Annotated in this window: 54 protein-coding genes (1 of these 54 cut by a window edge); 23 read left to right on the plus strand and 31 right to left on the minus strand. The window is 64.0% G+C overall.

All coding sequences use genetic code 11. The features are described from left to right. The 3 genes from JHD73_RS02125 to JHD73_RS02135 all read left to right on the plus strand — a co-directional run. A partial coding sequence (locus JHD73_RS02125) for a GNAT family N-acetyltransferase (RefSeq protein ID WP_199027247.1) occupies positions 1-312 on the plus strand: 312 nt, incomplete at its 5' end. A 169-nt stretch (positions 313-481) separates the two neighbouring features. Then, positions 482-2,029, plus strand: coding sequence for a methyl-accepting chemotaxis protein (locus JHD73_RS02130; RefSeq protein ID WP_199027249.1), 1,548 nt, complete (start codon positions 482-484; stop codon positions 2,027-2,029). Between the two features lie 127 nt (positions 2,030-2,156). Then, positions 2,157-3,593 carry a M20/M25/M40 family metallo-hydrolase gene (locus tag JHD73_RS02135; protein WP_199027252.1) on the plus strand — a complete coding sequence of 479 codons (1,437 nt, stop codon included), beginning with the start codon at positions 2,157-2,159 and terminating at the stop codon, positions 3,591-3,593. 319 nt (positions 3,594-3,912) lie between these two features. Here the strand turns inward: JHD73_RS02135 and JHD73_RS02140 are convergent, their stop codons facing one another. Together JHD73_RS02140 and JHD73_RS02145 are read right to left on the minus strand one after the other, a co-directional pair. Continuing rightward, positions 3,913-4,677: an SDR family NAD(P)-dependent oxidoreductase gene (locus JHD73_RS02140; RefSeq protein WP_199027253.1), complete on the minus strand. Its 765-nt coding sequence runs from the start codon at positions 4,675-4,677 to the stop codon at positions 3,913-3,915. A gap of 119 nt (positions 4,678-4,796) precedes the next feature. Next, positions 4,797-5,381 (minus strand): ABATE domain-containing protein, encoded by a 585-nt coding sequence (locus JHD73_RS02145; protein WP_199027262.1) that lies wholly within the window; start codon positions 5,379-5,381, stop codon positions 4,797-4,799. A 148-nt stretch (positions 5,382-5,529) separates the two neighbouring features. On the opposite strand from JHD73_RS02145, the gene JHD73_RS02150 reads away from it, so the two are divergent. Then, complete coding sequence (locus JHD73_RS02150) at positions 5,530-6,600, plus strand: nitronate monooxygenase family protein (protein WP_199027264.1); 1,071 nt, start codon at positions 5,530-5,532, stop codon at positions 6,598-6,600. Between the two features lie 174 nt (positions 6,601-6,774). Further along, positions 6,775-7,683 carry an alpha/beta fold hydrolase gene (locus JHD73_RS02155; protein ID WP_199027266.1) on the plus strand — a complete coding sequence of 303 codons (909 nt, stop codon included), beginning with the start codon at positions 6,775-6,777 and terminating at the stop codon, positions 7,681-7,683. Positions 7,684-7,693: 10 nt separating this feature from the next. Here JHD73_RS02155 and JHD73_RS02160 read toward each other — a convergent pair whose 3' ends face one another. The 9 genes from JHD73_RS02160 to JHD73_RS02200 all read right to left on the minus strand — a co-directional run bounded on the left by JHD73_RS02160 (position 7,694) and on the right by JHD73_RS02200 (position 17,182). Continuing rightward, the gene (locus JHD73_RS02160; RefSeq protein WP_199027268.1) at positions 7,694-8,611 is read right to left on the minus strand and encodes a LysR family transcriptional regulator; all 918 of its coding nucleotides are present in this window, start codon (positions 8,609-8,611) and stop codon (positions 7,694-7,696) included. A 252-nt stretch (positions 8,612-8,863) separates the two neighbouring features. Continuing rightward, complete coding sequence (locus JHD73_RS02165; RefSeq protein WP_199027270.1) at positions 8,864-10,396, minus strand: aldehyde dehydrogenase family protein; 1,533 nt, start codon at positions 10,394-10,396, stop codon at positions 8,864-8,866. A 57-nt stretch (positions 10,397-10,453) separates the two neighbouring features. Continuing rightward, positions 10,454-11,518 (minus strand): ABC transporter substrate-binding protein, encoded by a 1,065-nt coding sequence (locus JHD73_RS02170; protein ID WP_104656479.1) that lies wholly within the window; start codon positions 11,516-11,518, stop codon positions 10,454-10,456. 35 nt (positions 11,519-11,553) lie between these two features. Next, positions 11,554-12,687, minus strand: coding sequence for an FAD-binding oxidoreductase (locus JHD73_RS02175; RefSeq protein ID WP_199027272.1), 1,134 nt, complete (start codon positions 12,685-12,687; stop codon positions 11,554-11,556). Continuing rightward, positions 12,680-14,104, minus strand: a complete 1,425-nt coding sequence (locus JHD73_RS02180) for an NAD(P)/FAD-dependent oxidoreductase (RefSeq protein WP_199027366.1) — start codon at positions 14,102-14,104, stop codon at positions 12,680-12,682. Before JHD73_RS02180 ends, JHD73_RS02175 begins: the two co-directional genes overlap by 8 nt. A gap of 2 nt (positions 14,105-14,106) precedes the next feature. Continuing rightward, positions 14,107-14,439, minus strand: coding sequence for a (2Fe-2S)-binding protein (locus JHD73_RS02185; RefSeq protein WP_199027274.1), 333 nt, complete (start codon positions 14,437-14,439; stop codon positions 14,107-14,109). A 13-nt stretch (positions 14,440-14,452) separates the two neighbouring features. Then, entirely contained in the window at positions 14,453-15,247 is a 795-nt protein-coding gene (locus JHD73_RS02190; RefSeq protein WP_199027276.1) for an ABC transporter permease, read from the minus strand. Positions 15,248-15,257: 10 nt separating this feature from the next. After that, entirely contained in the window at positions 15,258-16,115 is an 858-nt protein-coding gene (locus JHD73_RS02195) for an ABC transporter permease (protein WP_199027278.1), read from the minus strand. Then, positions 16,112-17,182, minus strand: a complete 1,071-nt coding sequence (locus JHD73_RS02200; protein ID WP_199027279.1) for an ABC transporter ATP-binding protein — start codon at positions 17,180-17,182, stop codon at positions 16,112-16,114. Before JHD73_RS02200 ends, JHD73_RS02195 begins: the two co-directional genes overlap by 4 nt. Positions 17,183-17,384: 202 nt before the next feature. Here JHD73_RS02200 and JHD73_RS02205 point away from each other — a divergent pair, with 202 nt between their 5' ends. Then, complete coding sequence (locus JHD73_RS02205; RefSeq protein WP_199027281.1) at positions 17,385-18,227, plus strand: IclR family transcriptional regulator; 843 nt, start codon at positions 17,385-17,387, stop codon at positions 18,225-18,227. Positions 18,228-18,245: 18 nt separating this feature from the next. Here JHD73_RS02205 and JHD73_RS02210 read toward each other — a convergent pair whose 3' ends face one another. Genes JHD73_RS02210 through JHD73_RS02220 form a run of 3 tightly spaced genes read right to left on the minus strand, consistent with a single transcriptional unit; the run spans position 18,246 to position 22,354 of the window. Further along, on the minus strand, positions 18,246-19,676 hold the full coding sequence (locus tag JHD73_RS02210; protein ID WP_199027283.1) for an FAD-binding oxidoreductase: 1,431 nt from the start codon (positions 19,674-19,676) through the stop codon (positions 18,246-18,248). Between the two features lie 36 nt (positions 19,677-19,712). Beyond that, positions 19,713-20,945, minus strand: coding sequence for a PLP-dependent aminotransferase family protein (locus tag JHD73_RS02215; RefSeq protein ID WP_199027368.1), 1,233 nt, complete (start codon positions 20,943-20,945; stop codon positions 19,713-19,715). Positions 20,946-20,950: 5 nt separating this feature from the next. Then, the gene (locus JHD73_RS02220; RefSeq protein ID WP_199027286.1) at positions 20,951-22,354 is read right to left on the minus strand and encodes a VOC family protein; all 1,404 of its coding nucleotides are present in this window, start codon (positions 22,352-22,354) and stop codon (positions 20,951-20,953) included. 145 nt (positions 22,355-22,499) lie between these two features. Here JHD73_RS02220 and JHD73_RS02225 point away from each other — a divergent pair, with 145 nt between their 5' ends. Continuing rightward, entirely contained in the window at positions 22,500-23,420 is a 921-nt protein-coding gene (locus JHD73_RS02225; RefSeq protein WP_199027288.1) for a LysR substrate-binding domain-containing protein, read from the plus strand. A 130-nt stretch (positions 23,421-23,550) separates the two neighbouring features. Further along, positions 23,551-24,087, plus strand: coding sequence for a PadR family transcriptional regulator (locus JHD73_RS02230; RefSeq protein WP_199027290.1), 537 nt, complete (start codon positions 23,551-23,553; stop codon positions 24,085-24,087). Positions 24,088-24,111: 24 nt separating this feature from the next. Here JHD73_RS02230 and JHD73_RS02235 read toward each other — a convergent pair whose 3' ends face one another. The 8 genes from JHD73_RS02235 to JHD73_RS02270 all read right to left on the minus strand — a co-directional run bounded on the left by JHD73_RS02235 (position 24,112) and on the right by JHD73_RS02270 (position 30,612). Beyond that, the gene (locus JHD73_RS02235; RefSeq protein ID WP_199027292.1) at positions 24,112-25,116 is read right to left on the minus strand and encodes a nitronate monooxygenase family protein; all 1,005 of its coding nucleotides are present in this window, start codon (positions 25,114-25,116) and stop codon (positions 24,112-24,114) included. A 58-nt stretch (positions 25,117-25,174) separates the two neighbouring features. Further along, positions 25,175-25,618, minus strand: coding sequence for a nuclear transport factor 2 family protein (locus JHD73_RS02240; protein ID WP_199027294.1), 444 nt, complete (start codon positions 25,616-25,618; stop codon positions 25,175-25,177). Between the two features lie 114 nt (positions 25,619-25,732). After that, positions 25,733-26,200, minus strand: coding sequence for a universal stress protein (locus JHD73_RS02245; RefSeq protein WP_199027296.1), 468 nt, complete (start codon positions 26,198-26,200; stop codon positions 25,733-25,735). A gap of 93 nt (positions 26,201-26,293) precedes the next feature. Beyond that, complete coding sequence (locus JHD73_RS02250; protein WP_199027298.1) at positions 26,294-27,196, minus strand: LysR family transcriptional regulator; 903 nt, start codon at positions 27,194-27,196, stop codon at positions 26,294-26,296. A 24-nt stretch (positions 27,197-27,220) separates the two neighbouring features. Further along, the gene (locus tag JHD73_RS02255) at positions 27,221-27,610 is read right to left on the minus strand and encodes a VOC family protein (protein ID WP_199027300.1); all 390 of its coding nucleotides are present in this window, start codon (positions 27,608-27,610) and stop codon (positions 27,221-27,223) included. A 30-nt stretch (positions 27,611-27,640) separates the two neighbouring features. Next, positions 27,641-27,952: a hypothetical protein gene (locus JHD73_RS02260; protein WP_199027302.1), complete on the minus strand. Its 312-nt coding sequence runs from the start codon at positions 27,950-27,952 to the stop codon at positions 27,641-27,643. Between the two features lies 1 nt (position 27,953). Next, positions 27,954-29,309: an acyclic terpene utilization AtuA family protein gene (locus JHD73_RS02265; protein ID WP_199027304.1), complete on the minus strand. Its 1,356-nt coding sequence runs from the start codon at positions 29,307-29,309 to the stop codon at positions 27,954-27,956. A gap of 4 nt (positions 29,310-29,313) precedes the next feature. Further along, complete coding sequence (locus JHD73_RS02270) at positions 29,314-30,612, minus strand: CitMHS family transporter (protein WP_199027306.1); 1,299 nt, start codon at positions 30,610-30,612, stop codon at positions 29,314-29,316. 188 nt (positions 30,613-30,800) lie between these two features. Here JHD73_RS02270 and JHD73_RS02275 point away from each other — a divergent pair, with 188 nt between their 5' ends. Further along, positions 30,801-31,349, plus strand: coding sequence for an alpha/beta hydrolase (locus JHD73_RS02275; protein WP_199027308.1), 549 nt, complete (start codon positions 30,801-30,803; stop codon positions 31,347-31,349). 46 nt (positions 31,350-31,395) lie between these two features. Then, a complete protein-coding gene (locus tag JHD73_RS02280; protein WP_199027310.1) occupies positions 31,396-33,855 on the plus strand; it encodes a cation-translocating P-type ATPase in 2,460 nt (819 codons plus the stop codon). 36 nt (positions 33,856-33,891) lie between these two features. Here JHD73_RS02280 and JHD73_RS02285 read toward each other — a convergent pair whose 3' ends face one another. The 4 genes from JHD73_RS02285 to leuA all read right to left on the minus strand — a co-directional run bounded on the left by JHD73_RS02285 (position 33,892) and on the right by leuA (position 38,312). Continuing rightward, positions 33,892-35,508: a DUF4139 domain-containing protein gene (locus tag JHD73_RS02285; RefSeq protein WP_233176745.1), complete on the minus strand. Its 1,617-nt coding sequence runs from the start codon at positions 35,506-35,508 to the stop codon at positions 33,892-33,894. Positions 35,509-35,584: 76 nt separating this feature from the next. Next, positions 35,585-36,061 carry a Cd(II)/Pb(II)-responsive transcriptional regulator gene (gene cadR, locus JHD73_RS02290; protein ID WP_199027312.1) on the minus strand — a complete coding sequence of 159 codons (477 nt, stop codon included), beginning with the start codon at positions 36,059-36,061 and terminating at the stop codon, positions 35,585-35,587. Positions 36,062-36,074: 13 nt separating this feature from the next. After that, positions 36,075-36,461, minus strand: a complete 387-nt coding sequence (locus JHD73_RS02295; RefSeq protein WP_199027314.1) for a four-helix bundle copper-binding protein — start codon at positions 36,459-36,461, stop codon at positions 36,075-36,077. Positions 36,462-36,599: 138 nt separating this feature from the next. Continuing rightward, the gene (gene leuA, locus JHD73_RS02300) at positions 36,600-38,312 is read right to left on the minus strand and encodes a 2-isopropylmalate synthase (protein ID WP_199027316.1); all 1,713 of its coding nucleotides are present in this window, start codon (positions 38,310-38,312) and stop codon (positions 36,600-36,602) included. Positions 38,313-38,949: 637 nt separating this feature from the next. Here leuA and JHD73_RS02305 point away from each other — a divergent pair. The 5 genes from JHD73_RS02305 (at position 38,950) to JHD73_RS02325 (ending at position 43,513) form a co-directional block, all read left to right on the plus strand. Further along, complete coding sequence (locus JHD73_RS02305) at positions 38,950-39,408, plus strand: (2Fe-2S)-binding protein (protein ID WP_199027318.1); 459 nt, start codon at positions 38,950-38,952, stop codon at positions 39,406-39,408. A gap of 20 nt (positions 39,409-39,428) precedes the next feature. Further along, positions 39,429-41,672, plus strand: coding sequence for a xanthine dehydrogenase family protein molybdopterin-binding subunit (locus JHD73_RS02310; RefSeq protein ID WP_199027320.1), 2,244 nt, complete (start codon positions 39,429-39,431; stop codon positions 41,670-41,672). A 120-nt stretch (positions 41,673-41,792) separates the two neighbouring features. Then, positions 41,793-42,227 carry an organic hydroperoxide resistance protein gene (locus JHD73_RS02315; protein ID WP_199027322.1) on the plus strand — a complete coding sequence of 145 codons (435 nt, stop codon included), beginning with the start codon at positions 41,793-41,795 and terminating at the stop codon, positions 42,225-42,227. Further along, positions 42,227-42,850 carry an NTP transferase domain-containing protein gene (locus JHD73_RS02320; protein WP_199027324.1) on the plus strand — a complete coding sequence of 208 codons (624 nt, stop codon included), beginning with the start codon at positions 42,227-42,229 and terminating at the stop codon, positions 42,848-42,850. Before JHD73_RS02315 ends, JHD73_RS02320 begins: the two co-directional genes overlap by 1 nt. 459 nt (positions 42,851-43,309) lie before the next feature. After that, the gene (locus JHD73_RS02325; RefSeq protein ID WP_039596769.1) at positions 43,310-43,513 is read left to right on the plus strand and encodes a hypothetical protein; all 204 of its coding nucleotides are present in this window, start codon (positions 43,310-43,312) and stop codon (positions 43,511-43,513) included. Positions 43,514-43,577: 64 nt separating this feature from the next. On the opposite strand, the gene JHD73_RS02330 is transcribed toward JHD73_RS02325, so the two are convergent. Further along, positions 43,578-46,211 (minus strand): GGDEF and EAL domain-containing protein, encoded by a 2,634-nt coding sequence (locus JHD73_RS02330; RefSeq protein ID WP_199027326.1) that lies wholly within the window; start codon positions 46,209-46,211, stop codon positions 43,578-43,580. Between the two features lie 937 nt (positions 46,212-47,148). Between JHD73_RS02330 and JHD73_RS02335 the strand changes: the two genes are divergently transcribed. From JHD73_RS02335 to JHD73_RS02345, 3 genes are all read left to right on the plus strand, one after another. Beyond that, positions 47,149-47,439: an H-NS family nucleoid-associated regulatory protein gene (locus JHD73_RS02335; protein ID WP_021193457.1), complete on the plus strand. Its 291-nt coding sequence runs from the start codon at positions 47,149-47,151 to the stop codon at positions 47,437-47,439. Between the two features lie 84 nt (positions 47,440-47,523). Continuing rightward, positions 47,524-48,252 (plus strand): GntR family transcriptional regulator, encoded by a 729-nt coding sequence (locus tag JHD73_RS02340; RefSeq protein ID WP_199027372.1) that lies wholly within the window; start codon positions 47,524-47,526, stop codon positions 48,250-48,252. A gap of 253 nt (positions 48,253-48,505) precedes the next feature. Further along, positions 48,506-49,570: a porin gene (locus JHD73_RS02345; RefSeq protein WP_199027328.1), complete on the plus strand. Its 1,065-nt coding sequence runs from the start codon at positions 48,506-48,508 to the stop codon at positions 49,568-49,570. Between the two features lie 109 nt (positions 49,571-49,679). Here the strand turns inward: JHD73_RS02345 and JHD73_RS02350 are convergent, their stop codons facing one another. The 4 genes from JHD73_RS02350 to flgA all read right to left on the minus strand — a co-directional run bounded on the left by JHD73_RS02350 (position 49,680) and on the right by flgA (position 52,771). After that, a complete protein-coding gene (locus JHD73_RS02350) occupies positions 49,680-50,396 on the minus strand; it encodes a LuxR C-terminal-related transcriptional regulator (RefSeq protein WP_199027330.1) in 717 nt (238 codons plus the stop codon). Between the two features lie 451 nt (positions 50,397-50,847). Next, on the minus strand, positions 50,848-51,309 hold the full coding sequence (locus JHD73_RS02355; RefSeq protein ID WP_199027332.1) for a flagella synthesis protein FlgN: 462 nt from the start codon (positions 51,307-51,309) through the stop codon (positions 50,848-50,850). A gap of 124 nt (positions 51,310-51,433) precedes the next feature. Further along, entirely contained in the window at positions 51,434-51,760 is a 327-nt protein-coding gene (gene flgM / locus JHD73_RS02360) for a flagellar biosynthesis anti-sigma factor FlgM (protein ID WP_199027334.1), read from the minus strand. A gap of 120 nt (positions 51,761-51,880) precedes the next feature. Continuing rightward, entirely contained in the window at positions 51,881-52,771 is an 891-nt protein-coding gene (flgA, locus tag JHD73_RS02365; RefSeq protein WP_199027336.1) for a flagellar basal body P-ring formation chaperone FlgA, read from the minus strand. 416 nt (positions 52,772-53,187) lie between these two features. Here flgA and flgB point away from each other — a divergent pair, with 416 nt between their 5' ends. From flgB to flgF, 5 genes are all read left to right on the plus strand, one after another. Continuing rightward, on the plus strand, positions 53,188-53,655 hold the full coding sequence (gene flgB / locus JHD73_RS02370; protein WP_199027374.1) for a flagellar basal body rod protein FlgB: 468 nt from the start codon (positions 53,188-53,190) through the stop codon (positions 53,653-53,655). A 191-nt stretch (positions 53,656-53,846) separates the two neighbouring features. Beyond that, positions 53,847-54,254 carry a flagellar basal body rod protein FlgC gene (gene flgC / locus JHD73_RS02375; RefSeq protein ID WP_199027338.1) on the plus strand — a complete coding sequence of 136 codons (408 nt, stop codon included), beginning with the start codon at positions 53,847-53,849 and terminating at the stop codon, positions 54,252-54,254. A gap of 49 nt (positions 54,255-54,303) precedes the next feature. Continuing rightward, a complete protein-coding gene (locus tag JHD73_RS02380; RefSeq protein ID WP_199027340.1) occupies positions 54,304-54,960 on the plus strand; it encodes a flagellar hook assembly protein FlgD in 657 nt (218 codons plus the stop codon). 47 nt (positions 54,961-55,007) lie between these two features. Then, positions 55,008-56,228, plus strand: a complete 1,221-nt coding sequence (flgE, locus tag JHD73_RS02385; RefSeq protein ID WP_199027342.1) for a flagellar hook protein FlgE — start codon at positions 55,008-55,010, stop codon at positions 56,226-56,228. Positions 56,229-56,271: 43 nt separating this feature from the next. Beyond that, on the plus strand, positions 56,272-56,467 hold the start of the coding sequence (gene flgF, locus JHD73_RS02390; protein ID WP_199027344.1) for a flagellar basal-body rod protein FlgF. Its footprint extends 542 nt past the window's final position; only the first 196 of its 738 coding nucleotides appear in the window; it begins with the start codon at positions 56,272-56,274; its stop codon lies off the right edge, out of view.

The raw sequence follows: 56,467 nt of genomic DNA on the forward strand, positions 1-56,467 counted from the left end.
ATCCGCCGTATCGAGCCCTTCGTGGCCGAGATCGATGGGCAACCCGTGGGCTATGCCGATCTACAGGTGAACGGCTACATCGACCACTTCTTCGTGGCGGCGGCGCACGCACGGCAAGGTGTGGGGCAGCGCCTGATGAATCACATTTTTAATCTGGCCGCGCAGCGTCGCCAGCCGCGCGTGCAGGCCCACGTGAGTTTGTGCGCCGAAGCCTTCTTTGCCCGCAACGGGTTTGCGGTGATGGCACGCCAGACCGTCATGGTGCGCGGTGTGCCGCTGGCCAATGCATTGATGATCCGGATGCAGTTCTGATTTGCGCTTTCATTACATTGAACGCGTGCAAAGCTTTGCGTCGCGCTGATGTTGTGACCGCGTCTTACAGTGATTAAAGATCGCTGAGTATCTGTCGTTAGCTTGGTTGAAGTCGGTGCAGCCCGCGGCACCCCACAAAAGCATTCTCCCCAAGCAATCGACCGCAGATATGAAGACGCTCTCCATCAAAGCCCGGCTGGCGCTGGTGCTGTTTGTTCTGGCTGTATTCCTGGCGGGCGTCGGTGCGCTCGGTTTGTACGGCAATCTGCGCTCCAATGCAGCGCTCAAGGAAACCTATGGCAATCAGCTCGCATCGGCGCGGGCGGTGAGCCAGGCCATTGCGCGAGTGGGGCAGGCACGCACCGCACTCGATCGTGCCATCTATGAAACGGACGACGCCAAGATTGCACCGCTGGTGAGCGCCGCCCAGGATCGCTACAAGGAAGGCTTGGCAGCCTGGAAGGCCTACAACGATCTGCCGTTCGCCACGGCTGAAGAAGAGCGCACCGCCGGCGAGGCGAAGGTTGCGCTCGAGGCGTTCATGAAGCAAGGCATGGAGCCGACGTTCGAGGCCTTCAAGCGTCATGACCTGGAAGCCGCCAAGCCGCTGGTGCTGGACAAGCTCTTTGAACTCTCCACACCGTACCTGACCAAGCTGGAACGCCTCGATGCCATCCAGACCGAGGTCTCGGCTGCGGCGTACAAGGATGCGCAGTCCTTCTTCACCCAGTTGGTGTGGGAATTCCTGATCGTGATCGGGCTGGGTGTGGCGCTGGCAATCGGCTGCTATGTCGTGCTCTCGCGAGCCATCTCGCGCCCGCTGGAAGAGATGCTGGTGCACTTCCGCGAGATTGCCGCCGGCAATTTGACGACCGAGGTGCGCATTCACTCGCGTGACGAGATGGGCGTGCTGATGGAAGGTCTGCAGCAGATGCAGGGCAAGCTGAAGGAGACCGTGGTCACGGTGCGCCGTGGCAGCGAGTCGATTGCTTCGGCCACGCAGCAGATTGCCGCCGGCAACACCAACCTGTCGCAACGTACGGAAGAGCAGGCCAGCTCGCTGGAAGAAACCGCTTCCAGCATGGAAGAGCTAACCAGCATCGTGAAGCAGAACGCCGACAACGCCCGTCAGGCCAGCGCGTTGGCGGTGAGTGCGTCCGAGATCGCTGTGCAGGGCGGTGCCGTGGTACAGGACGTGGTGGCAACGATGGGCGAGATCAGCGAATCGTCGCGCAAGATCACCGACATCATCGCGGTGATTGAAGGCATCGCGTTCCAGACCAACATCCTGGCGTTGAACGCTGCAGTGGAAGCTGCGCGTGCGGGTGAACAAGGCCGCGGCTTTGCCGTGGTGGCTGGTGAAGTTCGCACGCTGGCACAGCGCAGTGCGGGTGCTGCCAAGGAAATCAAATCGCTGATCGAGGATTCCGCCACGCGTGTGGATTCGGGTTCGAACCTGGTGGCACGTGCTGGCAAGACGATGGAAGAGATCGTCGTGGCTGTGAAGCGCGTGACCGACATCATGGGTGAGATCAGTGCGGGCTCGGCCGAGCAGAGCAGTGGCATTGAGCAGATCAACGAAGCCGTCACGCAGATGGACGACGTGACGCAGCAGAACGCTGCATTGGTCGAGCAAGCTGCCGCTGCCGCACAGGCTCTGGAAGAGCAGGCTGACGAGCTGCGCCGTGCGGTGGCGGTGTTCCGCGTGGCGATGTAACACACCATTTCCCGATGGTTTGCCCCGGCAGCAATCTGGCTGCTGCGGCGCTACACTGCGGGGTCGACCTTCGGGTCGGCCCCGCTTTTTTTATGCGGTGCACTCATAACGATTATTCGGAGGTGTCATGCGTTTCCAGTGTCGTCGTGTTTCTGTTCGTGCCCTTGTGTCTGCCGCCGTACTGGCATGCAGCGCCGGGGCGATCGCCCAGACCATCCCCGCCAGCAAGCCTGCGCCCACCACGCTCACGCCCGAGCAGCAGCGCTATCACGACATCTACAAAGAGCTGGTCGAGATCAACACGACGCATTCGGTGGGTGACACCACCAAGGCCGCACGTGCCATGGAAAAGCGCCTGGTCGACGCGGGCTTTGCTGCTTCTGACATGCAAGTGATCGAGCCCTTCCCGAAGAAGGGCAACCTGGTGCTGCGCTACAAGGGCACCGGTGCGAAGCAGCCGATTCTGCTGCTGGCCCATATCGACGTGGTGGAAGCCAAGCGTGAGGATTGGAAGACCGATCCGTTCAAGCTGCAGGAGACCGATGGCTACTTCACTGCGCGCGGTTCGATTGACGACAAGGCGATGGCGTCTGCGTTTGTCTCTGTGCTGGGGCAGCTCAAGCAGGAGGGCTTCAAGCCCTCGCGCGACATCATCCTCGCGCTGACCACCGACGAAGAACGTGGCGATGTGCCGAGCAACGGCGCGTACTGGATCGTCAATAACAAGCCCGAGCTGGTGAAGGCCGAATTCGGCATCAACGAAGGCGGCGGTGGCGAGTTGCGCGGCGGCAAACCGGTGCTCCACCGCATTCAGGTGGCAGAAAAGATGTACACCACCTACGAACTGGAGGTGCGTGACGTGGGCGGCCACAGCTCGGTGCCGACCAAGACGAATCCGGTGTACGCGCTGTCGGCGGCGCTGGACCGGCTGGGGGTGTATCAGTTTCCCGTCAAGCTGGCGGACGTGACGCAGACTTACTTCGCGCGCAGCGCGCCGTTGGCCACGGGGCAGCTGGCGGACGACATGCGCTCGGTCGGTACGGGCAAGCCGGATCAGGCGGCGATTGATCGCTTGTCGGCCATCCCGTTCTACAACGCGCAGTTGCGCACCACGTGTGTTGCCACCATGGTCAACGCCGGGCATGCCGAGAATGCGCTGCCGCAGTCGGCCAAGGCAACCGTCAATTGCCGCATCCTGCCGCATGATGATCCGGCCGACATTGATCGTCAGCTCAAACAGGTGATCGGTAACGACAAGATTGCCGTGCGCTACATCAACAAGCCGCTCGCGAGCCCGGCGTCGCCGCTCAACGGCGATCTGGTGAAGACGGTCGATACGCTTACGCAGCAGATGTGGAATGTGCCGGTCATCCCGGCGATGAGCACGGGCGCTACCGATAGCCGCTTCATGCGCAATGCTGGTATTCCGATGTATGGCGTGTCGGGTTTGTTCACTGAGCCGGCTGACCTGCGTACGCACGGTCTGGATGAGCGTATTGAGATCGCGCGGTTGTATGACGGGCGGGAGTTCCTGTATCGCCTGGTTAAGCAACTGGCTGAGTAAATGCGGGTGCCGCGTCTGCGTTTTGTGGGCGCGGATTGGGGCTTACTGGCGGTGGTGGTGCGCAGCGGTTTCGTCCCCTGCCGGGGCCGACTCACTTTCTTTGTCTTGCCAAAGAAAGTAAGCAAAGAAAGGCGCGCCCGATGCGGCGACCCACTCCTTGAATTTATGTCGCAAGGAGGGGAAGGGGAAAACTCGCTTCGCTCAGACAGTTCCCCTTCCTTTTTCCTCCTTGCAACAGAAATTCAAGGCGCCGCATAGGGCAGGGCACGGCCAAACCGTCTGGGCACGCGTGTTTGCGGTATGGCCGTCAGTGCGTTGCTTAGATGAAGCCGCCGTCCGTCTTGAGTGTGCGGCCGGTGACCCAGCGTGCGTCGTCTGAGGCGAGGAAGGCGATGGCGTCTGCAATGTCCTCGGGCTCGGCCAGGCGGCCCAGCGGGGTCGATTCGCGCATGCGGTCTTTCACTTCGTCGGGAATTGGCGCGGTCATGTCGGTGCGTGTGAGCGCCGGTGCCACCGCGTTGACGGTGATGTTGCGCGGCCCCAGCTCGACGGCAAAGGCATGCGTGAGTCCGTCGACAGCCGCCTTGCTTGCGGCATACACCGCCAGCCCCGCCCGCGGTCGATACACCAGGCTCGACGACACGTTCACGATGTGCCCACCGCGTGCCGGCACGTGTGGAAGCACCGCCTGGGTGACAAGGATGACCGAGAAGGCGTTGGTGCGGAACTGCGCATCGAACGACGCCTGATCGATCTCGCCCACCGGCTGGCCCTCCAGGATGCCTGCATTGTTGATGAGGATGTCGATGGCGCCAAAGGCTTCGCGCACTGTGGTGACCATCGTGTTGACGGAGGCTGCATCGGCTACATCGGCCTGTACTGCGATGGCTTCTGCGCCCGTCTTGCGGATGGACTCGACTACCGCATTGGCTTCGTTGCTGTTGCTGCGATAGACCACGGCCACGCGTGCGCCATCGGCGGACAGTCGACGTGCAACGGCTGCGCCGATACCGCGCGAACCGCCGGTGACGATGGCCGTGCGGCCGGCCAGGCGCGGTGCGGAGGGGGATTGAGTTTGCGACATGGTGTTCTCCTGAAAGAGGGCAATGTTTCGGGAGAACAGATTACGAAGCTGCCGACCCGCGCGCAGCCAGCGTGGCGGCGACGCGGCGTTCCAGCGTTGGAACGACCGGGTGGCGTGAGTCAGCCTTGCTGGCGCTTGCGGTACTCCGCCACTTTGTGCCGGTTGCCGCAGACCGCCATGCTGCACCAGCGGCGCTTGTGCGACTTGGTGCGGTCGTAGAACCACAGCGTGCATTCCGGATGTTCGCACATGCGCACGAGCTGGAAGTCGCCTTCCGCCAGCAGGTGGGCGGCGGCTTCGGCCAGCGGGGCGAGGCGCTGTTCGACGGAATCGGTTGGGCGCAGACGGTCTACCCGTGGGATGTCGCCATCCCATACCAGCACAGGGTGGCTGGGTGCCTGTCGCAGGAAGACGTTGAGCGCATCCGCGCTGGCAGGCTGACCGGCCTTGCGCGCCTCCACCAGCGTACGGATCACCTCACGCAGATGCCGCGCCACGGCAAGCAGCACGCCGGGCGGGTAGCCGCCGGCCAGTGGTTCCGTCAACCAGCCGGCACGCACAAGCCAGTCAGAGACATCCTCATCGGTTTGCCAGAAGTCGTGCCGCTGCCCATCGACGTTGGCGACGGTGTTGAGCATGTCGAGCACCGGGTGGTCGGCGATCAGCATGGGTGAGTCAGGCGATGCGGCGGCGGGCTGGGGCATAGAATGAGCTTCGGCTTCAATGTCGCGATTGTAACCGTATATGTAAATTATTCCAGTTACATCGTGGAATGGGCCTCCGCGACCGGAATCGCGCACAAAGGCAGCCGCATTACCATGTCTCCATCCAAGACCCTTGCTGGAGAAGATCATGAGCGCATGGCCTGATGCCCGCGTGCTGGCGTTGTTCAAAATCGATGTGCCGATCGTGCTTGGACCGATGGCTGGCGTGGGGGGCGCCGAGCTGGCGATTGCCGTGTCGCGCGCGGGAGGGCTCGGTTCAATCGCCTGCGCGATGCTGAGCGCAGACCAGATCCGTCAGCAGGTCGAGCAGTTTCGTGCGGCCGTGCGCGGCCCGATCAACCTGAATTTCTTTTGCCACACGCCGCCGCAGCCTGACCCGGAGCGTGAGGCCAAGTGGCGTGCGCATCTGGCGCCGTACTACGCGGAGTTCGGCATCGACCTGAACACGCAGGCGCCGGCCGTGAACCGTGCACCGTTTGACGAAGCGACCTGTGCGCTGGTTGAAGAGATCCAGCCCGAAGTCGTGAGTTTCCACTTCGGCCTGCCGGCGCCCGAACTGCAGGCGCGCGTGAAGGCCACCGGCGCGAAGGTCATGGCTGCCGCCACGACGGTGGAAGAAGCACGCTGGCTGGAAGCCCGCGGTGTGGACGCCATTATCGCCATGGGCAACGAGGCCGGTGGGCACCGCGGCATGTTTCTCACGACGGCCATCGAATCGCAGGTTGGCACGTTTGCGCTGGTGCCACAGGTGGTTGATGCGGTGCGCGTGCCGGTGATCGCGGCGGGCGGCATTGGCGATGCGCGGGGCGTGGTGGCGGCGTTTGCCCTGGGGGCGTCGGCGGCACAGATCGGCACGGCTTACATGCTCTCGCCCGAGGCGAAGACGTCGGCCATCCATCGCGCCGCACTCAAGCGAGCGACGGATGCGGATACTGCACTCACCAACCTGTTCACTGGTCGCCCGGCGCGCGGCATCGTTAACCGGTTGATGCGTGAGATTGGTCCGATGAGTGCGTTTGCGCCGGCCTTCCCGACGGCCGGTGGCTCGTTGGCACCGCTGCGCGCCAAAACCGAGCCGACCGGCTCGGGCGACTTCATCAACCTGTGGTCGGGCCAGGGCGCTCAACTGGCCACGGAAGACTCCGCCGAGGTCATCACACGCCGCATCGCCACCCAGGCGCTTGCGCGGCTCACCTGAGTTTTCCTGCTGCAGGATTTCCCGTGCGGGCACGCCACATGGCGTGCCCGTTTTGTTTTGCATCACAGATCGGAATGCGACCAATGGGAAAATTTCATGTAACTTGAAAAATATAATTTCAATGGTTACATTGGCTTCGGTGCTGTTCCTCAAAATCTCACCAGGAGCCCTGTCATGAACGCCCCAGTCCACCCGGCCGCTCTCGTTGCTGATGCCTATGCCCCCACCGCCGTCCGCCATCGCACGGCAGACGTTGCGGGTGTGCACGTGTTCTATCGCGAGGCCGGCCCGGCCGATGCGCCCACCGTGCTGTTGTTGCACGGCTTCCCGAGTGCCTCGCACATGTTCCGAGACCTGATTCCGCAATTGGCCGAGCGCTATCACGTGGTTGCACCGGATCTGCCGGGCTTTGGTTTGACGCAGGTGCCGGAGGGTTTCCGCTATACCTTCGACAACCTTGCGCACGTGGTGGATGGCTTCACGCAAGCGATCGGCCTGTCGCGCTATGCGATCTACGTGTTCGACTACGGTGCGCCGACTGGCTGGCGCCTGGCGATGGCACATCCGGAACGCATCACGGCCATCGTCACGCAAAACGGCAACGGCTACGAAGAAGGCCTGGGTGAGGGCCCATGGGCGCCAATCAAGGCCTACTGGGCCAATCCGGACGAAGCGCATCGCCGGGAGCTGCACGCGCTGGTCTCCGATGAGATGACGCAATGGCAATACCTGAACGGCGTGCCCGATCCGACGCGCGTAGCACCGGATGGCTATCTGCTGGATCAGTACTTCCTGGGCCGCGCGGGCCAGCTCGACATCCAGATGGACTTGTTCCTGGACTACGCAAGTAACGTGGCGTTGTATCCAGCGCTGCACGCGTACTTCCGCATGCACCGTCCACCGCTGCTGGCCGTGTGGGGCCGCAATGACACCATCTTCATTCCGCCCGGCGCGGAGGCGTTCAAGCGCGATCTGCCGGATGCGGAAGTGCACTTTGTCGACAGCGGGCACTTTGCGCTGGAGACGCACCACGAGGAAGTCGGTGCGCGCATGCTCGACTTCCTCGGCAGGGTGGTGAGGTAAGTGGCCGGCCTCAGTTGATCGGTTGCATGGTGGCTTCCTTGGCAAAGCGCTCCCGCAGGAATGCCACCAGCGCCTTCACCGAAGGCGGCACACCCGCGCGCGATGGGTACAGCGCATGCAGGTCGGCCGGCTCAGGCGTCCAGCTCGGCAGCACAGTCTGCAAGCGGCCATCAACAAGCGCCTCATAGCAGCAGTGCTGAGGCAAGATGGCAAGGCCCAGTCCGGCGATGGCCGCTTCGCGCAACGTGATGATGTTGTCGGCGGCAAAGCGCGGCCGGATGGGCAGTGCCAGCCGATGGCCGCGCGTATCCTGCAGAACCCAGTCACGGCTGCGCGCAAGCGTGCCCTGACCAAGGCACGGCAGGTTGTCGAGATCCGCTGGCGTGCTTGGCGCTTCCACGCGGGCAAGCAACGTGGGACTGCCCACCAGCACACGCGGCGAGACCGCCAGATGGCGTGCCACCACGTCGCGCGACGGCAGTGGCCCGGTGGCCGCGCGAATGGCAACGTCGATGCGTTGTTCGATCAGGTCGACATAGGTGTTGGAGAGGTCCAGTTCGATGCGCAGCTTCGGGTGGGCATCGGCAAACTCGGCCAGCCAGCCGGCGAGCAAGGTCTCGGCCAGCAGCGGCGACGTGCCCACGCGCAACACCCCCGCAGGCTCGCTGCGCGCTGCACCCGCCAGTGCCTCGATGGCAGCAGATGCATCAGCCATGTCGCGTGCATGTCGATACACCGCATCGCCCACCGGCGTGACCGATACGCGATGGCTGGAACGCTGCAACAGGCGCGTGCCGAGCTGCGTTTCCAGTTCGGCAATGCGCCGGCTCAGGCGTGACTTGGGGATGCCCGTGGCGCGCTCGGCGGCGGAAAAGCCACCGGCCTCCACCACGCGCGTGAAAAGGTACAGGTCGTCGAAGCGCTTCATGTGGGTGCAGTGTTGCAGTCGAACTGCATTGAAGCATAGGAAAGCGATTGCGACCGGCCTGTCACCGGAGTGCGGGCGCATTGCCTGCGCTGTCGGTGCCATCCACACCGTCATGGGGCTGAAGACGCGATCTTGCGCCCACACCTGGAGAGCATGCCAGCGGTTTCATGGAACGCTTCCAGACACGTCCCCCTGCGCTGAGCGGCAAGAAGACGACGAGGTTCGACAGCCGACCTCGTCGCCGCCTGGTCGTCACACGTCGAACCGGACGCCCTGCGCCAGCGGCAGCGCGCCGCTGTAGTTGATGGTGTTGGTGGCGCGGCGCATGTAGCCCTTCCACGCGTCCGAGCCGGACTCACGGCCGCCGCCGGTTTCCTTCTCGCCGCCAAACGCGCCGCCGATCTCGGCGCCCGAAGTGCCGATGTTGACGTTGGCAATGCCGCAGTCGCTGCCTGCCGACGACATGAAGCGCTCGGCATCGGTCAGGCTGCCCGTGAAGATGGCCGACGACAGGCCTTGCGGCACACCGTTCTGGATCGCGATGGCCTCGTCGGTGTCGCCGTCGTACACCACCACGTACAGGATGGGCGCGAAGGTCTCGCTTTGCATCACGTCGGTCGGCTTGGGCATTTTGACCAGCGCGGGGCGCACGTACCAGGCATCGGCACCGAGTTCTTCACGCACGCGTTCGCCGCCGAGCACTGTGCCACCTTCGGTGCGTGCCTGTGCCAGTGCCTGTTGCATGCCATCGAAAGCGGCCTGGTCGATCAGCGGGCCAACCAGCGTGCCGTCGGCCAGCGGGTCGCCAATGGCAATGCTCTGGTAGATCTTTTCCAGGCGTGCCAGCAGCGTGTCGGCCACCGAGCGGTGCACGATCAGGCGGCGCAATGAGGTGCAGCGCTGGCCTGCCGTGCCCACGGCGGCAAAGGTGATCGCGCGGGCCGCCAGTTCCAGATCGGCCGAGGGCGTGACGATCATCGCGTTGTTGCCGCCCAACTCCAGAATCGAACGACCAAAGCGCTCCGCCACCTTCACGCCAACTTGACGGCCCATTCGGGTCGAGCCCGTGGCGCTGACCACCGGCACAAGGTGGCTGGCCACCAGCGCCTCGCCCACGTCGCGCCCGCCGATCAGCAACTGGCTCAGCCCTGCAGGAATGGCACCCGGCTTCTCCTGATTGAACGCATCCACCACCTGTTGCATCAGGTGCTGGCACGCAATGGCGGTCAGCGGTGTCTTCTCTGACGGTTTCCAGACGATGGCATTGCCGCACACCAGGGCGAGCGCCGCGTTCCACGACCACACCGCCACCGGGAAGTTGAACGCCGAGATGATGCCCACCACGCCCATCGGGTGCCAGGTCTCCATCATGCGGTGCCCGGGCCGCTCGCTGGCGATGGTCAGGCCGTGCAGTTGCCGCGACAGGCCGACCGCGAAATCGCAGATGTCGATCATCTCCTGCACTTCGCCCAGGCCTTCGGAGGCGATCTTGCCTGCCTCCAGTGATACGAGTTCGCCCAGGGCTGCCTTGTGCGTGCGAAGCGCCTCGCCCAGGCGGCGCACCAGCTCACCGCGCACCGGAGCGGGTACGGCACGCCACGTCAGATACGCCGTGTGTGCGCTCTGGATGGCGGTCTGCGCCTGCTCGGCGGTGTGCGACTTGACGCCGGCCAATACGGAACCGTCACGTGGGGCGCGGCTCGTCCAGTCCGTGCCTTCGTAGGCCTTCAAGTCCAGGCCCAGGGCGTTCAGTACTGTTTGCAATCGTGTGCGGGAATCTGCCATACATCCATCCTTACTGTTCTTTCGTGTTCAACTGATCAGTGTGCGCTTGCCGGGTGATCAACGCTCGACCACGCGGTTCCAGCGCTTGCTCCACTCTGGGCGCTCAGCGTTGATGACGTCCCAGTCCAAGGCCACGGCGGTCTTGAGAATGCCGTTCATCTTGTTTTGCTCTTCCGCAGCCTTGCCCTTGAGCGGTGCCTTCGGATTGACTGGGTTGTAGGAACCGTTTTCCATGGCGAGGGCCTGCGCCTCGGGGCTGATCAGGTAGTCCGCCAGCTTCTGTGCGAGATCGGCATCCGGGTTGTTGGCCAGCACGCACTGCGCAGTCAGCAGAACGACGGCGCCTTCCTTGGGCGCGACGAACTCCATCGGAATGCCCTTGGACTTCATCAGCTCAACCTGCGTGAGCGTGTAGGGGAACAGCGCCGCATCGCCTGCCTGCATCATCTCCACCACTTTCGACGAGTTGGGGATGTACTCGATCACGTTCGGGCCGATGGTGGTGGGCCATGCCTTGAATGCCGGGTCGACGTTCTTTTCCGTGCCGCCCTTGAGCCGGTTGAACATCAGGAAAGCGTCCAGCCCAAACGACGATGCCGGCATGGACTGCACGACCACCTTGCCCTTGTATTTCGGGTCAGCCAGGTCGCCCCACGAGGTGGGCGGGGTCCAGCCCTTGTCGGCAAAGATCTTGGTGCTGTAGGCGAGACCCGTCAGGCCCATCGATAGGCCCACTGCGTAATCGCCCTTGAGGTGGGCAATGGCGGGCACGGCTGACAGGTTGGCCGAGGGCTTGAGCTTCTCGCACAGCCCCATGCCGATCGCGCGGAACATGACGCCGTCATCCAGCGTCATCACGTGCATCTGCGCTTTGCCCTTGGTGGCCTGGGCCTTGGCGAGGATGTCGGTCGAGGTGCCGGGCACGACGACCACCTTGACGTTGTTGGCCTTCTCGAACGGCGGGAACACGAACTGCGTGTAGGTGCGCTCCATGTTGCCGCCATTCATGCCGATGTACAGCGTCTTGGTTTCGGCATGGGCAGCGCCGGCGGCGAGCAGGGCAGCACCGGCCGCCGCGGCAATGATGGACGTGATTGACGTGTGTGCGTGTTTCACAAGCATGGTGGTCTCCAGGGGCATCAAGTGCTTCAACTTCATCAAGCGGCGGGTGGCAGAAAACGGTGGATGGAAAAGGGCTCGATCGGCGTGGTGGTGTGGCCTTCGGCAATCAACTCGGCCATGACATCGCCCACACCGGGGCCGAGCTGGAAGCCGGCACCGGCAAAGCCAAAGGCATGGAACAGACCAGGGCGACGGGCGCTGGCGCCGATCACGGGTTGGTCATCCGGTAGGTTGCCTTCCGTGCCACTCCAGGTGCGGATGATGTGCGCGTCCTTGAGCTGTGGCAGCAGCGCGGCCAGTTGCGGCAACTGGCGCAGGATCGCCACGTGCGATGACCGTGCGCGTTGATCGTCCAGCAGGTAGCCGCGCCCGCCACCGAACACCACGTTGCCGCGCCGCACCTGGCGGCAGTAGATGCCACCGCCTTCCACGCCGAGGCTCCACGGTAGGAAGAAGGGCAAGGGCTCGGTCACGCCCATCGTGGGCGGGATGGTGAACATGGGTACCGGCTCGCCCCACTGCGCAGCAAACTGTGCTGCCCAGGCGCCGGCACAGTTGACCAGAACGGGGGCCTTGATCTCCAGGTCCTGATCATGCTGCCGCGCGTGTACGACGAAGCGTGTGCCGTTGTGCTCGACCGACAGCACCGGCGCATGCTCGCGCACATCGGCGCCGGCAGCCTGCGCGGCGCGGGCAAACGCGGGAGACAGCAGGCGCGGATTGGCCTGCCCGTCCTCCGGGCACAGCGAGCCGCCGACAATCTGATCGCCCCCCATCGGGAAGTATTTTTGCAGCGCGGCGCGGCCCTCGATCAACTGCAGGCCCAGGCCGAAACCCGCGCTGCGCTCAGCATAGCCGGCCAGCGATTCCATATCAGCGACGCAGCGGGCGATCTTGAAGTGCCCGCTGCGCTCGTACTCCGCCTCGGTGCCGATCAGCTCGGTGAGACGCCCCCAGATCTGGTGTGAGCGCTGCGCGAGCGGCAACTGCTCGACGGCGCGGCCCTGGCGCCGCACGCCGCCGAAGTTGACGCCGCTGGAGCGCGAGCCGCACAGGTCACGCTCCAGCAGTGCGACCGTCAGCCCACGCTGGCGCAGGAACAGGGCAGTGGCGCTGCCCATGATGCCGCCACCGATGATGGCTACGTCGCATGCCAGTTGCTCATGCATGCTCGTCCTCCCCGGCGGTGACATCCAGCGGTAGCGGTTTGATTGGCGCCTGACCGCGCAGGCGGCCCACCTGTGCCAGCGGTACGGAGCGTACGTGCGCCAGAATCTCTGCTGCCGCAGCACCACACATACGGCCTTGGCAACGGCCCATGCCCACGCGGCATAGCGCCTTGAGGCGGTTCAGTTCGTGTGCTCCACACTCGGTGGCCGTCTGGCGCAGCGTGCCAGCGGTGACGTTCTCGCAGCGGCATACGACCAGATCGTCGCTGGCGTGCGCAGCCCACGCGTCTGGAAACGGAAACGCCGTTTCCAGCGCGTGGCGGAATCGCTCGATTTTCTGCAGGTGCGCACGCAGGCGGCGTACGCGGTCGGTATCGATCGAGATCTGTCGATCCTGCAGTAGCGCGAGCGCCGCCAGCTCGCCTGAGGACTCGGCGGCATCGGCGCCCATGATGCCGGCGCCATCGCCCGCCAGGTACACGCCCGTCACCGAGCTGCGCCGCATCGCATCGATGCGGGGCACATGACAGCGGTGCAGCGTGGAGAACTCGAACGCGCAGCCCAGCAGATCAGCCAGTTGGGTTTCGGGGCGCAAGGCGTAACCCATGCCCACGGCGGAACACGCGGTGCGCTGTTCGCGGCCGGCGCTGTCTTGCCACACCAAATGTTCAACCGCCGCATCGCCCTCGGCACGCAGCAACCGCACCCCGTGGCGCATGGGAATGCCGTGCAGCTTGAGCCAGGCGACCAGCGCCATGCCCTTGGCCATGACGGCAGGCTGGCCCAGCATGGCCGGCGCGGCCTTGTAGCGCGCGGCAGCCGGTGCCGTGTCGAGCACCGCCACCACGTTCGCCCCTGCCTTGGCGTATTGGCTGGCCACCAGGTACAGCAGGGGGCCGGTGCCGGCAAACACCACGGCATCGCCAATCGCGCAGCCTTGATACTTGAGCGCGACCTGTGCGCCGCCCAGCGTGTAGACCCCCGGCAGCGTCCAACCCGGGATGGGCAGTACGCGATCGGTGGCGCCGGTGGCCACGATCACGTCGCGCCAGGCGAGGCTGCTGATGCCGCGCGTGGGTACGTGCAGCAGGTCGAGCAGATCGGGCTGTGCATTCCACACCAAGGTCTGCGGGCGATAGTCGATCTGCGTGCGGAGTCGGTCGAAGGTTGCATGCACGGCCTGCGCCCGCGCGGCCTCGGTGCCGTACAGCTCCGCAGCAGAGCGGCCAAAGCCATCGGGTTGGCGACGGTAGATCTGGCCGCCCGCGCGTGGCGCTTCGTCCAGCACGATGGGTTTGAGGCCGTGCGCCAGCAAGGTTTCGGCCGCGCGCAAGCCTGCGGGCCCGGCACCGATGATGACGGGCGGCAAATCGTGCTGGCTCTGACGCTGCAACGTGGGCGCAACGGGCACAGTCATCGTCACCATTGCACAGTTCCCTCGCTGGCGGCCAACTGCGTGCAGATATGCATGCCCGGCTCGATCATGGTCTGGCAGGCGCGCAGTGATCGGCCATCGGCCAGGCGCACCCAGCAGTCCTGGCAGGCGCCCATCAGACAGAAGCCGGCACGCGGTTGCTGGCTGAATTCGTTGATGCGCAATTGGCGTGTTTGCGTGAGCACCGCCGTCAGTACGGTGTCGCCGGCCAGTGCTTCAGCGGGCTGACCATCCAGCACGAAAGCCACCGTGGGGCGGTTGCGTTCCTTGAGGCGCTGGAGTTGCGCAACTGCTATCGGTCTTGCAGGAGCATTCATTGCGGTCTCTGTCTCAATGCTTGCCGATCAGGATGCGGTCCAGGCCGTAGACCCTATCCAGCAGCAACATCAGCGCCAGCGTGAGGAAGACGATCAGCGCCGAGACGGCGGCCATCATCGGGTCGAGCGATTCGGTGGCGTACATGTACATGCGGACCGGCAGCGTGACGGTGGCGGGCGACACCACAAAGATGGACATCGTCAGTTCATCAAAGCTGTTGATGAACGCCAGCAGCCACCCACCGGTGATGCCCGGCAGGATCATCGGCAGCGTCATGCGGCGGAACACCGTAAAGCCGCTGGCGCCCAGTGAGTAGGCCGCATGTTCCACCGAGTGATCGAAGCCCACGAGCGCGGCCATCACCAGCCGCATTGTGTAAGGCGTGACGATGAGTGCGTGCGCGAAGATCAGCCAGCCGAAGCTGCCTTGCCCGCCCACCAGCGAAAACATCCGCAGCAGCGCCACGCCCAGCACGAGGTGCGGAATGATCAGCGGCGACAAAAACAACCCCTGCAGAAACTGCAGCCCCGGCGCCCGCGAGCGGACGATGGCCATGGCCGCCGGCACCGCCAACGCAGTGGAGAGGGTGGCAGCCGCCACACCCAGCCACAGGCTGTTCCAGAACGACTGCACAAAATCTGGGTGATGCAGCACCTGGTCAAACCAGCGCAGCGAGACATGGCTGGTCGGCAGCGTGAGCGTTTCTTCCGGGGTGAAGGCGACGATGCACACGATCACCAGCGGTGCCAGCATGAAGGTGATGACGAGCGCGTTGAAAGCGAGCGCGAGGGGTCCGTTCTTTTGCATGTGCGCCCCCTCAGCCCAGCGTCTTCTTGTAGCGGCTTTCGATCATGCGGTTCCACCCCAGCATGATGATCAGATTGGCTGCCAGCAGAATCAGCGCAATGGCCGCACCCAGCGGCCAGTTGAGCTCGTTCAGGTACTCGTCATAGATGAGCGTGGCCACCATCTTCACGCGGCGCCCACCCAGCAGCCCCGGAATGGCGAACGAACTGGCCGACAGACCAAACACGATCAGGCTGCCCGAGAGAATGCCCGGCATGACCTGAGGCAGCACCACACGGCGCAAGGTGGTGAAGTGCGATGCGGACAGCGAGAGCGCGGCGTTCTCCACCCACGGGTCGAGCTTCTGCAGCGACGTCCACACGGGGATCACCATGAAGGGCAACATCACGTGCACCAGCGCAATCACGATGGCTGTCTCGTTGTACAGCAGCTTGACCGGGCCGATACCGATAGCCTTGAGCAAGCTGTTGATCAGTCCTTCAGGGCCGAGCAGCATGCTCCAGCCGAACGCACGAACTACTACCGAAATCAGCAGCGGCGCCAGGATGACGAGCAGAAAGATCGAGCGCCAGGGTTTGCCCATCCGGCTCAGGATGTAGGCCTCTGGCGCGCCGACCAGAATGCACACCACCGTCACCAGTGCGGAGATGCGCAGCGTGCGCCAGAAGATTTCGTAGTAGTACGGGTCCTGCACCACGTGCAGGTAATGCGCAAACGTGAAGGTGCCCGCGATAGGCCCCTTATCGGCATCAAAGGCGTTGAAGGACAGCACTGCGCTCAACGCCAGCGGTACCAACAGCATCACGGTGAACAGCGCCAGCGCAGGGCCCGTCATGCTCCATGGCACCCAGTTGAATCGACGGGTCATACTGCGACCTCCGCGCCAATCACGCGAACATAGCGGTCCTGCCAATCCACGCCCACGGTCTGGCCGACATCGCACGGCGCATCGCCATCGTTGACGGCCGACACCAGCAACGCACCCAGCGGCGTGTCGACGGTGTACATCCACTGATTGCCGAGGAAGAAGCGTTCGGTCACGCGGCCTTCGCATCGGCCGGTGCCGTCGGCGGTACAGGTCATCTTTTCGGGACGCAGCGCCAGCACGACCGAGTTGCCCGAGTTGCCGGTGAGGGTGCCCGGCGGCAGCGCCACCTGTACCGCCCCCACGGTGGCGTGCATCTCACCATTGTTGCCCGATACCACCGAGGCATGCAGCAGATTGGCCTTGCCGACAAAGGTGGAGATGAACGCATTGCGCGGATGCTCATATACCGTGAGCGGTGTATCCACTTGCGTGATGCGTCCGGCCTCCATGACGACCACGCGGTCGCTGATCGACATGGCCTCGGCCTGATCGTGCGTGACCATGATGGTGGTCGTACCCACCTTGCGCTGGATTTCGCGCAGCTCGAACTGCATCTCTTCACGCAGCTTGGCGTCCAGGTTGGACAACGGCTCATCCAGCAGCAGTACCGGCGGCTTGATGACCAGCGCCCGTGCCAGGGCAACACGCTGGCGCTGGCCGCCGGAGAGCTCGCGCGGGTAGCGGTCGACGTGCTTGTCCAGATGCACCAGCGCCAGCGTCTGCATGGCGCGCTCGCGGCGTTCGGCCGGCGGGCACTTGCGCATCTCCAGGCCGAATTCCACGTTCTCGCGCACCGTCATGTGCGGGAACAGCGCGTAGGTCTGGAACACGATCCCCAGGCCACGTGCGTTGGCCTTGGCACGGGTGATGTTCTTGCCGTCCAGCTCGATCGTGCCGGCAGACACCTCTGCAAAGCCCGCAATCATCTGCAGGGTCGTGGTCTTGCCGCAGCCGGAAGGGCCGAGCAGCGAGACGAACTCGCCCTTGTGCACCTCCAGGTTGAAGTCTTGAACCACACGGAGGTCGCCGTACTGCTTTGAGACATGGTTGAGGCGCAGAAAACTCATCGGTCATCCTTTGCGACGGGGCCTTAGTTCTGGGTCCTAAGCGCCGCACTTCTCTGTCTGAAGAATATGGATATGCTATTGCAATGCACATGCCAGGGCGTTGAATTTTCCTAGGTGTATACGCTGTAAACGGAATATTTCTCTGATTTATTCCATTTAACGGAATACAATCGATCCACCAAATTCGCTCCATTCCAGCTTCATGGCTTCTGATTTCGAAGACGACGCGCATCAGCGCAGCGCCATGCACCGCACCTTCCAGATCCTGCGCACCATGGCGGAGCAGCAGCACCAAGGTGTGCGTGTCACCTACCTGGCCAAGACGCTGGGCATGACCCCTGCCACGACGCACCGTCTGCTGCAGGGCCTGACGCAGGAAGGCATGGTCGAGCAGGATCAACAGAACAAGCTGTACCGGCTGAGCCTGGATCTGTTCTGCCTGGCGGCCCAGGCAGGCACGGTGAACGATCTGCGCACAGTGGCCAGGCCGGCCCTGCTGCGCCTGAATGCCAGCCTGGGCGACACGGTGCTGCTGCTGGTGCGTTCGGGTTTCGACGCGGTGTGCCTTGACCGCGTAGAAGGCCAGTACCCGATCCGCACCTTCACGGGCGATGTGGGCGGCCGCGTGGAACTGGGCGTGGGCCAGGGCGCGATGGTGATCCTCGCGCACCTGCCGGAAGCCGAGCAGGAAGAGGTGCTGCGCTACAACCTGCCGCGCATCCGGCACTACAGCGTGTACGACGAGGTCTACCTGCGCTCTGAAGTCAGAAAGGCCCGCGAACGCGGCTACAGCGCCAAGACCGACGGGTTGCTCGAGGGCATGGCCGGTATTGCGGTGCCAGTGTTCGATCGCAACGGCAACGTGGTTGCCGCGCTGTCGGTCGGCACGCTGGTCAACCGCCTGAGCGCCGAACGTCTGCCTATCGTGGTTGACATGCTGCTGCGCGAAGCCAACCGGCTGACCACGCAGATCAACCCGTTTGATCCGACGCTGCGTCGGCCCATGCATTCCATGGCGGTGAGCGACGCGTATCGTGCGATCTGAGGGGCAATCTGATTCGGCTCACTGAGTGGGTTCTGCGGCAAGCACCCGGCCCGGATTCAGCAAGCACTGCGGGTCCAGCGCCTGCTTGATGGTGCGCATCAGTTGCAGGGCCACAGGCGTCTTGTAGTGCGGAAGCTTGTCGCGCTTGAGCGCACCAATGCCGTGCTCTGCCGAGATCGAGCCGCCAAACCGGTGAACGGCCTGATAGACCGCATCGCTGATCGCCGCCTCATGCGCCGTGATGAACGCGGCCGCATCTGCACCAGCCGGCGCCTGCATGTTGTAGTGCAGGTTCCCATCGCCCAGGTGCCCGAAGTTGATCAGCCGCACGCCCGGCGCCAGTGTCTGGAGCTGCGCATCGGTCTGCGCCACGAACTCGGGAATGCGTGAGATCGGCACAGACACATCGTGCTTGATGTTGAGGCCCTCGGCCGCCTGCGCCAGCGTGATGCTCTCGCGGATGTGCCACAGATCATGCGCCTGGCGGATGTTCTCGGCGATGATGGCGTCGGTCACGATGTCGTCTTCCATCGCTGTTTGCAGCAGGTGTTCAAACCGCGCTCTGGCGTGTGCTTCGGATTCGCTGTCGGACGCTTCCAGCAAGACGCACCACATCGTCTCGCGCCACATCGGCACGCGTAGATGGGGGTAGTGCGCGTCAACGAGCTTGAGCGCTCCCTGGTTCATCACTTCAAAGCCCGTGAGTGCGGAAGACAGATGCCGGTGCGACAAGGCCAGCAACGCCGTGGCCGCCTCCAGCGAGGGCACGGCTGCCCACGCTGTCAGCTGCGCTGCGGGTTGCGGATACAGCCGCAGCGTGGCCGCCGTGATGATGCCCAGCGTGCCTTCGCTGCCGATGAACAGGTTGCGCAGGTCATAGCCGGTGTTGTCCTTGCGCAGGCCCTGCAGGCCTTCCCAGACTTGCCCGTCAGCCAGCACCACTTCCAGCCCCAGGCATAGCTCGCGCGCGTTGCCGTAGCGCGCCACCTGTGTGCCGCCCGCGTTGGTCGCCAGGTTGCCGCCGATAGTGCAACTGCCCTCTGCACCCAGGCTCAGCGGAAACAGCAACCCCGCCTCGTGCACCGCCTCCTGCAGAGACTGGAGCACGCAGCCCGCTTCCACCGTGACCGTCATGTTGGCGAGGTCGATGGCGCGTACGGCCTGCATGCGGCGCAGGCTCAGGATGATCTGCTCGCCGTCGGCATTGGGCACCGAGCCTTCGACGAGGCCGGTGTTGCCACCCTGCGGCACGATCGAGACGCCGGCCTGGGCGCATGCACGCATCACCTTGGCCACTTCTGCGGTACAGGCGGGTCGTACTACGCAGTACGCCTTGCCACGCACACGCTGGCGCCAATCGGTTTCGAATTCGATGCACGCATCGCCGGTCAGAACATGGGCGGCCCCCACGATGTCGCGCAAGGCAGGGATCAGGTTGTCGGGTGTCATGGCAACGGCGATGAGGGTTGTCAGTCGAGGGGGCTGTCAGCGCAGGAGTTCAGTCACGGCCGCAGCGAGCCGCTGCACGGCTTGCTCGATCTGCGGCACCTCGGGCGCGGCGAAGGACAGGCGCATGGTGTGGTGCGGTGCGCTGTCGGGGTAGAACGCCTTGCCGGGTACATACAGCACTTGCTGGGTGACAGCGGCATCAAACAGCGCCTGTGGGGCGATCGACTGTGCAAACGTGGCCCAGACGAACATGCCGCCCGCTGGCGGCGCGCAATGCACGCAGCCGTTCAAGCTGGAAGCGATGCCTTGCACCAGGGCCTGCATGCGCCGCTGATATTCGATGCGGGCACGCTGTACCGTGGCCGGGTAGCGTCCGCTTTCCAGGTAGCGGGCGGCCACCATCTGCGCCAGTGGCGATGTACATAGGTCCACCGTCTGCTTGGCGACGGCGCAACGGCGCAGCAGGCTGCTGTCGGCCAGCATCCAGCCTACCCGTAGTGCCGGGGCAACGGTTTTGGACAGGCTGGAGAGATACACCACCGGGTTCACGCCGCCATCTTCCAATCGGTCGCCTATGGTGCGCAGCGTGGGCGGCATCGGTGGCGTGCTGCCATCCGGCGCGTCAGCGGTGTCGAATTGCAGCTCGCCGTACGGATCGTCTTCTACCACCCAGAAGCCATGGGTGCAGGCCAGTTGCACCAGGGCCTCACGGCGCTCGGCGGCTAGCAGCGTGCCCCGAGGGTTGGAGAAGTTCGGTACGGTGTAGAGCAGCTTCGGACGCTGCTCCGCGGGCAGCTGGCGTAGCAACGCGGCCAGTGCGTCGACTTGCAGGCCGTGCTCGTCCATCGGCACGGGCACGATGTGCGCTTGCGCCAGGCGCAAGGCTTGCAGCGTGGCTGGATAGGCAGGCACCTCCACCAGAACCGTATCCCCTGGTTCGATCAGCACGCGTACCAGCAGGTCGAATGCTTGCTGTGAGCCTGTGGTCACCATCATCTGTTCAGCGTCGGACTGAATGCCGCGTTCGCGCATCAGGGCAGCCAGCGCGGTGCGGAGGATAGGCAACCCTTCCGTTGCGCCGTACTGCAGCGTTTGCGCATCGCCCGTCATGGCCCGGGCGGCGGCGTGTGCCAGCCCTTCGGCATCGAACAGGCTGGGCGACGGATAGCCGCCGGCCAGCGAGATCATCCCCGGCTGACTGAGGTAGGGGAACAGCTCGCGGATGGGCGAGCCCGCAGGTTGCGCAAACGGGGCGGCAAAGGCCGGCATGTCGATCATGCTGCGGCATCCACGACGGGCATGCCGCGCAGCGCGGCGCGCAACTGGTCGACCGAGCGTTGCTGTGCCGCTTCGTATAACGCGATTTCGTCATGCACGTGTGCACCCAGCGCGGCTTCAAACGCCTGCTGTGCGGCATGGGCCTGATACTGCTTCTGCTCTTCGCCGCCCAGGTTGGACTGGAAGATGCCCGCCGCGCTCACCGGCAGGAAGTCTTCATACGTGATGGGATCGGCTTGCGCCCAGCCTTTGGCCAGCAGCACATCCAACGACGCTTCGGCGTCGATCTGCGCTGCCTTGCCCGATGCCGTCAGGCTGTAGCGGTAGTAGGCCAGGCCTTGGGCGCGCAGTGCCTCATGGGTGTCCGGAAAGGCGCGGAACGCCAGTGCCAGTCGACTCTCGTAATCCGGCGCGGCGCTGCCGGCATTGCCCATGTCACGCACCTCGGCCAGCAGCTGGTCGTACAGCGCACGACCCTTGCGCGTCAGGGCGACGCCGCGCTGCTCGATCTCGCCAAAGCGCGCCGTATGCGCACCGGTATCATCAGTAAAGCGCACGGTTTCCTGCAACGCCTTGAAGCTGGTCTGGCGCAGCAGGATGGGGCAATCGCGTCGCGGCGGACCCTCCACCACATCCTTGGCGTCCATGCCACGCGCCGGCATGGCGGCCTGCGCGGCGTCGATGTCGAGCGTACGTGGCGTCAGGTGGTTGATGTGCGGCCCCCGGAAGCAAACCACGTCGGCCACCAGGCGGTGAGCCGCCTGCAGGGCGCGGTAGGTTTCGGCGTCGACGGTTGCGGTGCTGTGCCAGCGGAAGGTCTCCAGCGCCTCGCGCACGAAGGCATCGGCATCTGCGTCGCAGAGGCCTCCATCGGTCTCGCACTGCGCGATCAATTCCAGCACGCGCGGCGTGAAGATCTGGCGGCGTGCCAGGATGGCTGCCGCCTTCTCGCGCAAGGCCGGATCGGCAATCAGCTCAAGCCGCAGCAACGACGTGAACACGCGGAACGGATTGGCCGCCAGTGCAGCATCGGCCACCGGGCGAAACGCCGTGGAGTGCACAGGAACACCCGCCACCGACAAGTCGTAGTAGCCCACTGGCTCCATGCCCATGACGGCAAACAGCCGTCGCAGCGTCGCCAGCTCGGCCGCTGTGCCAACGCGGATGGCGCCGTGGCGCTCCACATCCAGTCGCTCCAGCTCACCCGCATGCGTCATCTGCGCGCGCAACGTGGGTTGGGCGTCCAGCGTGCGCGTGTTGATGTCGGCTACCAAGTCGATCAGGGCGCCGTATTGCGGCACTTCCTGACGGTACATGCTGGACATGGCGCGCGAAAAGCGCGTGCGGATGTCGTCTGCGCAGACGAAGGAGTCGACCGTGGGTTGATGCGATTTGCTCATGAATGGGCAGGGTTGGCGTGGACTGGAACGATGCTAAGGCGGACGCCAGGACCCGGTCAAACGATAATCCGGACGGAGTTCATTCCAGAATAGAATGATCTGCCAGATGCCAGCTTGACCACCCAACCCAATCGCCAGGCCTTGCATGTTCCCGCCACGCCGCTTTCTGCCGCCCATGTCCCTGCTTTGCGCATTTGAGGCGGCTGCGCGCCATCAGAGCTTCACGGCTGCTGCCGCTGAACTGCATCTGACGCAAAGCGCGGTCAGTCGGCAGATTCGTGCGCTGGAAGATCGCCTGGGGGCCGAGCTGTTCGTGCGTGAGCGCCAGACCGTGCGTCTGAGCCCGGCAGGCCAGGCGTATGCGGAGGAAATTCGCGGTGCGTTGATGCGCATTTCCAGCGCCACGGTTGGCTTTCGTGCGAATCCGCAAGGGGGCAGCCTGAACCTGGCCATCCTCCCCACCTTCGGTACCCGTTGGCTGGCACCGCGCCTGCCGCAGTTTTTCGATCAGCATCCCGGCATCACGATCAACCTGACGACGCGGCTATCGCAGTTCGACTTCCAATTGGAGACAGTGGATGCGGCCATTCATTTCGGCCCGCAGCACTGGCCGGGGGCCGAACTCGCCTTGTTGATGAGCGAGACCGTCGTGCCCGCATGCAGCCCGGCGTTTTTGGCCCGGTACGCCTTTGCGCAGCCGCGCGATCTGCTGGGTGCGCCGTTATTGCACCTGGCCTCGCGCCCCGATGCCTGGTCGCGCTGGCTGGCCACCCATCAGGTAGACGGGGGCGATACGCAAGGCATGGTGTTTGACCAGTTTGCGACCGCCGCCCAGGCCGCTGTTGCCGGCCTGGGGGTGGCATTGCTGCCGCGCTTTCTGATCTCCCACGAGTTGCGGCAGGGCGATCTTGTTCTGGCCTTGCCCCATGTGCCGGAGATGGAAAGTGCCGAGCGCTACTATCTGGCCTGGCCTACTGGCCGGACCGACTATCCGCCTCTGCAGGCGTTGCGAACATGGCTCGTGCAAGCGGCGCAGGACTTCACGCAGGCACAGGCTGCCGCGTGATATGCAACAGTGGCAAACACTGCATGACGTGTCGATGACTGTTCTGTAAAGTTCGCAGATCGCATCGGGCAAGGGCGTGGGTGTGCCGTTCCCGATCGCTGAAACACAAGGCTGACGTTACTTATCGCTCATGTCCATCCAACACGCGCTGCTCACTTCCCTGCTCGAAAAGCCTTCGTCCGGCTACGAGCTTGCCCGCCGCTTTGACAAGTCGATGGGCTATTTCTGGAGTGCCACCCATCAGCAGATCTACCGCGAGCTTGGCCGCATGGCCGAGGCCGGTTGGGTCAGCATGGAAGAAGAGGAAGACGGTCGCAAGAAAACCTATACGGTCCTGCAACCGGGGCGCGAAGAGCTTGCGCGCTGGGTACTGGAGCCGACGGTGTCGTCGGACAACCGTGAAGAGGTGCTGGTGAAGCTGCGGGCCGAGGCCGTGATCGGTCCGCTCGGCTTTATCGACGAGATGCAGCGCCTGATCGAGCAGCATCGCACGCGCCTGAACACCTTCCGCGAGATCGAGCAGCGTGACTTCATGCGCCCTGATCTCACGCGTGCGCAGCGGCTGCAGCACGCCGTGCTTCAACGCGGCATCGTTTACGAAGAAGGCTGGCTCGCGTGGGCAGACAATGTGCTGCCGTTGCTGGAGCCAGCCTCAGTAACCGCTTAAAGGCCAAGCGGCCTTCAAGCAGAATTACGCCGTTGCCTTGTCGCCTGCCGGGGCGCGTAGCGCCTCGATGTTGTTCAGGCGACGGCGTGCCACTTCAAACTCCTCGGCAAAGCGCTTGACGAGTTCCGCCGCCGGCACCACGCGCTTGACCGCGCCCACGCCCTGGCCGGCACCCCAGATGTCTTTCCATGCCTTGGCCTTGGCGCCGCCACCGGAGCCGAAGTTCATCTTGCTCGGGTCCGATTCCGGCAGGGCTTCCGGGTCCAGGCCCGCGCTCTCGATGCTCTTGCGCAGGTAGTTGCCGTGCACGCCCGTGAACAGGTTCGTGTAGACGATGTCGCTGGCGGTGGATTCCACGATGGCCTGCTTGTAGCCTTCGATCGCGTTTGCCTCTTCGGTGGCGATGAACGCCGAGCCCACGTAGGCCAGGTCTGCACCGGCAGCCAGCGCTGCCAGGATGGCATTGCCGTTGGCGATGGCGCCCGACAGCAGCAGCGGGCCATCAAACCACTCACGAATCTCGTGGATCAGCGCAAACGGCGAGGTCGTGCCTGCATGGCCACCCGCGCCGGCCGCCACGGCGATCAGGCCATCCGCGCCTTTCTCGATCGCCTTCTTCGCGAACTTGTTGTTGATGACGTCGTGCAGCACGATGCCGCCGTAGCTGTGCACTGCCTGGTTCACGTCTTCACGGGCACCCAGCGAGGTGATGACGATGGGCACCTTGTACTTCACGCACAGCGCCAGGTCGTGCTCCAGGCGGTCGTTAGACTTGTGCACGATCTGGTTGACGGCGAACGGTGCCGACGGCTTGTCCGGATGTAGCGCGTCGTATTCGGCCAGCTCCGTGGTGATGCGCTGCAGCCAGGTTTCCAGCAGTTCGGCCGGGCGCGCATTGAGCGCCGGGAATGAGCCAACCACGCCTGCCTTGCACTGCGCGATCACGAGGTCGGGGTTGGAAATGATGAACAGCGGCGAGCCCACCACAGGTACGGACAGGCGGTTTTGCAGAATCGGCGGCAGCGACATGGCAGTCTCCGTTGGAATCGAATCGTTATGGAATCAGGAACAGCGGCGGGCGTTGGGCTCAGGCCTCGGCCTTGAGCGCGGCGAGCTTGTCGGCCAGCTTGGCTCCCATGGCGGCGCCCAGCGCCTGCAGGCCAGTGGCGGGGCGGACCATCACCTCGAACTCGACAATCTTGCCGCTCGCATTGAAGCGGATCATGTCGATGCCCTTGAGCGATTTGCCGCTCACGTTGGCGCTGAATTCCAGCACCACGCTCGCACCGTCATCCGTGGCGAAGCTGCGGTGGTATTGGAAGTCTTCAAAGACCGTGTTGACGGTACGCAGCACCAGCGTGGTGGCGGTGCGGCCCGGGTACGCCGTGTGCGCCACGGGCGAGCGGAAGACGACGTCCTCGGCGAACAGGTCGTCGAGCGCGTCCATGTTGCCGCTCTCAAGCATGGCGTGCCAGGCGGCGAGCGTGGCTTGCGACTGGGCGGGCAGAGCGGTAGGAATCGGCTGGGTCACAGTGTCTCCTGAGCAGAAGTGCAACAGATTGCATCAGCGTGGAGGCAACATAGCACAGCACCTTTTACTATGCAACAAGTTGCATAGTGTGTTGATTCGAACGGAAGCGGTGCTTTAGTCGCCTGCGTGATCAGCGTGCTGTGCACGCACCACGATGACGGTGCGGCGCGACAACTTGACCGTCCGTTCAGCCACGCTGCCCAGCAGGATGCGCGCGAGCCCATGCTTGCCCTGCGAGCCGACGACAATGGTGTCAGCTTGCCAGCGCTCTGCCTCGTGTTCGAGTGCGTTGCCGATGTCGTCGTCCGTGGGGGAGAGCATCAGCACGCCGGTTTCAGCAGTGGTGCCATTGGCATCGAACTGGCGCTGTAGCTCGGCCAGCGAGGTGCTGGCGGTGCGGTGGAGTTCCTCGCGCAGCGTGTCGACGCTGTAGATCTCACGCGATTCCGGCATGGTTGGCGAGCCGATGGCCCAGACCACGCGCACCCGGCCGTGAAACGCGCGGGCGAGCGCGGCGGCTTCCTCCACCGCCAGATGGGCTTCGTGTGTGCCGTCAAAGGCAACAAGAATGCGTTGATGCATGGGGCGCTCCGCAGGATTGGAATGTGGATGCCCTCACTGTAGCAGCGCAGGTGGGCTGTGCTGCACCCCGGGGTGGTTCGGGTTTGCGCCGAGTCAAGCTGGCGGCGTGCCCACGCGCGCTGGGTGCGCCAGCAGCAAATCCAGCAGCCCTTGCGCCGCCACAGATAGGCTGCGCCCCTCGCGCCGGATCACGTACAGCGTGCGCACCAGCCCTGGCAACGGCAGTGGTCGTACCACCAGTGCCGGCAAGCGGAACTGGAACAGTGCCAGCGCCGGAATGACGGTGATGCCCAGGTTGGCCGCCACCAGCGCGGCGGCGGTGGCCAAGTGCTCGACCTCCATGCCGCTGCGCAGCTTGGTCGGGTGCAGGGCCGCATCGAGGTATTGGCGGATGCTCGTGTTGCGCGCGAGGTGGATGAACGGCGCGTCGACAAGGTCGCCCACACTGAGCGAGGGTTTGCGCGCGAGCGGGTGATCCTGGTGGCAGACAAGATGGAAATCGTCCGTGCAGAACGGCTGTGCGGTCAGCCCGGCCATGTCTGCACCGATGGCGGCGATGGCGAAGTCCGCCGCGCCGCGCCGGACCATGTCGATGCACGGATCCGACAGCAAGTCGTGCAGGGCGAGTTGAATGCCCGGGTGCTGCGCGGAAAAATCCGCCAGCACGCCTGGCAGGATGCCTGCCGCAATCGACGGCAGCGCGGCCACTGTGACACGCCCCGTGCGCGCGGCGGCGCGGTCGCGCAGTTCGGCAAATGTGGCCTCGAAGTCTGCCAGCAGGCGCAGGGCGGATTCGGCAAAGGCTTCGCCCTCGGGCGTCAACTCAACGTGCCGCGTGTTGCGGTCGAACAGGCGTACGCCAGCCTCGGCCTCCAGATTCTGGATCAACGCGCTGAAGGCCGATTGCGACAGGTGGCAGGTCTGCGCCGCCTGCGTGAAGTTCTTGTGCTCGCGCAGCGCGGCAAAGGCGCGGAGTTGCTTGACGGAGAGGGTCATATCAAGCTGCAGCGCCTGTCGTGATCAGCCAATTGGTGTGCAGAGTTCCACAAGCGTGCCATCGGGGCAGCGCAGATAGGAGACCGTCTGGCCCCAGGGTTTGACTTGCGGTGCTGCGATCTCGGTCGCTCCGGTAGAGATGGCATGACGATGCGCGGCCTCGACGTCGGGCGTGACGAAGGCAAGTTCGATCCCGAGCGGCTTGTCAGACTGGCTGGCATAGACGAAGCCGGCTGGCGAGTGCGATTCGGCAAGCTCGCGTGCGGCAAAGGCGAGTGTTGTGGCGCCGGTTTCGAGTTCGCCGTAATCGTTCGTTTCTGCCAGGAAGCGGCGCTCAAACCCAAACGCGGCTTCAAAGAATGCCAGCGATGTCGGAACGTCTGGCACATACACGATGGTGTATCCGAACTTCATCTGCATCTCTCCAATAGCGATGGGCGCATCTTAGTCGGGAATCCTTAGCGTGAGCAGCGCGCTCGACAGTGATTTGCCATGTGCATCCAGCGCCAGCGAGCGCGTTACGCCACCGGCCAGGGCGCCGTGCAGCACGAAGTTGAGTGCACCCAACTGCGGCAGCACGTAACGCTCGACATTGCCGTGGACGAGTTCAGCGAAATGCGCGCGCACGCGCTCGGCTGTCACGTGCGTTTCGAGCACGGCAAAGTCTTCCGCGCGATGGGCGATGACGGAGATGCATGAGATGTCGCCCTTGTCGCCGGCGCGGGTGTGGGCGAGGTCGCGAAGGATGCGGGTCATGTCAGCTCTCCAGAATCTGCACGTTGTGAGGCGCGAGCTCGGCCGGGATCAACGTCGACGCCACGGCGATGATTTCGCGCGCGCTCTTGGTCGCGCCGCCGCCGCCGGAGGGGCCACAGGTCAGCAGCGTTTCCACCTCGTTGCCGATGCGCACGGCTTCGGCCATCGAGTCGGTGCGGGCGGCCACGCGCACCCGCACCTCGTACGGTTCGGCATCGGTGCGGGAGAGGGCGGGGCCGTGCAACGCATCTACGCCGATGAGTTTGAAGCGCGTTTCCGTCATCTGCACGCCCGTGAGCGCCAGCCGTTCGCGCACGATGTCGAGCGCCAGTCTGGCGCGTGCGACTGCGTTGGGGCCGGCGTAACTGATCTGGCCCTCGCCGATGTAGCTGTCGAGATAGCCGATTGAGACCTTCAATTGCCCGGTGCGCGGCGTGCCCGTCGCGCCTTCAATGACAACACGGTCCTTGCCATCGCCGCGCATGCGCACGTTGGAAAAGTCGGCCACCACATCGGGCGTGAGGTAGCGCGCCGGGTCGTGGATCTCATAGAGCAACTGCTCCTTGCACGTCGCCTCGGTGACGAGGCCGCCGGCCGTGGGCACCTTGGTGATGCGCACCGAGCCGTCTTCGCCGACTTCACCGATGGGAAAGCCAAGCCGTGCGAGATCGGGTACGTCTTTGATGCCCGGGTCGGCAAAGTAGCCGCCCGTGATTTGTCCTGCGCATTCCAGCAAGTGCCCGGCCAGTGTGCCGCAGCCAAGGTGGTGCCAGTCATCCATGCGCCAGCCGAAGGCGTGGATGAGCGGCCCAAGCGCCAATGCGGGATCGGCCACGCGCCCGGTGATGACGACGTCTGCGCCTTGCTCCAACGCATCGACGATGCCCTGCGCACCGAGGTACGCATTGGCCGACACCATGCGTGCACCGAGCGATACAACGGGCTCACCGCTATCCATCAACGTGAAGTCGTGGCCGCGGGCCTGTAGCAGGTCGAACACATCGTCGCCTGTGACGGCCGCCACGCGCAGCTTGAGGCCAAGCTCGCGAGCGATGTCTCGCGTGCGTTCCGCTGCCGCTTGCGGGTTGGCCGCGCCCATGTTGGTGACGATGCGGATGCCGCGCGCCGCACATGCCGGCAGCACGGCTCGCATGCGTGCTTCGAGCAGCGGGTCATATCCATGCGACGGGTCTTTGCGGCGCACCTGCTGCGCGAGCGCGATGGTGCGCTCGGCCAGACACTCGAACATCAGTACGTCGATGTCGCCGTGCTCTGCGAGTTCCAGCGCGGGTTCGATGCGGTCGCCCGAGTAACCGGCGCCGCCGCCGATACGTAATGTCTTCAACTCGTTTTTCATGCAATCACCACGGAAGCACGCCCAGCACCACGGCCGCCAACGTCATCAGCAGCGTGGCGCCAAACAGGAAGGGGATCGAGAATTTCTGATGGTCGGCCAAGTCGATGCCGCACAGGCCGACCACGAGGAAGGTTGCCGGTGTGAGCGGGCTGACCGGAAAGCCTGTGGTCATCTGGCCAAGCACGGCGGCCTGCGCGACATGCACGGGTGCGACGCCCAGCATCTTCGATGCCTCTGCCACCACCGGCAGCACGCCAAAGTAGAACGAATCCGGATCGAACAGCAGCGACAGCGGCATCGACAGCACGCCCAGCACCACCGGAATGTGATGCGCCATGGCGGGCGGGATGAAATCGACCGCCGTCTTCGCCATTGCCGTCAGCATGCCGGACTTGCTCATGATGCCGGTAAAGACACCCGCGGCCAGCAGGATGCTCGCCATCATCAGTGCGGCCTTGGCGTGAGCATCCACGCGCTGGCGTTGCTGGTCTACGTTCGGGTAGTTGATGAGCAGTGCGGCCACTACGCCCAGCATGAACATCACCACCGGGTCCACCTTGCCGCTCACCATCACGCCCATCACGACGACGGTCAGCACGAGATTGATCCAGAAATTGCGCGGGCGGCGCAGCGCCTGCTCGGCCTCTGTGAGCGGACGTGCGACGACTTGTGCGGCGCCGCCATGATTGGCAAGGCCCAGTCGCTTCTCTTCACGCTTGCCCAGCAGCCATGCACACACGAACACAAAAACGAGGCCCACGATCTGCACCGGGATCAGCGGGTTGAAGATGTCCGTCACGGGCATGTGCAGCGAAGCCGAAGCGCGGATCATCGGGCCCGTCCACGGCAGGAAGTTCACGCCGCACGCCATCGACGTTACGCACGCGAGGATGCGCCGGTCCATGCCGAGCCGGTCGTACAGCGGCAGCATGGCCGGAATGGTGATGAGGAATGCCACCGCGCCCGAGCCGTCCAGGTGAATCAGCAGCGCCAGCAGCGCCGAGCCCATTACGATGCGCGGTGGCCGGCTGCCCACGGTGCGCAGGATGCGGTCGATGATCGGGTCCAGCATGCCGGCATCCGTGACGATGCCGAAGTACAGGATGGCGAAGATGAACATCCCCGCCACGGGCGCCACATCCTTGATGCCGCCGATGATGAACTTGCTGGTGTTGAGCCCGAAGCCGCCCACAAGCGCGGCGATGACGGGAATGGCGATGAGCGCGACCAGCGGCGACATGCGCTTCGTCAGGATGACGATAAACAGCGCGACGATGGTCAGCAGCCCGAGCAGTGCGAGCATGGTCTCCTCCGAGTGCTTGGAATCGGAATCCCTGTTGGCGGGATTTACGGGCGACTGTAGAAGCTGCTGATCTGCCTGTGAAACAGAATATTTGGATGGATTGAGCTGATTTGGCGATAAGTGAAGCAGGCGCCGCTCAGAAAATCCCGGCAAAATGTGGCGCGTTCCAACCCGATGCTGGAGACCTTGTGCGTACTGCCCCGACTGTCCTGATCCTGCCTGGCTGGCAGAACTCCGGCCCCGAGCACTGGCAATCGCGCTGGGAGGCGTTGCACGGGGATCGCCGCGTTCAGCAGCGCGAGTGGTTCACCCCCAAACGCGCCGACTGGGTGGCCGCGCTGGACGCTGCCGTGCGTGACGCACCGGGCGATGTCGTACTGGTGGCGCACAGCCTGGGCTGCGTGCTGACGGCGCATTGGGCTGCGGCGTCTGCCCATACAGCGCGCGTGCGCGGTGCCTTGCTGGTGGCGCCGCCGCAGCTTGGCCGGGAAGATTCGCCGCCCGAGGTGATTGACTTCCAGCCGGTGCCGCAACAGCGCCTGCCGTTTCCGGCCACCCTCATCTTCAGCACCAACGACCCTTTCAGCGATGCCGCCTGGAGCCGCAAACAGGCCGAGGCCTGGGGCGCCGCGCCGATCGATTTGGGTGCGCGCGGTCACATCAATGCTGAATCCGGCCTGGGCGACTGGCCGGAAGCCCGTGCCGTCGTTACTAAGTGGAGCAAAAGCCCCATTTGAAGTGAGGGCTTGACCCTAAAGCTTCTTCAGGGTTTTGAATGGAGGCATGAAACCCGATCTCGCCTCCGCCCTGCCGTCCCACAACCACGCCGCCAAGCCGGAAGTGTCTGGCTGCGGTGGTTGCTGCGGCCACGATCACCCCGCTGCACGGGAGTCTGCCGACCACGCACACAAGCATGGGAACGACCATGACCACGGTCACGACCATGAACATGACCACGGACATGAGCATGCGGGCGGCAACAAGGACCACAGCTGCAGCCACGATCACGACCACGCGCATGCGCACGGTCCGGCACCGGTCGCCGCCCCCGTTGATGCTGCCGCCCTGGCCCGCGCCAAAGGCCGCACGAAGATCCGCATCGAGCAGATGGATTGCCCGACCGAAGAGCGCATGATCCGCGCCAAACTGGGCAACGCCGCAGGCGTGGTCGCGCTGGATTTCAACCTGCTGGAGCGCCATCTCACCATCCACCACACCGTGGACGACGTGACGCCGTTCCTGGAAGCGCTGCGCGCCATCGGCATGGATGGCGAGGTGTTGGAAGCGCATGACCGCGCAGCTTCTGCGCCCGCAGCACACACAGGCATCTCGCGTCGCACCTGGTTGCTGGGCATCGGCGGAGTGGCTGCGTTTGGCGCGGAGGCTATCGCCTGGTCTCTGGGTGATCACGCCTGGCCGGTGCTGGCATTGGCGCTTGCGTCCATCGCACTGGCCGGCGGGCCGACGCTGCGCAAGGGCTGGATTGCCGTGCGCGCGCTCACGTTCAACATCAACTTCCTGATGGCGGTGGCGGTGATCGGCGCGCTGCTGATCGGCAAGTGGGCCGAAGCGGCCATGGTGATCTTTCTGTTTGCCGTGGCCGAAGCCATCGAGGCGCGCGCCCTGGTACGTGCCCGCGATGCGGTGCGCGCGCTGACTGCCATCGCCCCCGATACCGCAGAGTTGACCGACGGCAACGGCGGCTGGCGTGATGTGGCCGTCGAAACGGTTGCCATCGGCGCACGCCTGCGTGTGCGCACGGGCAGCCGTGTGCCGGTCGACGCGCGCATCGTGAGCGGCCGCGCGGCGCTGGACGAATCGCCCGTCACCGGCGAGAGCCTGCCGGTGGAGAAGACCGTGGGCGACACCATCCTCGCCGGCACCATCGTCACTGACGGCGTGATCGAGGTCGAAGCCACGGCCGCAGCGGCTGACAGCACGCTCGCGCGTATCGCCGGGGCTATCCAAGAAGCCCAGTCGCAGCGTGCGCCCACGCAGCGCTTCGTCGACAAGTTCTCGTCCATCTACACGCCCGCGATGATGTTGCTGGCGCTGGCGGTTGCCGTGGTCGGTCCGCTGGTCACGGCAGACGACTGGCTCACGTGGACGTATCGCGCGCTGGTGTTGCTGGTGATCGCTTGCCCCTGCGCACTGGTGATCTCCACACCGGTCACGGTGGTGAGCGGCCTGGCTGCAGCGGCGCGACGCGGCATTGTTGTCAAGGGTGGTGTCTATCTGGAAAGCGGCCGGCGCCTGCGTGCGCTGGCGTTGGACAAGACCGGCACGCTCACCGCTGGCCGCCCGGTGCTGGATGCCGTGGTGTTGCCTGATAGCACGCGCAGCACGCGCCGCGCCGTGGCGGATCTGGACGTCTCCGCGGATGGCGCCCATCTGCACGCACTGGCAGTGGCCGCCGCGCTGGACGCCAACACCACGCATCCGATTGCCGTGGCGATCGTGCAGGCTGCGCAAGCACATGGCGCTGTAGATGCGGGCGCGGTTGAGGACTTGTCTGTGCTGCCGGGCCGTGGGGTGGCCGGCACGCTGGGTGGCGTGCGCTGGCATCTTGGTAACGCCGCACTGGTGGCTGAGCGCGGTTTTGATACCGCCGACTGGCGCGTCGCCGCGGAAGGCTTGCAGGCTGAAGGCATGTCCGCCGTCACGCTGTGCGACACGAACGGTGCGGTGGCACTCTTCGGCGTGCGTGACCGCGAGCGCCCGGAAAGCGCACAGGCCATTGCAGAACTGCGTGCACTGGGTGTGCAGCCCGTCATGATTACCGGTGACGACCGCCGCGCGGCTCAGGCCATCGCCAAGACGGTCGGTATCGACAACGTTCATGCCGAGCAACTTCCCGCCGACAAGCAGCGCGTGGTGGGCGAGCTTGCCGCGCAGCATGGTTTCGTCGGCATGGTGGGCGACGGCATCAACGACGCCCCGGCCCTGGCGCGCGCCGACATCGGCTTTGCCATGGGTGCGGCAGGTACGGCCACGGCGCTGGAGGCCGCAGACGTCGCCATCATGGATGACGATCCGCGCAAGCTCGCTGGCTTCATTCGCATCAGCCGTCGCACGGTGGCGGTGCTGCGTCAGAACATTGTGCTGGCGCTCGGCATCAAGGCTGTATTCCTTGCGCTGGCCGTCATGGGGGACGCAACGCTGTGGATGGCGATCTTTGCCGACGTGGGTGCGAGCCTGCTGGTGGTCTTCAACGGGCTGCGGGTGATGCGCACGCGCGTTTGATCGGGGCGATCCGACAGCGCGTGCGCGGTCAGGCCATCAACGCAGGCCAGTGATGCGCGCGTCCTTCGGGTAGGTGATGAGGTAGTCGGCGGAGAAGCGGATGCTCTCTCCGGCCGGGATTGTCTGCTCCCACGCAATCACGCCCGGACGGTGCTCCCAGTCGCGCTTGGCAGGCTCCGGTGAAAAGGTCGAGCGCACCTTGATGTCGTCAGACTGGCTGACCGGCGTGGCTTCCAGAATCTGTACGTCAATCGCGTCGCCATGCCGGTTGCGCACGGTGTAGAGCGCGCTGAGTTGGCGCTCGTTGCGGTTGTCGAGCAGACCCACGCTGCGTTGATAGGTCTTGGGTGTTTCCACCACCACGGTCACGAGATCATCGCGGCCAAAAGGCAGCGTGACTTTCTGATCGTCGGCTGCCGGGTTCCATTGCGTATTGCCGACCACCGCACCGTCGCGGCGCAGTTGCAGGTTGCCTGCAGGCCAGATGCCTTGCGGGCGATCTACGGTGGCGATCAGGTACGCGGCGGTGTCCATGCGTGGCGTGCTGCGTGCGGCCAACTTGGCGGGCAGCGTTTCGCTGGCCAGCGTGAAGGTCACCTTCTGCGCATCGGATGGCAGTTCCACGGCGCCAGGTACCTCAAACTCGGTGGCAAAGGCGGTCTGGACGGTGTTGACTTCGAACAGCGGGGCCTCGTCGGCCTCTCGTGGCTCGTTGCTGCGGCCAAGCTTGGCTCGGGGCGCTGGTGCCATGGCAGCAACCGGTGCTGCTGGATACGGCATCGCTTGCGGCGGCGGTTGAATGTCCAGTTGCCAAGCATATGGTTCCGGCCCGCGCGGTGTGTTGCGTGGCTGGCCCGTCGACAAGCGCAGCCGCACGCCGCGCCAATCTTCGCCCGTTGATTGCGCAAGCGTTGCCTGCCGCTCGACGATGACGTTGGAGCGCACCGAATCCACGCTTGCCCGATACGCCGGCCGCCAACCCGCACGTGCGGTCTGGTAGCTGACACGCAGTTCGCCACCGCGCGGCGCTGCCACGGCAATGCGGACGGTGCGCAATGTGTCGGTGCCCGAGCCATGCGTACGCTGCAGCGCATCGAGCTGCACCTTCAATTCGGCGTCGCGCTTTTTCAGTTGTTCCTGTCGTGTGAAGACCTCCTGCGCGCTGCGTGCCAGCGCATCGGTCGCGCGCCCCAGCGTTGAGAAATCCGTGGCCGGTGCGCGTCCATCGCCACCGGTGCGCTCACTCACAGCCTTCAGGTAGCTGGCCGATAGCGTGTTCGCCTGCAGTTGCACGTCGAGCGCGGCACGCTGGTCTTGCAGGGTACGGATCTGTGTCTCCAGGGCAGTCTTTGCGCAAGCACTGCCTTCGCTGGGCACGGTTTCCACGCGCACGTCACCCACGCGGATGGCGCTATCGCTCTCGACACGCAAGCTGTCGGCATCGAATGTTGTTGGCAGGCAGGTCAGCTCGACACTGCGTGCACCAGCGGCAACGGTGGCCGTGCGCACAACCGTGGCGCTATCCGGATACAGCGTGACATCCGTGATGCGTGATGGCGTCGCGGCTTGCGTTGCCGCAGCGGCAGCCATTGTGACCGCGCCGAGCGCCATGCGTTGCCGATGTAGAAAATGCGTTGCCGGTTTCGTCTTCATCCGCCCCACTCACATGTCGTGAAATGCGGCGAGTATCGCACGTCAAAGTGACGTGCACGGCAACTGGTGTGGTGGGTTAGCGATGCACGCCGCGGATGTGCCGATGGGCGTGTTCGGCCTCGCCATGATCATGGTTGTGGCCGTGGTGGCTGGTGGAAACCGGCTCTTCATGCAGCGACTGCAGCACGCCACATTCCGCCACCGATGCGGCCGTCGTGCAGCGTAGCCCGATCGATTCGATCTGGTGTCTGAGTTCGGTCAGCTCCGCAATGCGCGCTTCTACGTGGCGCAGGTGTTCGTCCAGCAGATGGTTGATTTCTTCGCACGAGGCCTGCGGGTTGGCCTGCAGTTCCAGCAGCCGGCGAATCTCGGTATGAGCCATGTCTAGCGACCGGCACTTCGCAATGAAGGCCAGTTGCTCGGCATGCTCGGGCGTGTAGACACGGTAATTGTTGGCGGCGCGCGCCGGCGGGGGCAGCAGGCCCTGCGCTTCATAGAAGCGGATGGTTTCGATGCTGATGCCCGTGCGCTGGGCGAGCTCGCCAATCTTCATATACGAAAAAGGATCAGAAAACGGTCGGTTCAGCGGTGGCTGCTTCAACGCCGGCAACCTTCAGGCAGGCGTCTATGCAGGCGCGGCAGGCGGTTGCGCAGGCGCTGCAATGGCCCTGGCCGTGATGATCGCATTCTTCCGCGCATTGATGACAAATCTCGGCACAGTCTTCGAGCAGCAGTTCTGCGAATTCGCTGTTGCGCTCCAGGAATCGGCGTGTCATGGCGCAGTATTCGGCGCAGTCCGTGCATAGGCGCATGCAGCGCGCCATGGTTTCAGCGTGGCCGTTCTTGCCGGATTCCGTCGCGCAATGCTCACAAGCGGTTTGGCAAGCATGAAGCGCCTGGATCACACTGGCAAAACGCTTGGCATTGTCTTTCGCGGTCGGACGAGTGGTCATGTCGGTTCTCCTGTGGCAGTGGGCATGCACGCTTGCGCGCTTGGGAAGGGATGGGCCCGGGGGCATAACCCGCGTCCATCCCTTCAATTTAGCAACTGGCGCTCCACTGCGTGAGCCCGACATGAGCCCAATACAGCATCAGACGATGGCTGCCTCGGCACCGCCGCGGCGCAGCATGCCCTTGCCGGCACGCGCGATCAGGCGGTTTACACCGCCCACCACTGCGCGGATCGACGCGGTGGTCAGGTTGGCGTCCACGCCCACACCGAACACGCTGCCCGCTACATCTGGCGCGGCCATTTCCGCAAAGGCAATGGCATCGGCATTGGCGCCTTGACCCAGCGCGCGCTCTTCGTAGTGGTGAATCGATACAGGCGTGGTCAGCACATGCGAGAGCGCGTGCACCAGCGCATCCAGTGGCCCGTTGCCGGAGCCTTCGCAGATGTGCTCGTGGTCATCGATGTTGACCACCAGGCGGATGTGCTGGCTGCCGTCATCACGCTCGGTCAACCGGTGCGATACGTAGCCGATGGCACCATCGCCGCGCAGGTAGGTCTGCTGAAACAGCGCCCAGATGTCGGCACCAGTGGCTTCACGGCCGCTCTCGTCGGTCAACTGCTGCACGGTGCTACTGAACTCCACCTGCAGGCGGCGCGGCATCGCAACGCCATAGCCCGATTCCAGCAGATACGCGATACCACCCTTGCCCGACTGACTGTTGACACGAATGATCGAGTCGTACGTGCGGCCCACATCGGCCGGGTCGATCGGCAGATAGGGCATTTCCCAAAGCGCATCGGGCTTCTGCACCGCAAAGCCTTTTTTGATCGCATCCTGATGCGAGCCCGAGAACGCGGTGAACACCAAGTCACCCACGTACGGATGACGCGGATGCACAGGCAGTTGCGTGCAGTCTTCGCATGTGCGCGCTACGTCATTGATGTGCGAGAAATCCAGCTCCGGGTCGACGCCCTGGGAGTACAGGTTCAGCGCGAGGGTGACGAGATCCACGTTGCCGGTGCGCTCGCCATTACCGAACAGGCAGCCTTCCACGCGGTCGGCGCCGGCCATCACGGCCAGTTCTGCGGCTGCGACAGCGGTGCCGCGATCATTGTGCGGATGCACCGAGAGGATGATCGAATCGCGGCGCGCCAGGTTGCGGTGCATCCATTCGATCTGGTCGGCGTAGATGTTGGGCGTGGCCATTTCCACTGTGGCCGGCAGGTTGAAGATGATTTTGTGCGCGGGGCTAGGGTCCCATACCTCGGTCACCGCGTTGCAGACCTCGAGCGCAAAGTCCAACTCTGTGCCGCTGAAGACTTCGGGGCTGTACTGGTAGGTCCACTGCGTCTCGGGCATCGTCTCCGCAATCTCGCGGATCAGCTTGGCGCTTTGCACGGCAATGCGCTTGACGCCTTCTCGGTCGGTGTTGAACACGGTGCGGCGGAACACCGGCGCCGTGGCGTTGTAGACGTGGATGATCGCGCGCTTGGCGCCGCGCAGCGATTCCATTGTGCGGCGGATCAGGTCTTCACGCGCCTGCGTGAGCACCTCGATGGCCACGCCGTCTGGGATGTGTCCGCCTTCGATCAGTTCGCGCACGAAATCGAAGTCAGTCTGGGAGGCGGCGGGGAAAGCGGCTTCGATTTCCTTGAAGCCAATCTGCACGAGCATCTTGAACATGCGCATTTTGCGCTCGGCGTTCATGGGCTCGAACAGGGCCTGGTTGCCATCGCGCAGGTCCGTGCTCATCCAGATCGGGGCACGGGTGATGGTCTTGCTGGGCCAGGTGCGATCGGCGAGGGCGATCTGGGGGAAGGGGCGGTACTTGGTGGCGGGGTTCTTCAACATGGCTTGGGTGTCCTGTGAGATCGAGATCGGTTGCGTGCGTTGGGTACGTTGGGGACGACCGCGCGGGCGGCGTCCGGCGTGGCCGGAGTCGGGGAATCGGTGTGGCGGCCAGACAGCCACGGGCGCGTGGTCTGGCTACCGGGCGATAGTCGGGTCTGTAGTCGTAGCGAAAGCAGGATCGAGGTAGGCATGGCTGGCTCTCAGTCGGTGAGCTGATTGCGTCACACGAGGCCCGTCGCCTGTTGCGCAACGGACCGGTCAAACACCGGAACGAGGGGGAAAGAGAGGTCTACGCGCTTACACGCGTAGTAGGGAAGCGGATAGCGATAGCAGACCGCGCACGCACGAGAGGGTGCGGGCTTGAGCGGTGAGGAGGGCGATCTGCTGGGAGTGCATTTCTTGATACTGCGGGCGGATGGGGCGCATTGTCAAGTTGCCTGGGCGGAATTCGGACGATTCTGGACCGCACGCCGCCGAAAGGATTCCACTTCGTCTCGCCGGAAATCCAATGTGAAGTACTCGCCAGCAAAACGTAAGCGAACCTGCTTTAATACACCCCGTTCATACCGCCAGCCCGCTATATCAAAGGCTTTATAACGGTAAGACTCCCTCACGCCCCCACAAGGAGAACACCACAATGGTCACGTTGAACATCAACGGCAAACCGGTGGAAGTTGATGCCGATCCGTCGACGCCACTGCTTTGGGCGCTGCGCGACAACCTCGGCATGACCGGCACCAAATTCGGTTGCGGCGTTGCGTCGTGCGGTGCGTGCACGGTGCACCTGAACGGTCAGCCCACACGTAGTTGCGTGCTGCCGATCTCTGCGGTGGCCGGCCAGCAGATCACCACATCTGAACACATCGCCGATGACAAGGTCGGCAAGGCGGTGCTTGATGCTTGGATCAAGCACGACGTGGCGCAATGCGGCTACTGCCAGAGCGGCCAGATGATGAGCGCAGTGGGTCTGCTGCGCAGCAAGAAGAAGCCGACCGACGCGGATATCGATAGCGCGATGGCCGGCAACCTGTGTCGCTGCGCGACGTATCAACGTATCCGCGCGGCGATTCACGATGCCGCCAAGTCGCTGGCCTGAGCCCCACCGGAGAATTCACGATGCGTATTCGAAATCTTGAAGCACTGGCTGGTGGCGGCGCACACCCGCAACCGGCATCTGCGGACGCGGGTGTGGCGACGCTGGATCGCCGCAGCTTTCTGAAGCTCACGTCGCTGGCCGGCGGCGGTCTTGCACTCGGCATTGCGCCGGTGCTGGCGGGCGCGCAGGACGCGAAGGCCAAGCCGCCTTCGGCGCCGCAGGCATTCATCATCATTGCCCCGGACAACACCGTAAGCGTGGCGGTGAACCGTCTGGAGTTTGGCCAGGGTGTGCACACCGCGCTGCCGATGGCGCTGGCGGAAGAGCTGGACGTCGATTGGCGCAACGTGCGCGGCGTGCTCGCGCCGGCGGGCGATCCGTACAAGGACCCGGGCTTTGGCATTCAGATGACGGGCGGCTCGACTGCGCTGAACCACTCGTTCCAGCAATACCGTGAGCTGGGTGCACGTGCACGCGCCATGCTGATTTCGGCCGCTGCCGAGCGCTGGAAGGTGGACCCGTCCACGTGCCAGACGGCCGATGGCGTGATCACCTCGGGCAGCAACCGCGCCACCTACGGTGAACTCGCGCAGGCTGCGATGGCACTGCCGGTGCCGGCTCAGGTCACGCTGAAGAACCCGTCGCAGTTCCGCATTGTCGGCAAGCCCACGCCGCGTCTGGATGCGCGTGCGAAGCTCGACAGTTCGCTCAAGTTCGGCATTGATACGCGTCTGCCGAATATGAAGGTGGCGGTGCTGGCCCGCCCGCCGCGCTTTGGCGGCAAGGTGGCCAAGTACGACACAGCAGCGGCCAAGGCTGTGAAGGGTGTGGTCGATGTGCTGCAGATTCCGACGGATCGCGGTGGCACGGGCGTGGCCGTCATTGCCGATGGTTACTGGCCCGCCAAGCAAGGTCGCGACGCGCTGCAGGTGAGCTGGGAAGACACCGGCTCGACGGTGACGACGCCTGCGCTGATGGAGGAATACAAGAAGCTCGCCGGCCAGCCCGGCACGGTGGCCAAGCCTGCCGATGTGAGCGCGATTCAGTCGGCGCCCAAGCGCATTCAGGCTGACTACGAGTTCCCGTATCTCGCGCACGCACCAATGGAGCCGCTGAACTGCACGATCGACGTACAGAGCGCTGGCGGCAAGATCAGCGGTGCGAAGGTTTGGGTCGGCTCGCAGTTCCAAACCATCGACCAGGGTGCGATCGCCAAGGTGCTGGGCGTGGCGCCCGAGAAGATCGAACTGAACACGATGATGGCCGGCGGCGGCTTTGGCCGGCGCGCGATCACCACGTCGGATTACGTGGTGGAAGCGGCCAACGTGGCGAAGGCGTATGCAGCTGCTGGGCACAGCGGCCCCGTCAAGGTGATCTGGAGCCGTGAAGACGACATCCGCGGTGGCTATTACCGCCCGATGCATCTGCACCGCGTTGACGTGGGCGTCGACAACAGCGGCAAGGTGGTCGGCTGGAATCACGTCATCGTCGGTCAGTCGATCCTCAAGGGCACGCCGTTCGAGGCCTTCATGGTCAAGAACGGGGTGGATAGCACGATGGTCGAAGGCGTGATCGAGAACGACTACGGCTTCCCCCTGCAACTGACGGTGCACCATCCGGACGTGAATGTGCCGGTACTGTGGTGGCGCTCGGTTGGCCACACGCATACGGCTTTCGTGATGGAAACGATGGTCGATGAGGTGGCGCATGCCGCCAAGCAAGATCCGGTGGCTTTCCGACTGGCACGCTTTACCGACAAGGAACACGCGCGTCATCGTGCCGCGCTGCAACTGGCCGTTGACAAGTCTGGCTACGGCAAGCGCAAGCTGCCGAAGGGGCAGGCTTGGGGCGTGGCGGTGCACGCATCGTTCGAGTCGGTGGTGGCCTATGTGGTGGAGGTGTCGATCGACAAGGGCAAGCCGCGCGTGCATCGCGTGACAGCCGGCGTGCACGCCAACCGCGTGGTCAACCCAATGGGCGCGGAAGCGCAGATTCAGGGTGCCTGCGTGTTCGGCCTGGCGATGATTGCGCCGGGCTTTGCCATCGAGATCGAGAACGGCGCGACCAAGAACAGCAACTTCCCCGACTACCCGCCCGTGCGCATGCCGGACGCGCCGCCGGTGAACGTGTTCTTCGTGCCGTCGGAAGACAACCCGACTGGTCTGGGCGAACCCGGTACGCCGGCGATTGCACCGGCCGTGGCCAACGCGGTGTTTGCGTTGACCGGCAAGCGCCATCGCAAACTGCCGTTCGACACGGTGTAACTGTCATCATCGCGTGATGCGATTGGAGCCGGCATGCAGCAATGTGTGCCGGCTTTATTGTTCGGCGGACTGTTTCTTGCGTCCGCGCTTGTGTTGTCTTTCCACCCGGAGGAGCACGTCATGGCATTGAACATCCTGTACACCGCCCACGCCACCGCCACAGGCGGCCGCAACGGCCACACGCAAACCGACGATGGCCAGGTCTCGCACGATCTGTCGGTCCCGAAGGCAATGGGCGGCCCAGGCAAGCCCAACACGACCACACCGGAAGACCTGTTTGCCGCCGGCTATGCCGCGTGCTTCGGCTCGGCATGCGACTTTGTTGCCAAGAGCATGCTCAAGCTCAACCCGAGCAGCGTCGAGATTCATTGCGACGTGGGCATCGGTACGCGCTCCGAAGGCGGCTTCGGTCTGAAGGTCGGGCTGACCGCGCGTGTTGGCGGCCTGTCGCAAGCCGATGCAGAGAAGCTGGTGGCCACGGCGCACGAGGTGTGCCCGTACTCCAACGCCACGCGCAATAACGTGGAAGTCACGCTCAAGACCGAGGTGGTCTGATGCACAAGCGGCCTGTTGCTGGTGCTGTTGTTGGCGTATTGCTGGCCGCGGGCCGCGGCAGCAGGTTTGACCCTGAGGGTGCGGTGAACAAGCTGCTCGCCGCGCTGCCTGACGGTGACGGTACACAGGCGGGCACGCCAGTCGCCGTGCAGGCAGCGCGGCATCTACGGCAAGCCGTGGGGGATGTGGTGGCCGTGGTGCCCGCGGCTGCCACGCACGGCGCACAGGTTGAGCGGCTGGCCGTGTTGTTGGCCGAAGCCGGCTGTGACGTCTTGCGATGCCCGACGGCGGCCAACGGCATGGGCGCCAGCCTGGCCGCAGGCGTGGGCGCACGTCCTGACGCGGGCGGCTGGGTCATCGCCCTGGCCGACATGCCGTGGATCGCCCCCGAGACCATTGCTCACGTCGCGCAGGCGCTTGACGCGCACCACTGTGTCGCGCCATTCCACGCAGGGCAGCGTGGTCACCCCATCGGCTTCGGCGCCGATTTCTTCGCCGGTTTGACTGCGCTCGACGGTGATGAAGGCGCGCGGCGCCTAATTGATCCCACCACGCTCGTCCGCATCGACAGTAACGACAGCGGCATTCTGCGCGATGTCGACACTCCGGCTGATCTGGCGTAGTGCCCTGATTCTTTACCGTTGCACAATTTGTTCACAGCAACGCCCAAACTGCCTGCGGAACCTGCCGCAACCGCTTGATGCACAAGGATTTGTTGCGCGATGTAACGGCTGTGCCGGATGTGGATAACTTACGCCGGACGTGCCCGTTTTATGTTGTCGACACGTTTGCAGGAATCCGTCAAGCCCGTTGTCATGCCGACGGTTAACGGCATGTCGGGTTATGCACAGAACATGTGGATAAGTCTGTGGGAAACGTTGTCCGACCCGCGTGGCGACGGGCTTTGGTCGGCATTGCTCGGGGATTTGGCACACCCAGTCGGGTTGACCGGGGGGCTTCTTGCAACATTTGATTACAACCGGAAACAGAATGTCAGGCGGTCTTCGACCAGACTCCCGGTACGCGATAGCGGCGATCTTGACGATCTCGTGTCGCGACCGATGCATTTGAAGGAGAAAAACATGGTTCGGGTACTGACAATTTTTCTGGCGGCTGCCACGGTGTTGACGGCAACCGGTTGTGCCGACATGACGGCGCGTCAACGTAATACCGCCATCGGTGCAGGCGTAGGCGGTCTGGCGGGTGCCGCGCTGATCGGCGGCCCAGGCGCAACGCTGGGCGGTGCCGCGCTGGGTGGTCTAGTGGGCAATGTATCGACGCGTTGATACGACGATACGCACATCGTTTAGGAGAAAGCGGACCCGGGGTGAAAGCCTTGGGTCCGTTTTTTCATGCCTGCGCGCGGCTGAGTGAGCGCAGCAGACTTTCAAGTGCGGACACTTCCAGCGGGCGGCCAAACAGGAAGCCCTGCACTTCATCGCAGGCGTGTGTCGAGAGAAACGACGACTGCTCGGGTGTCTCCACACCCTCTGCCGTGACGGTCATGTTCAGCGCGTGCGCCATCGCAATGATCGTCTTCGTCAACGCCACGCAATCGGCCACCGCCGGCACGCCGCTGATGAACGAACGGTCGATCTTGATGTTGTGGATTGGCAGGCTGCGCAGGTACGACAGCGACGAGAACCCGATGCCAAAGTCGTCGAGAGAAATGCGCACGCCGCGCGCGGCCAGGCTTGTCAGCAGACGTTGCGTCGACAGGCGATCGGCCAGCAGCACGCTCTCCGTCAATTCCAGTTCCAGTCGCGACGACGTCATGCCCGATGCCTTGAGCGCTTCATCCACATCGCGCTCGATCACGCCGGCATCGCATTGCCGCGCAGATACGTTGACGGCGACGCGCCCCGTGAAGCCGAAGTTGCGCTCCCACACCTGGCCCTGTGTGCACGCCTGCATCAGCGCCCAGCGGCCAAGCTCAAGGATGTAGCCGGACTCTTCCGCCACGGCGATGAACTCGGTGGGCGAAACCGCCCCCAACTCTGGGTCGGACCAGCGCATCAGTGCTTCCACTGCCACCAGTTCGCCCGAGGCGAGCGCGTACTTAGGCTGATACACCAGCCGCACCTGCCCGCGCGCGAGCGCACGGCGCATGCGCTCGTTGAGGGTGAAGCGGCGCAGCATCTGTGTTTCGAGCGCACGCGAGTATCGCGTAATGCGGTTACGGCCGTTCTCCTTGGCACGGTACATGGCAGCCTCGGCATGGCTGACCAGTGTGCCGGCATCGGCACCGTCTTCCGGAAATGCCGTGACACCAATGCTGGCAGACAGGTGCAGTTCGCGCTCGCCGCCGGTAAAGGGTTTGGCCAGCGCATCGAGCACCTGCTGGGCGAGCGCGTTGACGGCGTCGGGGTCGTCGATGGCCACGCAGAATTGGTCACCGCCCAAGCGCGCCAGCAGCGCACGCTGGCCGACTTCGGCGCGAATGCGCTGCGCCGCCAGGTTGAGCACCTGGTTGCCGATGTGATGGCCCATTGCCTCGTTAACGGTCTTGAAGTGGTCCAGCCCGATATAGAGCAGCGCGGCCCGGCCGGTGGAGGGCAGCGCCAGGCGGGCGTCGAGCCGTTCGATGAACGCCGCGCGATTGGGCAGGCCGGTCAGCGAGTCCTTTGTTTCCAGCAGGCGCAGTTGCTCGTGGGTCGAACGTTCCGCGGTGATGTCGGTAAAGATGACCAGCACAGCATGCGGTGAGGCGCTGTCCGGTGAAAACATCGGCAGCACGGATTCGCGCAGCCAGACAATCTGCCCGTTGCCGGCCGGTACGCCCACCACCACGTTGCTGATGGCGCGTCCGGTGCGTGCGGCCAGTGTGGAGGGCCATGCTGCGCGCGGCAGGATGGTGCCGTCTTCACCGAGCATCATGTCGCTGAGCGCCATGCGCGGGCGGCCTTTCCATGAAGCGCCCGATAAGCGGAGGATCTCGGACGCGCTGCGGTTGTACGACAGCACGCGGCCGTCGGTGGACAGCGTGAGTACGCCTTCGCTCAAGTGGTTGACGACCAGACGGTACTGATCGCGCAGATCACGCGCTTGGGCATACTCGCCTTCCAGGCGCAACAGTTTGACCAGTGCGCTGACATAACTGGCGCTCGTGGTACGCAATGCAGCGTCGTCAGGTGTAGCGGCTGGTGCTGGGTAGAACAGGCACAGCAGATCACCGCTCGACGTCATGCCACCATGCTGAGCCGGGATGCGGCATAGCCAAGTGGGCAGCGCCTTGCCGAGCACGCGCGTGAGTACCTCATGCAGGGCGGCCGGTGCATTGGACTGGCGAATCAGTTCGATGGGGGCCACGTCGTTCAACAGCGGCGCGACGCGCGCAAGTTCAACATCGAGTTCGCCGGATATTGGCGCGACGAGTTGTTCGCGCGCGGCCTGCGTGCCGTACAACCGCGCCCGGCCGGAGACCACGCGCGTCACGACGCACAGCGCAGTCGGCAGTGCTGCCTCGAGCGCGCGCAATACCGCGTGCAGGCGCTCCCCAAGTGATGCTGCGGATGGCAGCGTAGACAGCAGATGATCAAGGTGTTCGTGCGGCAACGCCGCGCCGATGGCTTCGGCACTGAGGATGCGCTCGCCAGCCTTGCCAGGCAGTTGCGCATCGAGCGGCATAGGCAACCCGTGTACAACGACCTGCTGCGCGGGCAGACCATCGAAACGTGTCGGCGTGACAGTCAGCCGGACGGTGACCGGCGCCTCGGATGTGCCCAGGGAAACAGCGGAAGCCACCTCTGTGGAGGCTGCATCGGGCGTCTGTGGATCAGCGTTGGCGCCTGCGTACGCATTCAGCGTGGCCGGCACATCCTGAAAGAAGCGCGAGAACGGTTCACCGAGCAGCTGATCGCTCGAGAGCGCGTGCACCATGCTGATGCCGGCCGCATTGGCATACACGATGCGGCCTTCGAGAACGATGTAGAGGGGGACGGGCAGGCTTTGTGCCGACAGCGGGTAGGAAAGTTCGTCTTGCATCCCACGCTCCAACCAATGGTATTGCCCGAGATACCACACGCAATCAATGTGTCCGCGGGCAACGCAACAGGCGCCAGCCTGCGGAGGCGGGACAACGACTTTTATGATGCGCAAAAGTCGCGTGTCGCGCAAATTGTTGATTTGTGATTTATACAACACACCATATGTTTGGTTTGTCTGCGCAGTTCTCGGTGGTTTGCAGCATTCGCAGAAAAGAGCGGCGCTATCGATACGGATTCGATGATGCGTGCGATACCGCATCTGAAGCGCTGCCTTTGTCGATGAAATGCCGTTCGGTGCGGCAAGGCGTGTAAGCGCATGTGGACGCTGACATCAAGATACGAATTCGCATTGTGTGGGCGAAATAGATGTTCACTCGGCGCGATGCGCGTTATGGAAGGAAAAGGGTTGCGCCTGCAAGCAGCATGTGTACTGGCATGCCGAAGCGCAAAGCCAACTGTAAAACACGGGCAAGGATGGATTCATCGTGGGTGTATCCAACCATCAGTCCGCAGGGTGTACCGCTTTGAAGCGGTTTTAGCGGCTGTCAAACATTGCTCCAGAGAGGTGAAGCAATGCGGTGCCAATGCCAGTCGCTATGTAGCCTGATAGGAGGCGGCACCGCTGGTCGCCCGTAATGTCCTGGCGTAAGTTGGCCTCCGAAATTGCGGGACCCAACGACACTTGCTAATGTGGTGGCACTGAAATGCAGTGCGTTGCAGGTTTGCCGTCTCGTCTGATCGCGTATACCAGATGGACGCGTCAATCTGACTTTCTGGTTGAATCGTGAGCATTCGGTATGGCTGATTTGATTCGGCCGCTTTTGGTGCACTTGCGGCAAGTTGCGGTGCGCGATCAAAACCGTTGAAATTTCATTTCAGTTATGAATACAATTGAACTAATATCTGACCCACAACAGGATTTATTGGGAGCGCATATGGCGACATACAAGGAATTGGTTGCACAAAAGGCCAAGCTGGAAGAACAGATCGAAACCGCCCGCGCCAAAGAGCTGGAAGCCGTTATCCAGCAAGTGCGTCAAACGGTTGCCGAATATGGCCTGACGGCTGAAGACCTGGGCCTGGCGCCGCGCCGTGGTCGCCGTGCTGGTGCCAAGGCACCGGTGCCCGCGAAGTATCGCGATCCGAAGACGGGCGCAACGTGGTCCGGCCGTGGCCGTGCACCGGCCTGGATCGGCAAGAACCGCGACAAATTCCTGATCGCCTGATTTGCCCCTTTCGGTACGGCGGCCCACCATAGCGGTGGGCCGTTTTTGTTGGAGCGCATGGGCGTTCCTGACTATAACGTCGACATGACGCCCCGCCTCCCCAAATACCTCGAACTGGCCGATCGCATTCGGCTCGACATCCTGCATGGCGCCTTGCCGGCCGGCAGCGTTGCCCCCAGCGAAAACGAAGTCGCCCAACGCTACGGCGTATCGCGGTTGACTGCGCGCCGCACACTCAATGAGTTGGCTGCGCGTGGGTTGCTCAAGCGTTCGCGCGGGCAACGCAGCGTGGTGCTTGATCGCGTGGGGCCGCATCGTCCGGTGCTGTATGCCCCGGGCCAGTCCGATGCGGCGCTGGAGTACGTGCCCGGCGCCGCCTACACCGTCAGCGCATTCCGGTTGGAGCGGGCTGATGAGACGGTGGCGGCCGCGCTCGGTCTGGAGGTTGGCGCGCAGGTGGCATTCGTGGAGCGCCGCGCGCAGGTGGAAGGCAACCCCATCATGCTGCTGCGTACGTGGTTGACGTCACGGCTGGCGGCCATGCTGGAGGCGCGTGATTTTGAAGATCGCCTGTTCGTGCAGGTCTTCCAGCGGGCTAACCTGACCATCGCGCGCTCGCGCGAGGCCCCGCTGGCGTGCGTGGCTGACGCGCATCAGGCCAGCCAGCTTGACGTGTCCGCCGGCGTGCCGCTGGTGCGCGTACGGCGTATTGGCTACAGCGTGGCTGACGTGCCGATCTCCCTCACCTATTGCGATTTCTCCCCTGAGCGCTATACGCGCGAGGTGGACATCCGCGTCTTGCAAAACGACTGAAGCTGCACTTGCGCCAGCACGGTGCAGAAACGGCGCCACACACCCCTGAGTTGGGACTTGTCTGGCAGGGGTATTCAAGCTAGTCTGCGCGCCTTCCCGCGAAAACGTATTCATTCGTGACACTTCGGCGTGCTGACGGCGTATTGGCACGGCTGTTGCATTCACTCGCGGCGATCTCAGCAGAGGCAGGCGAGCCACCTGCCACTGCGAAGCGAATTCAACACAACGGAACCAGAAGAGGGAGAAATCAACGATGCAACTCAAGCGACGTTTCAAGCTGGCCGCGCTGGCTGCTGCCGCCGGTCTGACCGCAGGTGCGGCCCAGGCGCAATCGTCCGTCACGCTGTATGGCCAGGTGGATGCCTGGGCCGGCGCGACCAAGAACCTGGGCGCCTCTGACCGCGCTTGGGGTGTCAACTCCGGCGGTATGTCCACGTCGTACTGGGGCATGAAGGGTAGCGAAGACCTGGGCAACGGCTTGAAGGCCATCTTCACGCTGGAAGCGTTCTTCCGCCCAGACACCGGCAAGGGCGGCCGCTTTGATGGCGACACGTTCTTTGCCCGTAATTCGTTCGTCGGCCTGCAGTCGAACACCTGGGGCTCGATCAAGCTCGGTCGCAATACGCCGCAGTACTTCGTTTCGACGATCCTGTTTAACCCGTTCGGTGATTCGTACACCTTCTCGCCGATGGTGTTCCACACCTACCTGGGCAACGGCCGCACGGGCGCAGCCGGCATCTCGGGTCTGGTGGGCGATTCGGGCTGGAACAACTCGATCCTGTACAGCACGCCGGACATCAACGGCTTCACGGGCACCCTGATGTACGGTGCGGGCGAGCAGGCTGGCCACAACGGTCAGAACAAGTTTGGTGCGGGCTTCCTGTACTTCCGCGGCAACTTTGCTGCCACCGCGGCATTCCAGCAGGTGCGCTTCGATGCCAACCCGGGCGACCTGAACGCGCTGGTGGCAGGCTTCCAGCGTCAGTCGGCAGCGCAACTGGGCGCTTCGTATGACTTCGGCGTGGTCAAGCTGTACGGCCAGTATCAGTACATCAAGAACACGATTGCCACGGGCGATGCCAAGAGCAACGGCGGCCAGCTGGGCGTGTCGATTCCGGTCGGCCCGGGCAGCGTGCTGGCGTCGTACGCGTACACGAAGACCTCGGGTGCAGCGGACGTGAAGCGCAACACCTGGGCAGTCGGCTACGACTATTCGCTGTCCAAGCGCACGGATGTGTATGCCGCGTATTTCCGCGACAAGGTGTCGGACCTGAGCGCGGCTGATACTTTCGGCGTGGGCATTCGCGCAAAGTTCTAAACCTGCGCTTTCCTTGTCACCGCCCGCGTGTCGACAGCGCGGGCGGGCATTTACAGCGGCGTCCGGGGTTCCGGGCGCCGTTTTTTGTTGGTGGCTGACGGGAGAGAACTCAACCGCTACGCACAATGCGTACGGGCGCCACGGATGATGCGGCCGGCTCTGCCACCAGTTGCGGCTGGTTCAGCAGCATGGCGCCGCGCTGGGTGGCGACGAACACGGCTTCGGTGCGGCTGCGGACTTCCAGACGGCGATACAGCGCGTTGATGTGCGCCTTGGCCGTGGCCTCGGAGATGCTGAGCATGCGGCTGATGGTTTTGACCGGGTGACCGCGCGAGAGAAGCACCAGAATTTCGTATTGGCGTTGAGTGAGTCCCAATAATGCGCAGTCATCGCCGCCGTTGGCAGCACCGCCTGCCAGCGTATCTGACCGGGCAAGCACGATTGAAGCCGGTACATAACGGCCACCGGCCAGCACCAATTCCAATGCCGCTGCAATCAATTTGCCGGAATAGCTTTTCAGCAGATAAGCAGAGATATTCAATTGCATCAGCGCGCGCACATGGACGGCTGAATCGCTTTCACCCAGCACGGCGACATGCCGCGGGTGCGGCTGCTGCAGCAACCGGGAGAGCGCTGGCAGGTCGTCGATGCCCGGCAGGGGCAAGCCGATCAGGGCCAGTTCGGCGTCCGCATGCGCCGCCAGATTTTCAAAAAGGGCCTCGTCCGGGTCGACGCTGACGACTTCGGAAATGGCCGGCAAAGATTGCAAAACGTGGGTCGCACCGGCACGCACCAAAGGGTGTGCCTCAACTACGATCGATTTCACTGCGCCGCCTGTCTGGTTATGGTTGTTTGCCCATTTCCGGAATATGGCCGACCGTCGCCCATTTGGATCGGCGAGATCCAAATTGATACAGGCGTGGCTGGTAGAAACGCAATGACGCGCGGTTTCGGTATGTTTCCCCGTTCAACCGGCAGTCACCAAGTGCGGTGCCGCCGGGCCGAAACCTTGGCATGCCATTCAGGCGCGATTTCTTTCCGGTTTTCTTGTTTATGTCGCCAGGCGCGGAGGATATACCCCGCCAAAATCGGCAGAATAAATCCCCAGCATGCTTGTTGCACCCATCAATGGGATGTAAACCTTTTTGTTTACCCCGATCGGTGGTGCGGCAGACCTGTATAGATAGCAGGATCGAGCGGGGCCAGCTAGCCCCACTTCAAACCCATTGACGTAAACGTAAACCGGCGAATCTTCCTCGCCCCAGGCGCCGTGCGGCTTACTGTGCGACGACGGAGAAACGTGGCATCGACAGCGGTTGCTTGCCGTCTCGGCCGTAGGGCGTGCCGCCGCCGTTGTTGGCGGCGTGCAGGACCGACAGCGCGTTCTGCGTGGCACGCAGGCGCAGATCAATCAGGGTGCCGTTGTCCAGATTGCGCTGGCGCAAGGTGCGGGCCAGGGCCAGGTTCTCATCGAACAGGCGGCTGGCAGTCTCGTCGGCGCGCAGGTATTTGACCAGCCCGTACGGATCGGCGCCACCATGCTGCGCCCACCACAGGCGGCGCTCGCGGTCAGCTTCGCCCAGGGCGGTCAGCTGCTTCTGCTTGGTCTGGGTGACGCGCTCGAGTTCGACCATGTCGCCGTCGCGCAACGCTTGCGCCTCGGCTTCCAGGGTCAGGGTGGCGGCGCGCAGCAGTTCCTGCTCGTCGGCAAGGGTGCGGATCAGCAGTGTGTTGTCCATGTTGGCGACCTTTCGCTGGGGAGCTTGGGCAGCCGCCGGACGGCACACCGCCCCGCCGCGGTCAGCCCACACGGGCCGGCGGCGTCATGAGAAATGGGGGACGGACGACGGGAGGAGGCTCCCGTCAGACCTTCTTGCTTTGTGCCGAGAGCAGCGATTGCGCGTCGGACAGCGCCGCATCGGCGATCTTGCCGGCGTCCATCTTGAGCGTGCCGTTCTGAATGGCGCTGCGGATCTGCTCGACGCGTGCCGCGTTGAAGTCGCCGCTGCCCACTTGGCGCGAAACTTGATGGACCGACAGCGACGGCACGGTTGAATCCTGGTCGCTGTGGCGCGTGCCCGTGGCTGCTGTGGCAGTCGCGGACGAGCCGGTTGCACGCGTCGACCCGGACGCAGCGTCCTTGGTCGGCGCAATGGCCGGCGTGTTGTTGACGATATGGTTGATTTTCACGGGTGTCTCCGAAGAGCGCGTTCATCCTATCACCCATATCGGCCAACCCCCGTCCAAACTTTAGCGGGGGATATCGGTTGTGCATCACAGTGCGTGTGATCGATTGATCTCAAGTCGATCTCAAAACTGGATTGCGACCACGCCAGCAGACTGCGCAATGCCGGAAACGACGTTGCCGTTGGCCGTGCGCACCTGTGCCACCTGGCCCACGGCTGCCTGGTTCATGGCCCGGCCATCGCTGGTGACCTGAAAGCCGCCGCCTTCGGCGACGAGCTTGACGGTCTGGCCGGCCTGCACCGCAATTGGCAGGCGCAGGCTTTCGGCGCGCAGCGGCTGGTTGGCCGCCACGCTGGTCATCAATACGCGCCCGACCACGTCGGCGGGCTGCTGCACGACAGACGGCGGCAGCATCGAGAGGTCCCCCGTGCGGGCCTCCAGGTCACTCATGTCGAGCGTCTTGCCTGGCGAGAGCTGGTGCGAGGCCACGTAATACGTTCCGGTGATCTGGATTGTGGCTGACACCCACGCCGCCCAGGCGTGTGGTGACTTGCAGCGCACTCCAACCTGGATGCGGCCGCGCAGACGGTTGGCCGCCGGCAGCATCAGGTCGACCTGGTCGCAAGGCTGGTTGGCCACGCGCGGGTCGACCGGGCCGACTTCCACCGAGGCGCGCGGGGCGCCGGCGTCATTGGTGCCGCCCAGGATGTCCAGCTGCGATTGCAGTTGCTGCTGGATCTGCATCTGGATGGCGTTCGGCCCCTGGATGGTGGTGGCCGCGGGTTGTGCGGGCTGGGCGGGCATCGGCATGTTGGCGGCTGCCGGCGCATAGCCGACGCGCATCATGCCCTGCGCACGCGCCAGGATCGGATGGGCGAGGCTTGCCAAGACGCCCAGCGCCAGGGCCAGCAGCAGCTTGCGCCGGCGTGCGGCCAACGGCATTGCCGTGGCGCCGCGGCGGCGGACAACGGCAAAGGTCGGGTATTGGGCGCTGCGTACAAACCGCGTGGACATGGAAAGCCCTCCATCGAAAGTCCGGTGAAGTGTAGCCACGCGCGCGGGAGCGCCAAATGCGGAATTGTCGGCCAATCCCCCCCTTATTCGGACGAATGCTCTTGCCAGCTGGCCCCTAGACTTTGCAACGTGGTGAAGTCCCTGGCGTTGCGCGGTGCGGTTCCATTTGCTGCTCGACCTGCCCCGGATGGCTGCGGGGTTCCCGATTCCCCGGCCGGCTCCCGGATCCGCAGACAAGGCCCTCTCCACTGAGGCTGCATGACGGCAACTCAGCAATACAGCGGTTCTGGAGACGGCATCGGCGGTTTTGAAGGGGCCGCCGATGCCTGCTTCTCCAGCCCCACGGCATTCGGAATACCAACCAAACCCGGCGGGTGGCGGAACCAACATGGCGCCACGCGCGAGGAATGACAGACATGGTCGACAAGCTGGATCAGTTGTTCGGTTTTCAGGAGCAGGCGCTGCGGCTGCGTTCGCAGCGGCACCAGATCCTGGCCTCGAACATCGCCAACGCCGATACGCCCAACTACAAGGCGCGCGACTTCGATTTCCAGTCGGCGCTGCAAAAGGCGGTCGGCCAGCAAAGCGGCAACACGCTGCCGATGACGGCCACGGCGTCCGGCCACCTGACGGCGGATGGTGCGCCCGCCGGTGATGTGACGCTGATGCGGGCGTCGCTGCAATCGCCCGGCATGCAGCAGGCCAAGTCGCTGCAGGGCGAAGTGCAGTACCGCACGTCGCAGCAGCCTTCCATTGACGGCAACACGGTCGACATGGACGGCGAGCGCATGCGCTTTGCCGACAACACCGTGCGTTACGAGGCCGACCTGAACATCGTGACGCAGAAGATCAAGTCGATGCTGGCGGCTATCCAGAACAGCTAGCGCGGCAGAGCAGGACCGAGCAGAACAGAGCAAGACAGGGTAGGACGATCGCGCCGCAGTCCTGGGCGTGATGAAAGAGGGGCGGGAGTGATGCGGCGCCCCGGGCCAGGCAGTCTGGCCCGGAGAGCGCCCACACAACAACGGATCCGATCCGGCAACAGTAAAAACAGTATTCAGACAGCGGAACCAACATGTCGCTATTCAAGGTGATGGATGTGGCTGGCAGCGCGCTCACCGCGCAGTCCAAGCGCATGAACGTGGTGGCCTCCAACCTGGCCAACGCCGAGAGCGTGACGGGGCCCAACGGCACCGCCTACCGCGCCAAGCAGGTGGTGTTCTCGCCCGAACAGGGGTCTGACGACTACGCCACCGGCGTGTCGGTCGACCGTGTGGTGGAAGACACCGTCACCCCCATGAAGCGCATGCACCAGCCGGGCAACCCGCTGGCCGATGCCGACGGCTACGTGACCATGCCGAACGTCGATGTGGTGGACGAAATGGTCAACATGATTTCTGCCTCGCGGTCCTACCAGGCCAATGTGGAAGTCGCCAACACCACCAAGACGATGGCCGCCAAGGCCCTGACCCTGGGCCAGTAAGCGCGCCCATTCCAGCCAAGTAACGCGACGAATTTAGCGAGATACGACCATGACCGTCAGCTCCACCTCCAGCACAACCGGCACCTCGAGCACGAGCACCGGCAACAACCTTGCCATCACCAACGGTACCGATCTGCAGAGCACGTTCATGCAGCTCCTGGTTGCGCAGTTGCAGAACCAGGATCCGCTGAACCCGATGGACAACTCGCAGATGACCTCGCAGCTTGCGCAGATCAACACGGTGAATGGCATCCAGCAGCTGAACACCACGATGTCCAGCATGCTCACGCAGAACGCGGCCACGCAGGCTTCGTCAATGATCGGCCGCACCGTGCAGGTGCCGTCGTCCAATCTGTCGCTGGCTTCGGGCACGGCCAACTTTGGTGTTTCGGTGCCCACCGGCGCCGACGATGTGGTCGTCACCATCAAGAACGCCGCCGGGGTTGCGGTGCGCACTGTTGACCTGGGCCAGATGACCGCCGGTTCCGGCAACTACACCTGGAACGGCAAGGACGACAAGGGCAACCAACTGGCAGACGGCAACTACACGATCGGTGTGGCGGCCACGCAAGGCGGCAAGGTTGTCACGGCAAACGCGCTGGGCACCGACAAGGTGGCTGGCGTGACCATCAACAACGGCACGATGCAACTGGTGCTGGCATCCGGCGGGACGGCCAAGCTGTCTGACGTCGCTTCTATTCAGTAACGGGTCGTCGATACACCCGCGCTTTCTATCCTCTACGGGAGAACACTATGGGATTCCAGCAAGGCCTGAGCGGTCTCGATGCCGCCTCTCAAAACCTCGACGTGATCGGCAGCAACGTGGCCAATGCCAACACGGTCGGCTACAAGAAATCGACCGCCGAGTTTGGCGACGTGTATGCACGTTCGCTGGTTGGCGCCACCGATAACCAAGTCGGCCAGGGTGTGAGCGTGACCAGGGTGTCGCAGTCGTTCACGCAGGGCAATGTGACCAACACCGGCAACCCGCTGGACATCGCCATCAACGGCACGGGCTTCTACCGCATGGTGGATGTAAGCAGCGGTCAGGTGTCGTACACGCGTAACGGCCAGTTCCAGACCGACAAGAACGGCTACATCATCTCCGCTACCGGCCAGAACCTGACCGGCTACGGCGTGGATGCCACCGGCAAGGTGAACACCGCGGTGCTGACCAACCTGAAGATTCCGGTCAACGACCTGGCGCCGCTGGCTACCACCAACACCGCGTTCGGCGTGAACCTTGACGCTGCCGCCACGCCGCCGACCAGCACGCCGTTCTCGGCCACCAACTCGCAGACATTCAACCACTCCGTTTCGGAGCAGGTGTACGACGGCACGGGCACGGCCCACATGCTGACCAACTACTACGTGAACACCGGCCCCGGCCAGTGGAGCGTGTATTCGCAGGTGGACGGCGTTGCCCAGACTGCGCCCAACGGCGGTGGCGCAATTGCCACGCTCAGCTTCAACAGCACCGGCCAGCTGACCACGAACCCCAGCAAGATTGCCGCCACGTTTGCGGGCATGAGCATTGCCAACATGGACTTCACCGGCACCACGCAATACGGCGGCGGCTACAACGACACCGCCCCCGGCGTGACGCAGGACGGCTATGCCACCGGCCGTCTGGCCAGCTACTCGGTCGGTACCGACGGCACCATCACGGCAAACTATTCCAATGGCCGTACCGCCGTGCTGGGTCAGATCGCCATGGCCAACTTCAAGGCGCCGGAGGGACTGCAGAATATCGGCGGCAACCAGTGGGTGGAAACGGCCAACTCGGGCGCGCCCAACCTGGGCACGCCGGGCATGGGTTCGTTCGGCCTGCTGCAGTCGTCAGCGGTGGAGCAATCCAACGTGGATCTGTCGGCGGAGCTGGTCAACATGATCATCGCCCAGCGCTCGTACCAGGCCAACGCGCAAACCATCAAGACGCAGGACACCATCCTGCAGACGCTGGTGAGCATGTAAGCACCGGATCGTTATTGCCTGAACGCACACCAAGGACACTCGCATGGACCGCTCGATCTACGTGTCGATGACTGGCGTGAAGCACCTGTTCGACCAACAGGCCGCCAGCGCCAACAACCTTGCCAACGCCAGCACCACCGGCTTCAAGGCGCAGATCGATGCGTTCCATACGGTGGGTGTGCAGGGCGACGGCTCGCCTACGCGCAGTTATGTGATGGCCTCGGCCATTGGCACCGACG

The organism is Ralstonia sp. ASV6 (genome assembly GCF_016429285.1).
In the GTDB taxonomy this organism is placed as follows: domain Bacteria; phylum Pseudomonadota; class Gammaproteobacteria; order Burkholderiales; family Burkholderiaceae; genus Ralstonia; species Ralstonia flaminis.

Excerpts from the sequence above, each read along its gene's own strand:
- JHD73_RS02130 (WP_199027249.1), top strand. The coding sequence starts at position 482 with ATGAAGACGCTCTCCATCAAAGCCCGGCTGGCGCTGGTGCTGTTTGTT.
- JHD73_RS02135 (WP_199027252.1), top strand. The coding sequence starts at position 2,157 with ATGCGTTTCCAGTGTCGTCGTGTTTCTGTTCGTGCCCTTGTGTCTGCC.
- JHD73_RS02140 (WP_199027253.1), bottom strand. The coding sequence starts at position 4,677 with ATGTCGCAAACTCAATCCCCCTCCGCACCGCGCCTGGCCGGCCGCACG.
- JHD73_RS02145 (WP_199027262.1), bottom strand. The coding sequence starts at position 5,381 with ATGCCCCAGCCCGCCGCCGCATCGCCTGACTCACCCATGCTGATCGCC.
- JHD73_RS02150 (WP_199027264.1), top strand. The coding sequence starts at position 5,530 with ATGAGCGCATGGCCTGATGCCCGCGTGCTGGCGTTGTTCAAAATCGAT.
- JHD73_RS02155 (WP_199027266.1), top strand. The coding sequence starts at position 6,775 with ATGAACGCCCCAGTCCACCCGGCCGCTCTCGTTGCTGATGCCTATGCC.
- JHD73_RS02160 (WP_199027268.1), bottom strand. The coding sequence starts at position 8,611 with ATGAAGCGCTTCGACGACCTGTACCTTTTCACGCGCGTGGTGGAGGCC.
- JHD73_RS02165 (WP_199027270.1), bottom strand. The coding sequence starts at position 10,396 with ATGGCAGATTCCCGCACACGATTGCAAACAGTACTGAACGCCCTGGGC.
- JHD73_RS02170 (WP_104656479.1), bottom strand. The coding sequence starts at position 11,518 with ATGCTTGTGAAACACGCACACACGTCAATCACGTCCATCATTGCCGCG.
- JHD73_RS02175 (WP_199027272.1), bottom strand. The coding sequence starts at position 12,687 with ATGCATGAGCAACTGGCATGCGACGTAGCCATCATCGGTGGCGGCATC.
- JHD73_RS02180 (WP_199027366.1), bottom strand. The coding sequence starts at position 14,104 with ATGACTGTGCCCGTTGCGCCCACGTTGCAGCGTCAGAGCCAGCACGAT.
- JHD73_RS02185 (WP_199027274.1), bottom strand. The coding sequence starts at position 14,439 with ATGAATGCTCCTGCAAGACCGATAGCAGTTGCGCAACTCCAGCGCCTC.
- JHD73_RS02190 (WP_199027276.1), bottom strand. The coding sequence starts at position 15,247 with ATGCAAAAGAACGGACCCCTCGCGCTCGCTTTCAACGCGCTCGTCATC.
- JHD73_RS02195 (WP_199027278.1), bottom strand. The coding sequence starts at position 16,115 with ATGACCCGTCGATTCAACTGGGTGCCATGGAGCATGACGGGCCCTGCG.
- JHD73_RS02200 (WP_199027279.1), bottom strand. The coding sequence starts at position 17,182 with ATGAGTTTTCTGCGCCTCAACCATGTCTCAAAGCAGTACGGCGACCTC.
- JHD73_RS02205 (WP_199027281.1), top strand. The coding sequence starts at position 17,385 with ATGGCTTCTGATTTCGAAGACGACGCGCATCAGCGCAGCGCCATGCAC.
- JHD73_RS02210 (WP_199027283.1), bottom strand. The coding sequence starts at position 19,676 with ATGACACCCGACAACCTGATCCCTGCCTTGCGCGACATCGTGGGGGCC.
- JHD73_RS02215 (WP_199027368.1), bottom strand. The coding sequence starts at position 20,945 with ATGCCGGCCTTTGCCGCCCCGTTTGCGCAACCTGCGGGCTCGCCCATC.
- JHD73_RS02220 (WP_199027286.1), bottom strand. The coding sequence starts at position 22,354 with ATGAGCAAATCGCATCAACCCACGGTCGACTCCTTCGTCTGCGCAGAC.
- JHD73_RS02225 (WP_199027288.1), top strand. The coding sequence starts at position 22,500 with ATGTTCCCGCCACGCCGCTTTCTGCCGCCCATGTCCCTGCTTTGCGCA.
- JHD73_RS02230 (WP_199027290.1), top strand. The coding sequence starts at position 23,551 with ATGTCCATCCAACACGCGCTGCTCACTTCCCTGCTCGAAAAGCCTTCG.
- JHD73_RS02235 (WP_199027292.1), bottom strand. The coding sequence starts at position 25,116 with ATGTCGCTGCCGCCGATTCTGCAAAACCGCCTGTCCGTACCTGTGGTG.
- JHD73_RS02245 (WP_199027296.1), bottom strand. The coding sequence starts at position 26,200 with ATGCATCAACGCATTCTTGTTGCCTTTGACGGCACACACGAAGCCCAT.
- JHD73_RS02250 (WP_199027298.1), bottom strand. The coding sequence starts at position 27,196 with ATGACCCTCTCCGTCAAGCAACTCCGCGCCTTTGCCGCGCTGCGCGAG.
- JHD73_RS02255 (WP_199027300.1), bottom strand. The coding sequence starts at position 27,610 with ATGAAGTTCGGATACACCATCGTGTATGTGCCAGACGTTCCGACATCG.
- JHD73_RS02260 (WP_199027302.1), bottom strand. The coding sequence starts at position 27,952 with ATGACCCGCATCCTTCGCGACCTCGCCCACACCCGCGCCGGCGACAAG.
- JHD73_RS02265 (WP_199027304.1), bottom strand. The coding sequence starts at position 29,309 with ATGAAAAACGAGTTGAAGACATTACGTATCGGCGGCGGCGCCGGTTAC.
- JHD73_RS02270 (WP_199027306.1), bottom strand. The coding sequence starts at position 30,612 with ATGCTCGCACTGCTCGGGCTGCTGACCATCGTCGCGCTGTTTATCGTC.
- JHD73_RS02280 (WP_199027310.1), top strand. The coding sequence starts at position 31,396 with ATGAAACCCGATCTCGCCTCCGCCCTGCCGTCCCACAACCACGCCGCC.
- JHD73_RS02285 (WP_233176745.1), bottom strand. The coding sequence starts at position 35,508 with ATGAAGACGAAACCGGCAACGCATTTTCTACATCGGCAACGCATGGCG.
- cadR (WP_199027312.1), bottom strand. The coding sequence starts at position 36,061 with ATGAAGATTGGCGAGCTCGCCCAGCGCACGGGCATCAGCATCGAAACC.
- JHD73_RS02295 (WP_199027314.1), bottom strand. The coding sequence starts at position 36,461 with ATGACCACTCGTCCGACCGCGAAAGACAATGCCAAGCGTTTTGCCAGT.
- leuA (WP_199027316.1), bottom strand. The coding sequence starts at position 38,312 with ATGTTGAAGAACCCCGCCACCAAGTACCGCCCCTTCCCCCAGATCGCC.
- JHD73_RS02305 (WP_199027318.1), top strand. The coding sequence starts at position 38,950 with ATGGTCACGTTGAACATCAACGGCAAACCGGTGGAAGTTGATGCCGAT.
- JHD73_RS02310 (WP_199027320.1), top strand. The coding sequence starts at position 39,429 with ATGCGTATTCGAAATCTTGAAGCACTGGCTGGTGGCGGCGCACACCCG.
- JHD73_RS02315 (WP_199027322.1), top strand. The coding sequence starts at position 41,793 with ATGGCATTGAACATCCTGTACACCGCCCACGCCACCGCCACAGGCGGC.
- JHD73_RS02320 (WP_199027324.1), top strand. The coding sequence starts at position 42,227 with ATGCACAAGCGGCCTGTTGCTGGTGCTGTTGTTGGCGTATTGCTGGCC.
- JHD73_RS02325 (WP_039596769.1), top strand. The coding sequence starts at position 43,310 with ATGGTTCGGGTACTGACAATTTTTCTGGCGGCTGCCACGGTGTTGACG.
- JHD73_RS02330 (WP_199027326.1), bottom strand. The coding sequence starts at position 46,211 with ATGCAAGACGAACTTTCCTACCCGCTGTCGGCACAAAGCCTGCCCGTC.
- JHD73_RS02335 (WP_021193457.1), top strand. The coding sequence starts at position 47,149 with ATGGCGACATACAAGGAATTGGTTGCACAAAAGGCCAAGCTGGAAGAA.
- JHD73_RS02340 (WP_199027372.1), top strand. The coding sequence starts at position 47,524 with ATGACGCCCCGCCTCCCCAAATACCTCGAACTGGCCGATCGCATTCGG.
- JHD73_RS02345 (WP_199027328.1), top strand. The coding sequence starts at position 48,506 with ATGCAACTCAAGCGACGTTTCAAGCTGGCCGCGCTGGCTGCTGCCGCC.
- JHD73_RS02355 (WP_199027332.1), bottom strand. The coding sequence starts at position 51,309 with ATGGACAACACACTGCTGATCCGCACCCTTGCCGACGAGCAGGAACTG.
- flgA (WP_199027336.1), bottom strand. The coding sequence starts at position 52,771 with ATGTCCACGCGGTTTGTACGCAGCGCCCAATACCCGACCTTTGCCGTT.
- flgB (WP_199027374.1), top strand. The coding sequence starts at position 53,188 with ATGGTCGACAAGCTGGATCAGTTGTTCGGTTTTCAGGAGCAGGCGCTG.
- flgC (WP_199027338.1), top strand. The coding sequence starts at position 53,847 with ATGTCGCTATTCAAGGTGATGGATGTGGCTGGCAGCGCGCTCACCGCG.
- JHD73_RS02380 (WP_199027340.1), top strand. The coding sequence starts at position 54,304 with ATGACCGTCAGCTCCACCTCCAGCACAACCGGCACCTCGAGCACGAGC.
- flgE (WP_199027342.1), top strand. The coding sequence starts at position 55,008 with ATGGGATTCCAGCAAGGCCTGAGCGGTCTCGATGCCGCCTCTCAAAAC.